This is a genomic window from Sphingomonas sp. NIBR02145, from assembly GCF_027359115.1.
GTDB lineage: Bacteria > Pseudomonadota > Alphaproteobacteria > Sphingomonadales > Sphingomonadaceae > Sphingomonas > Sphingomonas kyeonggiensis_A.
The window spans coordinates 978738-1033601 of record NZ_CP114791.1 but is presented as its reverse complement, the minus strand read 5'-3'; the positions used below and the strand labels follow the sequence as shown (position 1 = coordinate 1033601).

General features: G+C 67.0%; 58 protein-coding genes and 1 pseudogene (2 of these 59 running past the window's edge). 34 read left to right on the top strand and 25 right to left on the bottom strand.

Annotation, left to right across the window (positions count from 1 at the left end; all coding sequences use genetic code 11):
- Both pyrF and O3305_RS04845 read left to right on the top strand, forming a co-directional pair.
- Positions 1-542 carry the 3' portion of an orotidine-5'-phosphate decarboxylase gene (gene pyrF / locus O3305_RS04850; protein ID WP_269575376.1) on the top strand. The gene continues 133 nt to the left of window position 1, outside the view, so the window shows 542 of its 675 coding nt (coding positions 134-675); its start codon lies off the left edge, out of view; the stop codon is at positions 540-542.
- Position 543: 1 nt separating this feature from the next.
- Complete coding sequence (locus O3305_RS04845; RefSeq protein WP_269575375.1) at positions 544-1014, top strand: hypothetical protein; 471 nt, start codon at positions 544-546, stop codon at positions 1012-1014.
- 3 nt (positions 1015-1017) lie between these two features.
- Here O3305_RS04845 and O3305_RS04840 read toward each other — a convergent pair whose 3' ends face one another.
- Positions 1018-1758 carry an SDR family oxidoreductase gene (locus O3305_RS04840; protein WP_269575374.1) on the bottom strand — a complete coding sequence of 247 codons (741 nt, stop codon included), beginning with the start codon at positions 1756-1758 and terminating at the stop codon, positions 1018-1020.
- Between the two features lie 98 nt (positions 1759-1856).
- Between O3305_RS04840 and O3305_RS04835 the strand changes: the two genes are divergently transcribed.
- The 11 genes and pseudogenes from O3305_RS04835 (at position 1857) to O3305_RS04785 (ending at position 9200) form a co-directional block, all read left to right on the top strand.
- On the top strand, positions 1857-2246 hold the full coding sequence (locus tag O3305_RS04835) for a winged helix-turn-helix transcriptional regulator (protein ID WP_269575373.1): 390 nt from the start codon (positions 1857-1859) through the stop codon (positions 2244-2246).
- 156 nt (positions 2247-2402) lie between these two features.
- Positions 2403-2912 carry a GNAT family N-acetyltransferase gene (locus tag O3305_RS04830; RefSeq protein ID WP_269575372.1) on the top strand — a complete coding sequence of 170 codons (510 nt, stop codon included), beginning with the start codon at positions 2403-2405 and terminating at the stop codon, positions 2910-2912.
- A pseudogene (locus tag O3305_RS04825) lies at positions 2912-3535 on the top strand (phosphoribosylanthranilate isomerase); the annotation flags it as partial. The gene O3305_RS04830 and the pseudogene O3305_RS04825, both read left to right, overlap by 1 nt.
- A gap of 96 nt (positions 3536-3631) precedes the next feature.
- Positions 3632-4855, top strand: a complete 1224-nt coding sequence (gene trpB, locus O3305_RS04820; protein ID WP_269575370.1) for a tryptophan synthase subunit beta — start codon at positions 3632-3634, stop codon at positions 4853-4855.
- On the top strand, positions 4852-5043 hold the full coding sequence (locus O3305_RS04815; RefSeq protein WP_269575369.1) for a hypothetical protein: 192 nt from the start codon (positions 4852-4854) through the stop codon (positions 5041-5043). Before trpB ends, O3305_RS04815 begins: the two co-directional genes overlap by 4 nt.
- A complete protein-coding gene (locus O3305_RS04810; protein WP_269575368.1) occupies positions 5040-5246 on the top strand; it encodes a hypothetical protein in 207 nt (68 codons plus the stop codon). Before O3305_RS04815 ends, O3305_RS04810 begins: the two co-directional genes overlap by 4 nt.
- Positions 5243-5671, top strand: a complete 429-nt coding sequence (locus tag O3305_RS04805) for a hypothetical protein (RefSeq protein ID WP_269575367.1) — start codon at positions 5243-5245, stop codon at positions 5669-5671. The genes O3305_RS04810 and O3305_RS04805 overlap by 4 nt, the downstream gene beginning before the upstream one ends.
- Entirely contained in the window at positions 5658-6458 is an 801-nt protein-coding gene (gene trpA / locus O3305_RS04800) for a tryptophan synthase subunit alpha (protein WP_269575366.1), read from the top strand. Before O3305_RS04805 ends, trpA begins: the two co-directional genes overlap by 14 nt.
- Positions 6455-7309, top strand: coding sequence for an acetyl-CoA carboxylase, carboxyltransferase subunit beta (accD, locus tag O3305_RS04795; RefSeq protein ID WP_184166047.1), 855 nt, complete (start codon positions 6455-6457; stop codon positions 7307-7309). Before trpA ends, accD begins: the two co-directional genes overlap by 4 nt.
- 22 nt (positions 7310-7331) lie before the next feature.
- Complete coding sequence (locus O3305_RS04790; protein WP_269575365.1) at positions 7332-8639, top strand: bifunctional folylpolyglutamate synthase/dihydrofolate synthase; 1308 nt, start codon at positions 7332-7334, stop codon at positions 8637-8639.
- A gap of 129 nt (positions 8640-8768) precedes the next feature.
- The gene (locus O3305_RS04785) at positions 8769-9200 is read left to right on the top strand and encodes a DUF6628 family protein (protein ID WP_269575364.1); all 432 of its coding nucleotides are present in this window, start codon (positions 8769-8771) and stop codon (positions 9198-9200) included.
- A 59-nt stretch (positions 9201-9259) separates the two neighbouring features.
- Here O3305_RS04785 and O3305_RS04780 read toward each other — a convergent pair whose 3' ends face one another.
- Genes O3305_RS04780 through O3305_RS04770 form a run of 3 tightly spaced genes read right to left on the bottom strand, consistent with a single transcriptional unit; the run spans position 9260 to position 11807 of the window.
- Positions 9260-9745 (bottom strand): DUF2939 domain-containing protein, encoded by a 486-nt coding sequence (locus O3305_RS04780; protein WP_269575363.1) that lies wholly within the window; start codon positions 9743-9745, stop codon positions 9260-9262.
- Positions 9742-10503, bottom strand: a complete 762-nt coding sequence (locus tag O3305_RS04775) for a tetratricopeptide repeat protein (RefSeq protein WP_269575362.1) — start codon at positions 10501-10503, stop codon at positions 9742-9744. Before O3305_RS04775 ends, O3305_RS04780 begins: the two co-directional genes overlap by 4 nt.
- A complete protein-coding gene (locus tag O3305_RS04770) occupies positions 10503-11807 on the bottom strand; it encodes an AmpG family muropeptide MFS transporter (RefSeq protein ID WP_269576459.1) in 1305 nt (434 codons plus the stop codon). Before O3305_RS04770 ends, O3305_RS04775 begins: the two co-directional genes overlap by 1 nt.
- 516 nt (positions 11808-12323) lie before the next feature.
- On the opposite strand from O3305_RS04770, the gene O3305_RS04765 reads away from it, so the two are divergent.
- Together O3305_RS04765 and O3305_RS04760 are read left to right on the top strand one after the other, a co-directional pair.
- Positions 12324-13448: an aromatic ring-hydroxylating oxygenase subunit alpha gene (locus tag O3305_RS04765; RefSeq protein WP_269575361.1), complete on the top strand. Its 1125-nt coding sequence runs from the start codon at positions 12324-12326 to the stop codon at positions 13446-13448.
- A 79-nt stretch (positions 13449-13527) separates the two neighbouring features.
- The gene (locus tag O3305_RS04760) at positions 13528-13677 is read left to right on the top strand and encodes a hypothetical protein (protein WP_269575360.1); all 150 of its coding nucleotides are present in this window, start codon (positions 13528-13530) and stop codon (positions 13675-13677) included.
- 22 nt (positions 13678-13699) lie between these two features.
- On the opposite strand, the gene O3305_RS04755 is transcribed toward O3305_RS04760, so the two are convergent.
- Complete coding sequence (locus tag O3305_RS04755) at positions 13700-14134, bottom strand: response regulator transcription factor (protein WP_269575359.1); 435 nt, start codon at positions 14132-14134, stop codon at positions 13700-13702.
- 107 nt (positions 14135-14241) lie between these two features.
- Here O3305_RS04755 and O3305_RS04750 point away from each other — a divergent pair, with 107 nt between their 5' ends.
- Entirely contained in the window at positions 14242-15624 is a 1383-nt protein-coding gene (locus O3305_RS04750; RefSeq protein ID WP_353739220.1) for a pseudouridine synthase, read from the top strand.
- On the top strand, positions 15624-16163 hold the full coding sequence (rsmD, locus tag O3305_RS04745; protein WP_269575358.1) for a 16S rRNA (guanine(966)-N(2))-methyltransferase RsmD: 540 nt from the start codon (positions 15624-15626) through the stop codon (positions 16161-16163). The genes O3305_RS04750 and rsmD overlap by 1 nt, the downstream gene beginning before the upstream one ends.
- Positions 16164-16410: 247 nt before the next feature.
- On the opposite strand, the gene O3305_RS04740 is transcribed toward rsmD, so the two are convergent.
- Positions 16411-17685: an MFS transporter gene (locus O3305_RS04740; RefSeq protein WP_269575357.1), complete on the bottom strand. Its 1275-nt coding sequence runs from the start codon at positions 17683-17685 to the stop codon at positions 16411-16413.
- Between the two features lie 124 nt (positions 17686-17809).
- Between O3305_RS04740 and O3305_RS04735 the strand changes: the two genes are divergently transcribed.
- Both O3305_RS04735 and O3305_RS04730 read left to right on the top strand, forming a co-directional pair.
- Positions 17810-17995: a hypothetical protein gene (locus O3305_RS04735; RefSeq protein ID WP_184166075.1), complete on the top strand. Its 186-nt coding sequence runs from the start codon at positions 17810-17812 to the stop codon at positions 17993-17995.
- Between the two features lie 101 nt (positions 17996-18096).
- Positions 18097-19056, top strand: coding sequence for a peptidyl-alpha-hydroxyglycine alpha-amidating lyase family protein (locus tag O3305_RS04730; protein ID WP_269575356.1), 960 nt, complete (start codon positions 18097-18099; stop codon positions 19054-19056).
- Positions 19057-19059: 3 nt separating this feature from the next.
- On the opposite strand, the gene O3305_RS04725 is transcribed toward O3305_RS04730, so the two are convergent.
- Positions 19060-20703, bottom strand: coding sequence for an inorganic phosphate transporter (locus O3305_RS04725; RefSeq protein WP_269575355.1), 1644 nt, complete (start codon positions 20701-20703; stop codon positions 19060-19062).
- Positions 20704-20912: 209 nt separating this feature from the next.
- Between O3305_RS04725 and O3305_RS04720 the strand changes: the two genes are divergently transcribed.
- Positions 20913-21182 carry a hypothetical protein gene (locus O3305_RS04720; RefSeq protein WP_269575354.1) on the top strand — a complete coding sequence of 90 codons (270 nt, stop codon included), beginning with the start codon at positions 20913-20915 and terminating at the stop codon, positions 21180-21182.
- An 80-nt stretch (positions 21183-21262) separates the two neighbouring features.
- Here O3305_RS04720 and O3305_RS04715 read toward each other — a convergent pair whose 3' ends face one another.
- Positions 21263-21754, bottom strand: coding sequence for a hypothetical protein (locus tag O3305_RS04715; RefSeq protein ID WP_269575353.1), 492 nt, complete (start codon positions 21752-21754; stop codon positions 21263-21265).
- A gap of 179 nt (positions 21755-21933) precedes the next feature.
- Between O3305_RS04715 and O3305_RS04710 the strand changes: the two genes are divergently transcribed.
- On the top strand, positions 21934-24243 hold the full coding sequence (locus tag O3305_RS04710) for an ATP-dependent helicase (RefSeq protein WP_269575352.1): 2310 nt from the start codon (positions 21934-21936) through the stop codon (positions 24241-24243).
- Between the two features lie 168 nt (positions 24244-24411).
- On the top strand, positions 24412-25899 hold the full coding sequence (locus tag O3305_RS04705; RefSeq protein ID WP_269575351.1) for a serine hydrolase domain-containing protein: 1488 nt from the start codon (positions 24412-24414) through the stop codon (positions 25897-25899).
- Positions 25900-25913: 14 nt separating this feature from the next.
- Here the strand turns inward: O3305_RS04705 and O3305_RS04700 are convergent, their stop codons facing one another.
- Positions 25914-28100: a putative bifunctional diguanylate cyclase/phosphodiesterase gene (locus tag O3305_RS04700; protein ID WP_269575350.1), complete on the bottom strand. Its 2187-nt coding sequence runs from the start codon at positions 28098-28100 to the stop codon at positions 25914-25916.
- Positions 28101-28272: 172 nt separating this feature from the next.
- Between O3305_RS04700 and O3305_RS04695 the strand changes: the two genes are divergently transcribed.
- Positions 28273-29049 carry a hypothetical protein gene (locus tag O3305_RS04695; RefSeq protein WP_269575349.1) on the top strand — a complete coding sequence of 259 codons (777 nt, stop codon included), beginning with the start codon at positions 28273-28275 and terminating at the stop codon, positions 29047-29049.
- Here O3305_RS04695 and O3305_RS04690 read toward each other — a convergent pair.
- Positions 29046-29717 carry a hypothetical protein gene (locus tag O3305_RS04690; protein WP_269575348.1) on the bottom strand — a complete coding sequence of 224 codons (672 nt, stop codon included), beginning with the start codon at positions 29715-29717 and terminating at the stop codon, positions 29046-29048. The genes O3305_RS04695 and O3305_RS04690 overlap by 4 nt on opposite strands.
- A gap of 27 nt (positions 29718-29744) precedes the next feature.
- Entirely contained in the window at positions 29745-30083 is a 339-nt protein-coding gene (locus O3305_RS04685; protein WP_269575347.1) for a WYL domain-containing protein, read from the bottom strand.
- A gap of 256 nt (positions 30084-30339) precedes the next feature.
- Here O3305_RS04685 and O3305_RS04680 point away from each other — a divergent pair, with 256 nt between their 5' ends.
- The 7 genes from O3305_RS04680 (at position 30340) to O3305_RS04650 (ending at position 37372) form a co-directional block, all read left to right on the top strand.
- Positions 30340-30870, top strand: coding sequence for a glycine zipper 2TM domain-containing protein (locus O3305_RS04680; RefSeq protein WP_269575346.1), 531 nt, complete (start codon positions 30340-30342; stop codon positions 30868-30870).
- A 128-nt stretch (positions 30871-30998) separates the two neighbouring features.
- Positions 30999-31547 carry a hemerythrin domain-containing protein gene (locus O3305_RS04675; protein WP_269575345.1) on the top strand — a complete coding sequence of 183 codons (549 nt, stop codon included), beginning with the start codon at positions 30999-31001 and terminating at the stop codon, positions 31545-31547.
- Positions 31548-31729: 182 nt separating this feature from the next.
- Positions 31730-33121 (top strand): MFS transporter, encoded by a 1392-nt coding sequence (locus O3305_RS04670; protein WP_269575344.1) that lies wholly within the window; start codon positions 31730-31732, stop codon positions 33119-33121.
- 83 nt (positions 33122-33204) lie between these two features.
- The gene (locus O3305_RS04665) at positions 33205-34536 is read left to right on the top strand and encodes an MFS transporter (RefSeq protein WP_269575343.1); all 1332 of its coding nucleotides are present in this window, start codon (positions 33205-33207) and stop codon (positions 34534-34536) included.
- Positions 34533-35453 (top strand): cysteine synthase A, encoded by a 921-nt coding sequence (gene cysK, locus O3305_RS04660; protein WP_269575342.1) that lies wholly within the window; start codon positions 34533-34535, stop codon positions 35451-35453. Before O3305_RS04665 ends, cysK begins: the two co-directional genes overlap by 4 nt.
- Before the next feature lie 75 nt (positions 35454-35528).
- The gene (locus O3305_RS04655) at positions 35529-35840 is read left to right on the top strand and encodes a hypothetical protein (protein WP_269575341.1); all 312 of its coding nucleotides are present in this window, start codon (positions 35529-35531) and stop codon (positions 35838-35840) included.
- A gap of 92 nt (positions 35841-35932) precedes the next feature.
- On the top strand, positions 35933-37372 hold the full coding sequence (locus O3305_RS04650; protein WP_269575340.1) for a cell wall hydrolase: 1440 nt from the start codon (positions 35933-35935) through the stop codon (positions 37370-37372).
- Between the two features lie 131 nt (positions 37373-37503).
- Here O3305_RS04650 and O3305_RS04645 read toward each other — a convergent pair whose 3' ends face one another.
- The 7 genes from O3305_RS04645 to O3305_RS04615 form a co-directional block, all read right to left on the bottom strand.
- The gene (locus O3305_RS04645; protein ID WP_269575339.1) at positions 37504-38952 is read right to left on the bottom strand and encodes a PH domain-containing protein; all 1449 of its coding nucleotides are present in this window, start codon (positions 38950-38952) and stop codon (positions 37504-37506) included.
- Positions 38945-39424, bottom strand: a complete 480-nt coding sequence (locus O3305_RS04640; protein WP_269575338.1) for a PH domain-containing protein — start codon at positions 39422-39424, stop codon at positions 38945-38947. The genes O3305_RS04645 and O3305_RS04640 overlap by 8 nt, the downstream gene beginning before the upstream one ends.
- 429 nt (positions 39425-39853) lie before the next feature.
- A complete protein-coding gene (locus O3305_RS04635) occupies positions 39854-41656 on the bottom strand; it encodes an acyl-CoA dehydrogenase C-terminal domain-containing protein (RefSeq protein ID WP_269575337.1) in 1803 nt (600 codons plus the stop codon).
- 18 nt (positions 41657-41674) lie between these two features.
- Positions 41675-42094: a MerR family transcriptional regulator gene (locus O3305_RS04630; protein WP_184166156.1), complete on the bottom strand. Its 420-nt coding sequence runs from the start codon at positions 42092-42094 to the stop codon at positions 41675-41677.
- Positions 42095-42240: 146 nt separating this feature from the next.
- Entirely contained in the window at positions 42241-42750 is a 510-nt protein-coding gene (locus O3305_RS04625; RefSeq protein WP_269575336.1) for a hypothetical protein, read from the bottom strand.
- Positions 42747-43103 (bottom strand): phosphoribosyl-AMP cyclohydrolase, encoded by a 357-nt coding sequence (hisI, locus tag O3305_RS04620; protein WP_269575335.1) that lies wholly within the window; start codon positions 43101-43103, stop codon positions 42747-42749. The genes O3305_RS04625 and hisI overlap by 4 nt, the downstream gene beginning before the upstream one ends.
- 31 nt (positions 43104-43134) lie before the next feature.
- Positions 43135-43386 (bottom strand): DUF7218 family protein, encoded by a 252-nt coding sequence (locus tag O3305_RS04615; protein WP_269575334.1) that lies wholly within the window; start codon positions 43384-43386, stop codon positions 43135-43137.
- Between the two features lie 131 nt (positions 43387-43517).
- Here O3305_RS04615 and purF point away from each other — a divergent pair, with 131 nt between their 5' ends.
- Positions 43518-44978: an amidophosphoribosyltransferase gene (purF, locus tag O3305_RS04610; RefSeq protein ID WP_184166169.1), complete on the top strand. Its 1461-nt coding sequence runs from the start codon at positions 43518-43520 to the stop codon at positions 44976-44978.
- Between the two features lie 7 nt (positions 44979-44985).
- Complete coding sequence (locus tag O3305_RS04605) at positions 44986-45696, top strand: SDR family NAD(P)-dependent oxidoreductase (RefSeq protein ID WP_269575333.1); 711 nt, start codon at positions 44986-44988, stop codon at positions 45694-45696.
- 233 nt (positions 45697-45929) lie between these two features.
- Here O3305_RS04605 and O3305_RS04600 read toward each other — a convergent pair whose 3' ends face one another.
- The 7 genes from O3305_RS04600 to O3305_RS04570 form a co-directional block, all read right to left on the bottom strand.
- Positions 45930-47111: a serine hydrolase domain-containing protein gene (locus O3305_RS04600; RefSeq protein WP_269575332.1), complete on the bottom strand. Its 1182-nt coding sequence runs from the start codon at positions 47109-47111 to the stop codon at positions 45930-45932.
- Positions 47108-48337: an SAM-dependent methyltransferase gene (locus O3305_RS04595; RefSeq protein ID WP_269575331.1), complete on the bottom strand. Its 1230-nt coding sequence runs from the start codon at positions 48335-48337 to the stop codon at positions 47108-47110. The genes O3305_RS04600 and O3305_RS04595 overlap by 4 nt, the downstream gene beginning before the upstream one ends.
- A gap of 39 nt (positions 48338-48376) precedes the next feature.
- Positions 48377-49528, bottom strand: a complete 1152-nt coding sequence (locus tag O3305_RS04590) for an acyltransferase family protein (RefSeq protein WP_269575330.1) — start codon at positions 49526-49528, stop codon at positions 48377-48379.
- A 120-nt stretch (positions 49529-49648) separates the two neighbouring features.
- Positions 49649-50683 carry a 2-oxoacid:ferredoxin oxidoreductase subunit beta gene (locus tag O3305_RS04585; RefSeq protein WP_269575329.1) on the bottom strand — a complete coding sequence of 345 codons (1035 nt, stop codon included), beginning with the start codon at positions 50681-50683 and terminating at the stop codon, positions 49649-49651.
- 10 nt (positions 50684-50693) lie between these two features.
- The gene (locus O3305_RS04580; RefSeq protein WP_269575328.1) at positions 50694-51239 is read right to left on the bottom strand and encodes a hypothetical protein; all 546 of its coding nucleotides are present in this window, start codon (positions 51237-51239) and stop codon (positions 50694-50696) included.
- The gene (locus O3305_RS04575; protein WP_269575327.1) at positions 51236-53179 is read right to left on the bottom strand and encodes a 2-oxoacid:acceptor oxidoreductase subunit alpha; all 1944 of its coding nucleotides are present in this window, start codon (positions 53177-53179) and stop codon (positions 51236-51238) included. Before O3305_RS04575 ends, O3305_RS04580 begins: the two co-directional genes overlap by 4 nt.
- 79 nt (positions 53180-53258) lie before the next feature.
- On the bottom strand, positions 53259-54155 hold the full coding sequence (locus O3305_RS04570) for a histone deacetylase family protein (protein ID WP_269575326.1): 897 nt from the start codon (positions 54153-54155) through the stop codon (positions 53259-53261).
- A 152-nt stretch (positions 54156-54307) separates the two neighbouring features.
- Here O3305_RS04570 and O3305_RS04565 point away from each other — a divergent pair, with 152 nt between their 5' ends.
- Together O3305_RS04565 and O3305_RS04560 are read left to right on the top strand one after the other, a co-directional pair.
- Complete coding sequence (locus tag O3305_RS04565) at positions 54308-54787, top strand: RNA pyrophosphohydrolase (protein ID WP_269575325.1); 480 nt, start codon at positions 54308-54310, stop codon at positions 54785-54787.
- Positions 54788-54831: 44 nt separating this feature from the next.
- Positions 54832-54864 carry the start of a DUF481 domain-containing protein gene (locus tag O3305_RS04560; protein ID WP_269575324.1) on the top strand. The gene runs 909 nt beyond the window's last position, so only the first 33 of its 942 coding nucleotides appear in the window; the start codon lies at positions 54832-54834; its stop codon lies off the right edge, out of view.

The window sequence follows — 54864 nt, the reverse complement described above, 5'->3', positions numbered from 1 at the left end:
GCGTGCACGAGATGCATGACATCGGCCTGCCGATCTTCCTCGACCTGAAGTTCCATGACATCCCCAACACCGTCGCCAAGGCGATCCAGGCGCTGCGCCCGCTCGAGCCGGCGATCCTGACCGTGCACGCAGCCGGCGGCCGCGCGATGCTGGAAGACGCCAAGGCCGCGGCACCGACCGGGACCAAGGTGGTGGCGGTGACGATGCTCACCAGCCTCGACGACAGCGACCTCACTTCGATCGGCCTCAAGCCCGACCCGCATGAACAGGTGATGCGGCTGACCGAACTGGCCAAGTCCTCGGGAGTCGACGGCATCGTCTGCTCGGGCAACGAAGTCGCGGCGGCCAAGAAGATCTGGCACGATGGCTTCTTCGTCATCCCCGGCGTGCGCCCGGCGAACGGCGTGATCGGCGACCAGAAGCGCGTGGTCACCCCCCGCGCCGCGCTCGATGCCGGTGCCTCGATCCTGGTGGTCGGTCGCCCGATCACCCAGGCCGCCGACCCGGATCTCGCCGCGCGCGAGATCGAGGCGACGCTCTAGCATGATCGGTGGCGCGGCTCTGTTGCTCGCGCTGCTGTTTCCGCAGACCGCGCCACCATCGGGCGGCATCGTGATCTTCGAGCCGGATCGGGCGAGAGAGCTGCTTAGCCAATGCTCGCGCTCGGTGCCGAAGCCCGGCGAAGGCGGTTGGACACCGACTGTGGCGGACATTGCCAGGCTTGAAGCGAAGCTTCCCGGCGCATTCCAGGTCGCGGCACTGAGTCCCTATGCCTATAAGGAGCTCGTACTCCAGAGCGCGCCCAAGGGCTGGATCCGGCAATATGTGGGCATCGTCCGCGGCGGAAAGCGCTTCATTTACGGCAATTTCGCACCGGCTTCGGTCGAGCAGTACGAGCCGGGCCGGGGTCGCCATCCAATCATGGTCTGCGATGGCGGCCCCGGCTTCTTCGGCGCCGAATATGATGTCGAGATGGATGCGATCAGCCATCTCGCCTTCAACGGCATGGCCTGACGCTTACCCGTTGAGCGCGGCGAACACCTGCGCATAGTCCCCTCGCGCTTCGGCGAAGCGCAGGAACTTGACCCGTTCGGTCAGGTTCTCGGCCGCGCCCGCCTCTAACTGCGCCATCGTCTCGGCGATATAGTCGGCGAGCGGCATCGAGCGCGGGTCCTCGGCATGGCCCGGCATCAGGTCAGTGGCCACCGCCGGCGGCGCGATCTCGATCACTTCGACGCTGGTGCCCTTGAGCTGGTGGCGCAGCGACTGGCTCCAGCTGTGGATCGCCGCCTTGGTCGCCGAATAGGTCGGCGTGGCAGTGAGCGGGACAAAGGCCAGGCCCGAGCTCACCGTGGCGACCGTCGCCCTGGGCTGGGCCAGCAGGTGCGGCAGCAGCGCGGCGTTGAGGCGGATCGGCCCGAGCAGGTTGGTGGCGATCGTCGCTTCGGCGATGGCCAGGTCCGATCCCGGTGCGACCAGCTTCTCGGCCTGCATGATCCCGGCATTATGGATCACGACGTTGAGCGCCGGATGCGCCGCGACGATCTCGCGGGCGAAGCGGGCAATGTCCTCGGCATCGGCGACGTCGAGCGTCGCGGTGGCGATGCCCGGATTGGCGGCGGCGACTTCCTCCAGCGCGCTGGCGCGGCGTCCCGAGACGATCACTTTGTTGCCCCGCGCATGCAGCGCCTCGGCAAGCGCGCGGCCGATGCCGGTGCCGCCGCCGGTGATCAGGATGGTGTTGCCGGTGATGTCCATGGTGGAGCTCCTTTCGAATGTCTGGACGCCGGATATCGTATCGTGGTACCTAATGGGGAGTAGGCACTCAAAATATTCATACATACCTTTTGGAAACTATGGCGACCAATCCCCATCACGACTATCCCGATCTCGATCCGCGGGTGGAGGCGCTCGTCACCGAGATCATCGGCCGCGTCGCCGACAAATGGACGATGATCGTGCTCGAGGCGCTGACCGAGCATGGCGAGCTGCGCTTCTCGAAGCTGCGTGCGGAATGCGGCGGGATCAGTCAGAAGATGCTCACCCAGACGGTGCGACAGATGGAGCGCGACGGGCTGCTGATCCGTACCGTCCACCCGGTGATCCCGCCGCGCGTCGAATATCGCCTCACCGAACTGGGCGGCAGCCTGGCCGAGGCGTTCTGCGGGGTTTGGGTATGGGCGGCGCGCAACCTGGAGCGGATCGAGGCGTCGCGGTCGGCTTTCGATGCGCGGGCCATCGACTAGCAATCCATCCGTTCCCCGGCGAAGGCCGGGTCTAGTTGCCACGTCGTTCGAGAGTCTTACGCGCCATCGATGTGCGCCGAGACTGGCCCCCGGTCTTCGCCGGTGAACAGATTAGGTGTACTTGCCAAACGCGGCCTACCATCCGACAGCAGCCCCATGCCTGACCCCATCATCCGTCCCGCCACGCGCGATGACTTGCCCGCGATCCACCCGATCATCGAGCGCGCTTATCGCGGCGAGACCGCGCGCGCCGGATGGACGCATGAGGCGGACCTGATCATCGACAGCCCGCGGACCGACATCGCGACGCTGATTGCCATCGTCGACGATCCTGGCCAGCGCCTGCTGGTCGCCGACACCGGCAATGGCCTGCTCGGCTGCGTGCAGGTGACCAGCAAGGGCGATGGCCTCGCCTATCTCGGATTGCTCTGCGTCGACCCGGGGCTGCAGTCGGGCGGACTCGGCAAGCAGCTGGTCACCGCCGCCGAGGATTGCGCGCGCGAGACTTTCGGCGCCAGCGTGATGGAGATGACGGTGATCGACAAGCGCGCCGAGCTGATCGCCTTCTACGAGCGCCGCGGCTATCGCAATTCGGGCGAGAAGCGCGATTTCCCGGTGCCGCTCGACCCACCCCTGTTCATGGTCGTGCTGGTCAAGGGCCTCTGATGCCGGTCACTGCCAAGATCTGCGGCCTGTCCACGCCCGAGACGCTCGATGCCGCGGTGCAGGGTGGCGCGAGCCATGTCGGCTTCGTCTTCTTCCCGCCTTCCCCGCGCAACCTCTCGTTCGAACAGGCCCGCGCGCTGATCGCGCGGGTGCCGGCACATGTCGGCACCGTCGGCGTGTTCGTCGATCCGGACGAGGCGCTGCTCAGCGCCGCGCTCGCCACCGGTATCCAGGCGGTACAGCTCCACAAGACCGCGCCCGACCGTGCCGCCGCGATCCGGATGCGCGTGCCCGTCTGGGCGGCGATTGCGGTGAAGACCCGCGCCGATCTCGGCCAGGCCGCTGCGTATCGCGGCGCAGCCGATCGCATCCTCTACGACGCGAAAACCCCGGAGGGCGCCGCCCTGCCCGGCGGCATGGGCCTGCGTTTCGATTGGAAGCTGCTCGAGAACCTCCCCCAGCCCTTGCCCTGGGCGCTTTCAGGCGGGCTCGATGCCGGCAACGTCCGCGAGGCGGTGGGCGTCACGGGCGCCAGGCTGGTCGATGTCTCCTCGGGCGTAGAGAGCGCGCCGGGCGTCAAGGATGTTGCCAAGATCGCTGCATTCCTTAAAGCGGTCGGGCAATGTTGAGGCCGTTCGCCCCTGTCCGCATCGAGTTTCGATGGCGTTGATCGCTCGCTCCCACGCCAGCGCCCGCCATCCGAAATCATGAGAGACGCAATGACCGACCCTGCAACCCTGCCCAATTCCCTGCGCAACCTGCCTGACGAGCATGGCCATTTCGGCCAGTTCGGTGGCCGCTTCGTCGCCGAGACGCTGATGCCGCTGATCCTCGACCTGGAGCGCGAATATCGCGCGGCCAAGGCGGATCCCGCGTTCAAGGCCGAGTTCGACGACCTGCTCGAGCATTATGTCGGCCGCCCGAGCCCGCTCTATTTCGCCGAGCGGCTGACCGAGCATTACGGCGGCGCGAAGATCTACTTCAAGCGCGAGGAGCTGAACCACACCGGCGCGCACAAGATCAACAACTGCATCGGTCAGATCCTGCTCGCGATGCGGATGGGCAAGACCCGGATCATCGCCGAGACCGGTGCGGGGCAGCACGGCGTCGCCACCGCGACGGTTGCAGCGCGCTTCGGCCTGCCCTGCGTGATCTTCATGGGCGCCAAGGATGTCGAGCGGCAGAAGCCGAACGTATTCCGGATGAAGCTGCTCGGGGCCGAAGTGCATCCGGTGACCAGCGGCGCGGAGACGCTCAAGGACGCGATGAACGAAGCCCTTCGAGATTGGGTCGCGAACGTCCACGACACGTTCTACATCATCGGCACTGCGGCGGGCCCGCACCCCTATCCCGAGCTGGTTCGCGACTTCCAGAGCGTGATCGGTATCGAGGCGCGCGAGCAGATCCAGAAGGCGGAGGGCCGCCTGCCCGACCTGCTGATCGCTGCGGTGGGCGGCGGATCTAACGCGATCGGGCTGTTCCATCCCTTCCTAGACGATGCGGACGTCGCGATGATCGGCGTGGAAGCGGCAGGTCACGGCATCGAGACCGGCCAGCATGCCGCCTCGCTCAAGGGCGGCAGCCCGGGCATCCTCCACGGCAACCGCACCTATCTGCTCCAGGACGAAGACGGCCAGATCACCGAGGCGCACTCGATCTCGGCGGGCCTCGACTATCCGGGCATCGGCCCCGAGCATAGCTGGCTGCACGAGAGCGGCCGGGTGGAATATCTCCCGATCACCGACCAGCAGGCACTCGACGCCTTCCAGCTCTGCTGCAAGCTGGAGGGGATCATCCCCGCGCTCGAAAGTTCGCACGCACTCGCAGCCTTGGAGACCAAGGCACGGGAAATGGGGCCGGACAAGATCATCGTGGTCAACGTCTCGGGCCGTGGCGACAAGGACATCTTCACGGTGGCGGACGCGCTAGGAGTGGAGCTGTGAGCCGTAGGTTCGCTCGGGCAGCCTTCATTATCGCGCTCGTTATCGTGGCGATGGCCGTGGGTATTGGCATCGGCCAGTCTTTCTTCGGATGGGGCGGCGGTCTCGGTGCCGTACTTGGCGTGGCTGCGTTGCTCACGGGAGGAACGGTGTTCGACCGGTTCTTCGCTCCAACCGGAGCCATCAAATGAGCCGACTTCCGATCCTGATCGCCGCGCTGGTGCTGGCGCTGCTGTTCGACGTCGCGTTGATGCGCGAGATCGCCGAGGCCTGGCAGATTCCCGCCGATGTCTACCGCCTGCTGACCATGACTGCGGGCGTGCTGATCAGCGTGTACGGCATGCGCGCCTTCACGCGTGCCGGAGCCAAGCCGCAGCGCAAGGTGCGGTCGTGACGCCCCTCGGCTACGTGGCGAACCTTGCCCCTTTCCTGCTGGTCGCAACTGTGGTGCTGGTCGCGCTCTTCGGTCTTGCGCTGTTCATTCGCGCCCGCGTCGCCCAACGGCACTTCAATGCTGCAATTCTGCCGATCGCCGCAGTGAGCCATTTCCTGCTCAGCCTTGGGACTATGGCCGCACTGATGGTTTACCGCCGGCATCTCGCCGGGCTGGACCAGACTGCATGCCTGGACCATGCGCGGCAGCAGATCCAAGCTGGCGCAGTCGCCGTTCTCGCGTGCGACCCGATGGTTTTCGAACTCTGGCGGAAGCAGGCTGGCAGCGACCTGACTGCCTATATCGTGATGAGCGGGATCCTCTTCGGCGGCCTCTTCATCTTCTATCGTTCGCGCTTTGAAAGGACGTCGCATGTCCAGGCTTGAGACGGCCTTTGCCGGTACGGAGGCCCGAGGCCATGCCGCGCTGGTCACTTTCATCACCGCGGGTGACGGCGATACTGCCGCCAATCTCGACGCGCTCGTTGCTGGCGGGGCGGACGTGATCGAGCTGGGCATGCCCTTCACCGATCCGATGGCCGACGGCCCGGCGATCCAGGCGGCAAACCTGCGCGCGCTCGGTGCCGGCACGCGCACCGCCGATGTGCTCGCCATCGCCAGCGGGTTCCGCGCACGTCACCCGAACGTGCCGCTGGTGCTGATGGGCTATGCCAACACGATGACCCGGCCCACGCCCGAAGCCTTTGCCGCAAAGGCGGCCGAGGCTGGTGCGGACGGCGTCATCATCGTCGATATCCCGCCCGAAGAGGCCGCCGAAGTCGCGCCGTTTACCGCGAACGGCATCGACGTGATCCGCCTCGCCACCCCCACCACCGATGCCGCGCGGCTGCCGGCGGTACTCAAGGGCGCGTCGGGCTTCCTCTACTACGTCTCGGTCGCCGGGATCACCGGGCTGCAACAGGCTGCCCAGGGATCGATCGAGGACGCCGTGACACGGCTCAAGGCCGCCACCGACATCCCCGTCGCAGTCGGCTTCGGCGTCCGTACGCCGGAACAGGCCGAGGCGATCGCGCGGGTGGCCGATGGCGTCGTCGTCGGCTCCGCAATCGTTGAACTTGTCGGAAAACACGGGAAGGATGCGCCGGAACCCATCCGCGCCTATATCCACTCCCTCAAGACGGCCGTGGAGGCCGCAAGGAAAGAAGTCGCATGAGCTGGATCGATCGCGTCCGCAACGTCCTGGCCTTCACGCCCAAGAAGGACACCCCCGACAACCTCTGGCACAAGTGCAAGGGTTGCGGGCAGATGACCTTCATGAAGGAGCTGGAGGCGAACCAGCATGTCTGCCCGCATTGCGATCATCATGACCGCATCGGCCCGGCCGAGCGCTTCGCCTATCTGTTCGACGAGGGTAGCTACACCGTGCTCGCCACGCCGAAGGTGGCCGAGGACCCGCTCAAGTTCCGTGACCAGAAGCCCTACCCTGCGCGCCTCAAGGCCGCGCGGACCAGCACTGGCGAGCAGGACGCATTCATCAACGCCTCGGGCAAGATCCTTGGCCGCAAGGCGGTGATCGGCGTGCAGGACTTCGCCTTCATGGGCGGCTCGATGGGCCAGGCCGTGGGCGAGGCTTTCATCCAAGGCGTCGAGGCGGCGATCGCCGCGCGGGCGCCGTTCATCGCCTTCACCGCCTCGGGCGGCGCGCGCATGCAGGAGGGCATCCTCTCCCTGATGCAGATGCCGCGCACCACCGTGGCGATCGAGATGCTCCACGATGCCGGCCTGCCCTATATCGTCGTGTTGACCGACCCGACCTCGGGCGGCGTGATGGCGGCCTATGCGATGCTGGGCGACGTCCAGATCGCCGAGCCGCGCGCCACCCTGGCCTTCACCGGCCGCCGCGTGATCGAGAACACGATCCGCGAGAAGCTGCCCGACGATTTCCAGACCTCGGAATATTATCGCGAGCACGGCCTGATCGATATGGTCACCCACCGCAAGGACCTGCGCGAGACGCTCGGCCAGCTGATCGGGCTGCTCTGCGAGGGCAAGAAGGCAGCGTAAGGCCCGGGCTGGAAGCAGAGCCATGGCCGACCACGCCGTCTCCTCCGATCCGCATGTCCAGCGCCAGCTCGACCGGCTGACCGCGCTCTCGCCGGGTGCCGACATCCTCGGGCTCGACCGGATCACTCGGCTGCTCGAGCGGGTCGGCAGCCCGCAGCTTGCATTGCCGCCGGTGCTCCATGTCGCCGGCACCAACGGCAAGGGCTCGACCTGTGCCTTCCTGCGCGGCGCGATCGAGGCGGCGGGCATGCGTGCGCATGTCTATTCGAGCCCGCATCTCGTCCGCTTCAACGAGCGTATCCGCCTGTCGGGTGAGCTGATCGCAGATGCGATCCTGGCGCCCTTGCTCGAGGAAGTGCTCGACGCGGGCGGCGATATCGGCGCGAGCTTCTTCGAGGTTACCACCGCCGCCGCCTTCCTTGCCTTTGCCCGGGTACCGGCGGATGCGCTGATCCTCGAGGTAGGCCTTGGCGGGCGGCTCGATGCGACCAATGTGGTCGATCGGCCGGCGGTGACCGGCATTGCCCAGCTCGGCATCGACCACCAGAGCTTCCTCGGCGATACGCTGGAGAAGATCGCGGCCGAGAAGGCGGGCATTGCCAAGCCCGGGGTGCCGCTGGTGACGATGCACTATGCCCCGCACATCGCCGAGATCATCGCCGCCGCCGGCGCGCCGGTCTTCGCGCAGGGCAGCGCCTGGGATTTCGAGACGCGTGGCGATCGGCTCGTGTACCGCGATGCCCGCGGCGAGGTGGAGACGCCCCTCCCCGCCATGGCCGGGCCGCACCAGCCGGCCAATCTCTCGCTCGCCATCGCGATGCTGCGCCACCAGCAGGCGCTCACGGTGCCCGACACCGCCTTCGCCGCCACGGCGACCGGCACGCGCTGGCCCGCGCGCATGCAGAAGCTCGGCGACGGCCCCCTCCTCCACCTCCTGCCCCCGGGCAGCGAGCTGTGGCTCGACGGCGGGCATAACGAAGCCGCCGCCGCCGCAGTAAGTGCCACGCTCGCCCAGGTCGCGCAGGGCCGCCCGGTGCAACTCGTGCTCGGCATGCTCGCCAACAAGGATGCGCAGGGCCTGCTCGCGCCCTTCGCGAAGCTCGCGGCCGGCCTGCACGCGGTACCGGTGCCCGGCCATGAGCACCACGTCCCCGCCAGGCTTGCCGAAGTCGCGCAGACGCTCGGCATCCCCCACGCCTCGGTCGCGCCCGACGTGCCTCGCGCGCTCACCGCGATCGCCCGCGAGGGTGGTGCGCCGCTCGTGCTGGTGCTCGGCTCGCTCTACCTCGCCGGCACCGTGCTTGCAGCTAACGAGGAATTGCCCACCTGATCCTGCTCCCGGTTTTCTCCGGGGAACGGTTCAGCAAACACGACCAGTTGCATCCCGCATTCTTTGCTAATGCGATTGACTATCAATAGCGGATGCGCAAGATTTCCGGTCATAGTGATCGGAGTCCCCATGACCGTCAGCGCAACCCTCACCGCCCTGCCCGAACTCCAGCCCGAGGATCCCGGCGCGCGGCTGCTGTTGTTCGGCGTCCGCCAGATGGGCGCGCACGGCATCCACGACGCCTGTACCGCCCACGCCTTCGTCACCGCTTTCGGCAAGAGCTTCCAGCGCCCGCTGGTGCTGCTGCGCGCGCTGATGCAGGAGATGTCGGCGCTCTCCGCCGGGCCGATCCAGATCGCGCCCTGGTGCTGCGCCCGGATGACCGGCGCGGAAGCCGCGCTGCTCCAGGTGCTCGGCCGCGTCCGCACCCACCCCCAGCTCTCCGCGGTGCTGCTCGCCGACATGCTCGGCGTACGCGACGCCACCGGCGTGCTGATCACTGCCCATGCACTCGCCAACAGCTTCGCCGACATGGGGCTGGCGTTCGACGCCGAGGACTAGCTTGTATCGATTCCAAAAGGCAGTGCTGGCCTGGCTGTTCGCCGGCAAGTCGCGCCGGGCTAGAACACGTCCGGCGGCAGCTGGATCGCCTCCAGCTTCCAGGTCATCCCCCGCATCCGGAACTGCAGTGCGGCCCCGTCGCTCCGGGTCAGCTCGAAGCGATTGAGCGAGATCCGGTGGTAGCGCATCTCGTTCGCCTTGAGCTTGATCGTCCCCGGCCGCTCGGTCTCGGCCAGCGGCGCGGCGGCGAAGATGAAGCGCATCCCCTCCGGCGAGACCGCGGCATCGACCACCGTATCGCCGATCCCCGAGCGCACCAGCGCGCCCAGCACGCCGCCGCCCTCGCCCGGCAAATGCGCCGAGATCTGGCTCTTCACGCTGCCGCGCACCGCGTCGAAATCGACATGGCCGGCCAAAGCGTCGATATCGCGTGCCTCGGCCGCGCGCTTCATCTGCCACAGCGTGTAATAGGGCGAGCCCCATAGCCAGCCGCCCGCGGCGACCACGACGAGCACCAGCAAGGCAATGATCCAGCGCTTCCTCACGCGGTCACGCCCCTGGCACGCAGCCCGGCCAGCGTCTCGGTCGCCCAGCGATACATGTCCGCTTCCGCGGCGCGTTGCTGGCGATCCATCCGCTTCATCCGTTTCTCGACCTCTTCAAGCACCGCCAGCGCCTTGCGATCCCAGCCCTGGTCGATCAGCAGCGCGGCATAGCGGCAGCGCGCTTCCTCGCCCGGCATGCGGGTGACGATATCGGCATAGACCTCCAGCGCCTCGTCCTTGCGGTCCAGGTGCTCGAGGATCTTGGCGCGCAGCAGCGCCTGGCGATCGCGTTCGCTCTGGCCCATCGGCGCGGGCACTTCGTCGAGCAGCGCCAATGCCTCCGCGCCCTTGCCGACCTCGTAGAGTGTGTTCGCCAGCTTGCCCTGGGTCCGTACGTCGGGATCGCCCACCGTCATCCGCAGAGACTCGCGATAGAGCGGCTCGGCCTCTTCATGTCGGCCCAGCGCGGCCAGCGCATCGGCGACGCGCAGCCGGTTGCCGGCGGTGTCGGCCAGGTCGAGCGCGCTCCGGGCGGCGCGCAGCTCACGCTCGGGGTCGAGCGCGGCCACTGCCTTGGCCCGCGCGGTGCGGACATGCCGGTTCTGCCCCAGGCCGGGGAGGATCTCGACGAAGAAATAGGCGATGGCGCTGACCACGGGCAGGAAGATCAACGCGGTAACCCATAGCGGGTTTCCGCCCCGCCGCATCAGGTGGACGATGCACGCCACCTGCAGCGCGATTACGAGGAGATAGGGCATCAGGCTTTCGCCTCTTCCCCGCCCTCGCCTTCGGTGCCTGCCGTGCCGATCGAGCGGTCGACAAGGCCCGTGCGCATCATCCACCAGTAGATGAACACGCCGGGCAGCGCGATCAGCGTGGTCAGCAGGTAGAAGTTCACATAGCCCATCGCCTCGATCAGGCTGCCCGCGGTGGTACCGGTCAGGAAGCGGCCGAGGATGCTCGCGCCCGCGGAGATCAGCGCATATTGCGCGGCGGTGAAGCGCAGATCGGTGAGTGCCGAGAAATAGGCGATGACGACCACGCCGCCAAAGCCGCTGGCGATGTTCTCGAAACCGATCGCGCCGGCCATGCCCAGGTTGGAATGGCCGGCCGCCGCCAGCGCCGCGAAGCTCAGGTTCGAGATCGCCATCAGCACCAGGCTGAGCAGCACCGATCGCTTCATGCCCATCCGCGCATAGAGCATGCCTCCGATGAACACGCCGATCATGTAGGCGAAGAAGCCGAGCGCCACGTCGTAGAAGGCGATCTCGTCATTGGTGAAGCCGAGATCGTCGAACAGCAGGCGGAAGGTCAGGTTCGCCAGCGTGTCGCCGATCTTGTGGACCAGGATGAAGATCAGGACGATCCATGCACCCTGGCGCTGGAAGAACTCGACGAACGGCCCCCAGATCGACTTGAGCACGGTCGCCAGCCCCTTGCGTTCGGCGGGCGGACGGTGGCGCTCGGGCTCGCCGAGGATCAGGCCAGCGATGATCGCGGGCAATGCGAACAGCGCGCAGACCAGATAGGCCGCTTCCCAGCCGAACCGCGCCGCGACGACCAGCGCCACCGCGCCGGCACCGGCGGAGCCGATCCGCCAGCCATATTGTGACATGCCCGAGCCATAGCCGAGCTGGCGCGGCTCGAGGATCTCGATCCGGTAGCCGTCGATCACGATGTCATAGGTCGCGCCGGCCAGGCCGACGAGCACCGCGGCCGTCACCATCGGCCAGATATTGTTCGGATCGGCCTGGGTGAACGCCATGTTGGCGACGGCGGCGACCACCAGGATGCCCGCCACGATCAGCCAGGACACGCGCTGGCCCAGCTGGCCGAGGATCGGCAGCTTCACGCCGTCGATGATCCAGGCCCAGAGGAACTTGAGGTTGTAGACCAGGATGGCGAGCGCGAACGCCGTGATCGTCGCCTTGTCGATCCCGTCCTGCTTCAGCCGGCTGGTCAGCGTCGCGCCGATCATCGCGAAGGGGAAGCCCGAGCTCAGCCCGAGTGCGAAGGAAGCGAGCGGCGCATTCTCGAAATAGGGGCGCACGCCCTCGGGCAGGTCGGCGCGCCAGTCCTCGGGTGCCGCCTTGCGCCCGGCGACGAAGGCCGCGAGCAGGGCGACAAGGGCCAGCCAATAGCCGATCGCGGGCCGGATCGCGCTCGTCGCCAGCGCCTTGGGCGGGGAGAAGGCGGCGAACAGCACCGCCAGGATCACCAACAGGCCACCCACGGCGGCACCCCCGACCATCAGGCTCGCGCCGCCACGTTGGCGCCAGACGAAGCTCAGCACCAGGCTGGCAACCCCGACCAGCATGCCGAGCACGAAGGTCATCGACGGCTTGAACGCGCCCGTGCCGGTGATGAAGTCATAGCCGTGCACCGCCAGCGGCGCCGAACCCGGCGTCGCCACGGTCAGCCAGGGCAAGGCGAGCAGCGCCAAGGCCACTGCCAATGCCAGCTGCGCCGCCGGATAAGCCCATTGCGGCCGCTTCACCTGCTCCATTCCTTCTTGCCCCCACGTACTTCCGGCGCGAAACTAGCCAAAAATACCAGGAAGGCCATAGGGAGGAATGCCATGAATGCGCCGACCGAGGGGCAATTGGCGCTGGCCGGAGCGCTGGCGCGGGGTGGATCGAAGGGCGAAGGCGAAATCGCCCATGTCGCCGCCTCGGTCTATACCAGCCCGGAACGCTTCGCCGACGAGCAGGCCTACATCTTTTCGCAGGTCCCGCTGGTCATTGCGCCCTCCGCGCTGCTGCCCGAACCGAACATGGCGATCCCGCATGACGGCTTCGGCAAGCCCCTGCTCATCACCCGCGACAAGGCGGGCCAGGCGCATGTCTTCCTCAATGTCTGCCGGCACCGCGGCACCAGGCTGGTAGAAGGCTGCGACGCGGTGAAAGGCGGCCGCCTGGTCTGCCCCTATCATGCCTGGACCTATAATTTCGACGGGCGGCTGATCGGCCTGCCCCGCGCCGATACCTTTCCCGGCCTCGACAAGGGCGAGTACGGCCTCAAGCGCCTGCCCACGCACGAGGCCGGCGGGCTGATCTGGTTCTCCTTCACCGAGGACGCCGATTTCGCCGAGGCCGACCTGCTCGCCCGCGATTTCGAGGCGTTCGACCTGTCCGCCCAGCATCTGTTCCGCCGGCGCACCCACAGCGTCAACGCCAACTGGAAGCTGATCATGGACGCCTTTCTTGAGGCGTACCACGTCCAGCGCCTCCACGCCGCGACGATCGCCCCCTTCTTCCAGGACGGTGTCTCGACCGCGGATACGATCGGTGCCCACCAGCGCTCGGCGGTCGGGCGCGAGGCGGCGCTGGCGGCGCTTTCCTCCAGCGACTGGGCGACGCTGCGCGCGGCGATCACCTATACCTACCAGATGTTCCCCGGCACGGTGCTGGTGGTCAGCCCCGACTACATCAACCTCATGGTCCTGATGCCCCAGTCCGAAGGCCGGGTGCTGGTCGAGGATTTCATGCTGATCCCCGAGCTGCCCAGCACCGAAAAGGCGCTCGCCCATTGGGAGAAGAGCTGGGAGCTGCTCGACGGCGGCGTCTTCGCCTCGGAGGATTTCCGGGCCTGCGAACTGGGCCAGCAGGGACTGGCATCGGGGGCGGTCGAGCGGGTGACCCTGGGCACGCTCGAGCTCGGCATCCGCCACTTCCACGATGCGGTTAATGCGCATCTCCGGTAGAGCCCTGAGGGTAATTCCTCTGTATATCCTCCGTTCCGGCGCGGGCGTACCTAAATTGGGTATTCGAGAGGATCATCCCATGCCGCTTCCGCTGCCGCCCCGCGAGTTCCTGGACATCAACGAGGAAGACCGTCTGCCGCGCGGCACCGGCCTTATCATCGCGTTCGGCATCGGCGCGGTGAGCTGGGCGATCATCGTCGCGGCCGCGCTCGTACTGCTGCGCCACTGAGCCCCAATTCGGGCTCGGCTGGCTAAGCCGCGCTCAGGAACAGGCTGAAATTCCCCGGTAGCCGCCGCGGCGCCTTGGCGCCTTCCAACACCGCCTCGATCGCTTCGATCGCCGCCAGCAGGTCCCGCTGCGGATAGGGCTTGGCCAGGCATCCCGCCGCCAGCGCCCTGGCTTCCTCGGGGAAGCTCCCAGTCACGAACAGCACCGGAAGGCCCCGTCCCTGCGCGGCGCGGGCCACTTCGAGGCCGCTGCCATCGGCCAGCATTACATCGGCAAGCACCAGGTCGAGATCGCTGTCCGCCGCGAGCACGCGGAGCGCCTCGGCCACGGTATCGACCGTCGCGGCTACCGCGAAACCTTCACCACTCAGGAAATGCTCGGTGTCGAACGCGAGCAACGGTTCGTCCTCCACCACCAGGAGTCGCGCAATCCGTCGCTTTTTCCGTCCGAACAACATGCCGCCTGAAGCCCGCCAAGTCTCTGAACCCACAGCGCTAACGCGCGAATCCCTTTCGAGGGCGCAATAATTTTTGAAGCGACCGCGACAATCGCTATATCGCCCCTGTGTCTCCATCCAATCCCAAAGAAGCGCAGCGCATCGCGAAGCTGCTGGCCCGTGCAGGAATCGCGTCCCGTCGCGATATCGAGCGCATGATCACCGACGGGCGAATCGCCGTGGACGGCAAGGTGCTCGACACCCCTGCCACGCTGCTCACTTCGCTGAGGGGCGTGACCGTGGACGGCATGCCCGTCGCCGAGCCCGCGCCCGCCCGCCTGTTCCGTTATCACAAGCCCGCCGGCCTGCTCACCACCGAGCGCGATCCCGCCGGCCGCCCGACCATCTATGACCATCTGCCCGAGGGACTACCGCGCGTCATGCCGGTCGGCCGGCTCGACCTCAGCACCGAGGGGCTGCTGCTGCTCACCACCGATGGCGAGCTCAAGCGCGAGCTGGAGCTGCCCGCCACCGGCGTCGAGCGCAGCTACCGCGCGCGCGCCTATGGCAACGTCACCCAGGCCCAGCTCGAATCGCTGATGCTCGGCGTCGAGATCGAGGGCATCCGCTATGGCTCGATCAACGCCAATATCGAGCGGCGGACCGGCGCCAATGTCTGGATCGAGATGACCCTGACCGAGGGCAAGAACCGCGAAGTGCGCCGCGTGCTCGAATATCTCGGGCTCGAGGTGAACCGCCTGATCCGCACCCGCTACGGCCCCTTCTATCTGGCCGACATGCCTCCGGGCGATGTCGACGAGATCCGCAAGGCCGATCTCATCACCTTCCGGACCGTGATGTCCAAGCCCGGCGGCGGCAAGGCGGCCTCGAACCTGCAGTTCGCGGTGCGCTCGCGCGTCGTCGAGCCGGCGCCCCGGCCCGAGCCGGTGTCGACGGGCGGCAAGGAGCCGGAGGGGCGCCGCAGGGTCGCCAAGCCCGTGGCGGCGCCGAAGAAGCCGGTGTTCACCGCCCGCGTCACGCCCCAGGCCCGGAATGCCGAGGAGCCCCGTGTGCCCGGCAAGCCAGGCTTCGCGCCACGCGGCGAGCGCCCGGTGCGGGCGGAACGGTCCGAGGAACGGCCCCGCGGCCCGGGCAAGCCCGGCCTTGCACCGCGCGGTGCGGCCCCCGATCGTCGCGAGCGCTCCGAGGAGCGGCCGCGTGGTCCCGGTAAGCCTGGTATCGGGCCGCGTGGCGAACGCCCGGCACGGAATGAGCGCAGCGAGGAACGGCCCCGCACACCGGGCAGCAAGTTCTCGCCGCGCAAGCCGCGCGAGGAAGCCCCCGCCAATCCCGCCCGCGCAGCACGCGCGCGCGCCCATCGTGAGACGCGTGAGCCGCGTGAGGGCGATTTCATCGATCGGCCCAAGCCCGCGCGCCGCCCCGATCGCGGCCCTGCCGGTGGTCGCGGCAAGCCGGGCAAGCCCGCCCGCCCGCCAAGGACGCGCAAGTAATGCGGATCATCGCCGGAGAATGGCGCGGCCGCCCGCTCGTCGCGCCCAAGGGGGACACCACCCGCCCCACTGCCGACCGTTCGCGCGAGGCTCTGTTCTCGATGCTCGCCAGCCGCCTCGGCAGCTTCGAGGAACTGGCCGTCGCTGATTTGTTCGCGGGATCCGGCGCGCTTGGCCTCGAGGCGTTGTCGCGCGGTGCCGCCTCGTGCCTGTTCGTTGAGCAGGACAAGCCGGCGCTGGATGCCTTGCGCGCGAACATCGCCAAGCTGGGCGCCAAGGGGGCGGAAGTCCGCGCCGGTTCGGTGATGGCGCTTGGTCCGGCGCGGGCGCCGCTCGACCTGATCCTGATGGACCCGCCCTATGGCACCGGCGCGGGCAGCGTGGCGCTCGACAAGCTCGGCCGTCTCGGCTGGGCCGGCCCGGCCACCTGGATCAGCATCGAAACGGCGAAGGACGAAGTGCCCGATATCGCCGGCTACACTGTCGATGTCAGCCGCACCCATGGCAAGGCGCGGCTCACCTTGCTGCGGATGGCCTGACCGCTCACCTCCACTGTTCCCCGGCCTTTGCCAGGGAACTGACGAGCCGACTTCCTACAGTGCCTGGACCGCGACTCGCCAAAGTACACAAAGTACAGGCCAAGAAGCGGTTTTAGCGCCGCTCGATCACCCCAATTCGAGGCTGACGTCGCGTGTCGCGCAATATGATTGCGTGCGCGTGATCCTATTTTCGCCAACCGCGTCAAAGAGCAGCCGGCCCGAAGGCTGGCTGCGCGAGCCCAGCAGGCTAAATCCTACATTGCAAGCCGGCGCTTCTGCACGAGCAGCAGCCGACCAGGCTCAGCATCCCGGCCCCGGCGAGATAATAGCCGACCAGCTCCAGCCCGCCCTGCTGGACCAGCCAGGCCGCGATCAGCGGGGTGAGGCCACCGCCGAGGATGCCGCCCAGGTTGAAGGTCACGGACACGCCGGTATAGCGCACGCGCGCCGGGAACAGGCTCGGCAGCCAGGCGCCGAGCGGTCCATAGACGAACCCCATCACGAACAGCGCGAAGGCAAGCCAGATCGCGACGCTGGGCAGCGAGTCCGGCCCGAGCATGAGGGTCATCGTCAGACCCACCGGCACGGTGAACAGGCAGCCGAGCATCAGCACGCTGTTGGCGGTGCGCTTGTCCGCGCTGATCCCGGCGACGGCGATGCCGGCCGCCATGAACAGGATGGCGATCAGCTCGATCCCCAGGAACGTCTCGCGGTCATAGCCGAGCGTCTTGGTGCCGTAGCCGATGATGAACACGGTCGAGATGTAGAACAGCGCGAAGCAGGCGATCGTGCCGACGGTGCCGGCGAAAGTGGCGAGCGCGCTGGTGCGGAACAGCTCGCCGATCGGCACGGCGGGGGGGGCTTCCTTCTCGGTCGCCGCGACATATTCGGGCGTCTCGGTGATCTTGAGGCGTACCCACAGTCCGAGGAACACCAGCACCGCGCTCGCCAGGAACGGCAGGCGCCAGCCCCATTCGCGGAAGGTCGCCTCGTCCATCAACGCGCCCAGCACCAGGAAGAAGCCATTGGCGAAGATGAAGCCCACCGGCGCGCCCATCGGCGGGAAGCTGCCATAGCGGTTGGCCCAGCCCGGCGGCGCATTTTCCACCGCGAGCAGGCTCGCCCCGCCCCATTCACCACCGAGACCCAGCCCCTGGCCGAAGCGCAGCAGGCACAGCAGGATCGGCGCGGTGACGCCGACCAGCGCATAGCCGGGCAGGAAGCCGATCAGCACGGTCGAGATACCCATGAGCATCAGCGAGGCGACCAGCGTCGACTTGCGGCCCAGCCGGTCGCCGAAATGGCCGAACAGCACTCCGCCCAGCGGCCGCGCAAAGAATGCGACGGAGAAGCTGGCATAGCTGGCGAGCTGTGCGATCCAGGGCTCGCTGGCGGGAAAGAAGAGGTCGGGGAACACCAGCGCCGCCGCAGTCGCATAGATGTAGAAATCGTAGAATTCGACCGAGGTGCCCACCAGGCTGGCGAACAGGATGCGGCGGTGCGATGCGGCGGCTTTGGTCATGCCCTCTCCCCTTTGATCCTCTCCTTGGATCGATTGACCGCAAAGGGGAAGCCCGTTCATCGGCCGGACAGTTTCGCCCGCGTACCGGAAAATCCTCAGCGACCGGAAGTCAGGGAGACGGGCGATGCGCGAATCGGCAGGCAGGCGGCTGGCTTATGCCACGCTGTTCGCAATCCTGGCCGGGCTGCTCGTCGCCTTCTGGAACCCGATCGAGCATTTCAAGGCGGACCTGCGCGCCGACGGGCAGGGATTCAAGTTCAGCATCGAGCTGGCGAGCCATCTGCTCGAACTGGGCGCGAAGCGGCTCTAGCGCCCTTCCAATATCGTCATCCCTTTCGTGCGGCTCCATCTTCGCGCCATCGCTGAGATCCCGGCTTTCGCCGGGATGACGGATGCGACTAGGGTACGGGAATGCGCATCACCGGCCTGGCGGCATTCGCCCCGCTCCTCCTCGCCTCCGCTGCCCCTGCGCCGCATTACGCCGTCGTCCCTGGCTGGCCGAGCCTGCCCGAGGGGCGCGTGCTCGGTCCCTGTTCGGGCGTCGCGGTGACCAGCAAGGGCGAAGTGCTGGTCCTCCACCGTGGCAATCGCGGTACCGATGCCAAGGGGCTGGTGTCGGTGAAGGAGCCGGTGGTCGAAGTGTTCGACGCGGTGACCGGCAAGCTCAAGCGCGAATGGGGCGCCGGGCTGTTCGTGGTGCCGCATGGGATCAGCATAGGCCCCGGCGATCATGTCTGGATCACCGATACGGGCACCAGCCAGGTCTTCGAGTTCGCACCGGACGGCACATTGCTCCGTACGCTTGGCGAGCGGGGTGTGCCGGGTGCCGATGCGACGCATTTCGATCGTCCCACCGATGTCGCGCCGATGGCGGACGGGAGCTTCTATGTCGCGGACGGCTATGGCAATTCGCGCGTCGCGCGGTTCGCTGCTGATGGGAAGCTGCTCTTCCAATGGGGCTCGCGCGGTACCGGGACGGGCCAGTTCAATATCCCGCATGCGCTGGCGGTGGATGGATCGGGCCGTGTCTATGTCGCCGACCGGGTGAACGACCGCGTCCAGGTCTTCGACGGTATGGGGCACTTCCTCACCGAATGGAAGTCACCCGTGATCGGCCGCCCCTTCGGTCTGGCGCTGCTTCCCGGCAACCGGATCGCGATCCTCGACGGGGGATCGAACCCGGACAAGGTGCCCGATCACGACGGCGTGACGATCGCGGCGCTCGATGGCCGTCAGGTCGAGCATTTCGGGCGGATGGGCAACCAGGACGGCCAGTTCTGGATCGCCCATGACATCGCCGCGGACCGGGCCGGCAATATCTATGTCGTCGATATCGCCGGCCAGCGCGTGCAGAAGTTCGCGCGGCGCTGAGGCTTAGAGCCCCAGCACCTTCACGCCGTTGAGCATCGCCCAGTAGAGGCAGCCCGAAAGCGCCATCGCCGCCGGCAGGGTGAGCAGCCAGGCGAGCGCCAGGTTGCGCACCGTGCGGCCCTGCAGGCCCGCGCCGCTCGCCACCGATGCGCCGGCGACGCCCGAGGACAGGATGTGCGTGGTCGATACCGGCAGGCCGAAGCGATCGGCCGCCAGGATCGTGCCGGCTGCGACCAGCTCGGCCGAGGCGCCCATCGCATAGGTCATGTGCTGCTTGCCGATCTTCTCGCCGACGGTGACGACGATCCGCTTCCAGCCGATCATCGTGCCGAGGCCAAGCGCGAGCGCGACGACGATCTTCACCCAGAGAGGGATGAAGCGCGTGCCGGCTTCCAGCTTCTTCTGATAGTCGCCCAGCGCCTTGAGCTCCTCCGCCTTGTAGCCCTCGGGCTTCTTGGTCGCGAGCTTGGTGGTGTCGAGCACCAGATACATGTCGTTGCGGACATTGCCGGTGGCTTCCGCCGGAACCTTGCTCAGCGCGCCATAGCCCTGGACGCGGCCGGTGAGATCCCTGGACAGGCTCTCGAGCGCAGCGAACACCTCGGGGGTCTCGGCCTTGCGCTGCTGGAGCGCGGTGGTGAGCACGGTGCGGGCCTGGGCCGGCGCCATGTCCGGCAGGCCGTTGCTGCGCGCGTCGAACACGGCCTCGGCGATGTTGGCGGTCTGCACATAGGCGGGCGTGGCGCTCGCCGACTGGGTGCGGTTGAGCGCATAGGCGGTGGGGGCGCAGCCGATCAGGATCAGCATGATCAGGCCCATGCCCTTCTGGCCGTCGTTCGAGCCATGGCTGAACGAGACCGCGGTGCAGGTGAAGATCAGCGCGCTGCGGATGCCGATCGGCGGCGCGGTGTTCGGCATCGGTGAGGTGTAGAGCTTCTGGTTGCGCAGGAAGACCCGCATCACCAGCAGCAGCGCGATCGCGGCGAAGAAGCCGATCAGTGGCGCCATCCACAGGCCGGTGAGGATCTTGGTCGCCTGGCTCCAGTCGACGCCGGCGGTGCCGCCGCGCGAGCCCGCGTTGATGAGCTGGTTGGCGAAGCCGACGCCGAGCACCGAGCCGATCAGCGTGTGCGACGACGAGTTGGGCAGGCCGATATACCAGGTGCCGAGGTTCCACAGCACCGCCGCGAGCAGCAGTGCGAAGATCATCGCGAAGCCGCCCGAGGATCCCACGTTGAGGATCAGTTCGACCGGCAGCAGCGTGATGATCGAATAGGCGACGGCGCCCGACGACAGCATCACGCCGAGGAAGTTCCAGAAGCCCGACCAGACGACGGCGAAATGGGCGGGCATCGAATTGGTGTAGATCACCGTCGCCACGGCGTTGGCGGTGTCGTGGAAGCCGTTCACGAACTCGAAGCCGAGCGCGATCAGCAGCGCCAGGCCGAGAAAGAGGAACACGCCGGTGGCCAGCTCCTCCCCTACCCCCTTGGTGTCGGTCAAAACGCTCCAGCCGGCAAAGGCCAGCCCGCCCACCATGATCGCCGCGAACAGCAATTTGGCGAGGGGATGCGTCTTGTAGTCGAATCGGGGGCCGGGCTGCGGTTGGTCAACCGGTGCGGCTTGGTCCAGAGCGAGTGATGCCATGATATGCGCGCCTCTGGCCGGAGGGTGTGACAGCCTTATGACAAACGCATGACAGACCCATGGATCGGCCAGTTTGCGTCATTCCGGCACGCGATTACGGGTCCTGTTCGGGCAAGGGCGGATTAGCACCGAATGGGCCCCAACTCACTTTGCCAAAACCCGCGGGGCGTCGGACAACCGGAGTGCCTGATGTTGGCAAGGAGACAAGAATGAAGGAACTTTCATTGCTCGCCGCCTGTGCAACGCTTGCCCTGATGGGCTCCGCGATGCTTCCCTCTTCGCAAGCCATGGCGCAGACCAATCCGAACTGCCTGCCTGAGCTGACTCCGGACGCACCGCCGCCGAACCCCGAGGACAATTGCGACGAGGTCGGCAATCCCGAGGAAGGCGGCACCGACAATCCGCCGCCTCCGCCGCCGATTCCGCCCAGTGCTTTCGCACGGGCCGACGCGATCGCGCTCCGCGAGATCTACGTCTAGATCCGCTCCTGGCGAGACGGTTGGGCGGGATCGCGCAACCGTCTCCATCCGCCGCCATCAGCGCGGCGTGTCCATCGATTTCAGAAGCGCAGCTGCATATAGGCCTTGGGCCCCGGCTTGATCCCGCGATTGCCCCCCGGCGCGCTCATGAAGCCGCGTCCGCGCAGCCGCCGCAGCCAGGCGAAGCCCAGCTCGACCTTGTCCGACGCCTCGAAGCTCAGCCGCGCCCCGGCGTAATGGCGGGCATCGCGTACCATGCCGCGATCCGCATCGAAGCGCGGGGCCTGCGCCACGGCGCTCAGCCCCAGCCAGGTGTGCCCCAGCACTTCCTTCTGCACGGAAAAGCCATAAGAGGCCTTGGCCTCGTCCGCCCGCCAGGCTTCGCTCGGCTCGCGCACGGTCGCGCTGGTCCGCAGCCACAGGCCGGAGACATGCTCCTCGTTCTTCACCCGGATTTCCGGCCGCAGCACCAGATAGGCGGTCTGCGCCGCCGCAATCGCCTGAGCACATGCCGGCGCACAGGCGAAAACCGCCCCCGCCGCCGCAATCAGACTCGCCCCCCGAATCATCATTATCCCAGCTCCCCAGCTGCGGGATTTGGCCGCCAACCGATGGTTGACGGCAATTAGGTATTATTGCGGGTTTGTTGCAGGCGCTAGTGCATTGTTGCGATTGTATTTCCGATGCCTGTGCATAACTGCTCCTGCGCGCGGAGCTTGCGGCCGCCCAAAGCGTTCCCTAGCTGTTCGCCATGACCCTGCCCGTAGAGACCGACAATAACGCCCCCTATCTGAGCGGCCTGAACCCGCCCCAGCGCGAGGCGGTGCTCACTTCCGAAGGGCCGGTGCTCGTCCTCGCCGGCGCCGGCACGGGCAAGACCGCGGCGCTCACCGCCCGCCTCGCCCATCTGCTCTGGACGCGGCGCGCCTTCCCGTCCGAGATCCTGGCGGTCACCTTCACCAACAAGGCGGCACGCGAGATGAAGGAGCGCGTCGGCCGCCTCGTCGGCGCTGCGGTCGAGGGCATGCCCTGGCTCGGCACCTTCCATGCGATCGGCGCCAAGATGCTGCGCCGCCATGCCGAGCTGGTCGGGCTGCAATCGAACTTCACCATCCTCGATACCGACGACCAGCTCCGCCTGATCAAGCAGCTGATCCTCGCCGCCGATCTCGACGAGAAGCGCTGGCCCGCCCGCCAGCTCGCCGGGCTGATCGATGAATGGAAGAACAAGGGCCTGACCCCCGCCGAGATCGGCGCCGGCGAGTCCGAGCGCTATGCCAATGGCCGGGGCGCCGCGCTCTACTTTCTCTATCAGGAGCGGCTGAAGGCGCTCAACGCCTGCGACTTCGGCGACCTGCTGCTCCACATGCTGGTGATCCTCAAGACCCATCGCGACGTGCTGGAGAGCTATCAGCAGCGCTTCCGCTACATCCTGGTCGACGAATATCAGGACACCAACGCCGTCCAGTATCTCTGGCTGCGACTGCTCGCCCAGGAGCGCAAGAACATCTGCTGCGTCGGCGACGACGACCAGTCGATCTATTCGTGGCGCGGCGCGCTGGTGGAGAACATCCTCAAGTTCGAGAAGGATTTCCCCGGCGCCAAGGTGATCAAGCTCGAGCAGAATTACCGCTCGACGCCGCACATCCTCGCGGCGGCCAGTGGCGTGATCGCCAACAACAGCGGCCGCCTTGGCAAGACGCTCTGGACCGACAAGGACGAGGGCGAGAAGGTCAAGGTGCTCGGCGTATGGGACGGGCCCGAGGAGGCCCGCCGCGTCGGCGAGGAGATGGAAGGCCTCAATCGCGGCGGCAAGTCATTCGACGACATGGCGATCCTCGTCCGTGCCCAGCACCAGACCCGCGAGTTCGAAGACCGGTTCATCGCGATCGGCCTGCCCCACCGCATCCTGGGCGGCCAGCGCTTCTACGAGCGCATGGAGATCCGCGACGCCGTCGCCTATCTCCGCGTCATCGCCCAGCCGGCCGACGACCTCGCCTTCGAGCGCATCGTCAACACGCCCAAGCGCGGCCTGGGCGACAAGGCGCTGGCGAAGGTCCACCAATATGCCCGCGCGGCGCAGGTGCCGCTCACCGTGGCGGCGGCGCGCATCCTCGATACCGACGAACTGACGCCCCAGGCCCGCCGCGCGCTCGGCAACCTGGTCGGCGACATGGCGCGCTGGCGCTCCATGGGCAACGACCTCCAGCACCCGGATCTTGCCCGCATCGTCCTCGACGAGAGCGGCTATACCGCGATGTGGCAGGCCGATCGCACCGCCGAGGCCGCCGGGCGCCTGGAGAACCTCAACGAGCTCGTCCGCGCGATGGAGGAGTATGAGACACTCGGCGCCTTCCTCGAGCACGTCTCGCTTGTCATGGACAACGAGACCAATGCCGACGAGCCCAAGGTGACGATCATGACGATCCACGCCGCCAAGGGCCTGGAGTTCGACACGGTGTTCCTGGTCGGCTGGGAGGAAGGCATCTTCCCCTCGCAGCGCGCGCTCGACGAGGGCGGCAACGCGTCGCTGGAGGAGGAACGCCGCCTCGCCTATGTCGCGATCACCCGCGCGCGGCGAAAGGCCTTCATCCTCCACGCCGCCAATCGCCGCATCTACGGCCAATGGAACTCGTCGATCCCCAGCCGCTTCGTCGCCGAGCTGCCCGAGGCGCATATCGACAGCGAAAGCACGATGACCGGCGGCGCGAGCCTGTGGCAGGCGAACTGGAGCGAACGCAGCGACCCCTTCGCGGATGTGTCTCGCGGAACGGGAAGAGGCCCGGGCTGGCAGCGCGCCGCGGGCGTGGACATGAAAAACCCCGGCGGCAGCTTCACCTCCCGCACCTTCAACCGCGAACCCGCCCGCGTGGTGGAAAGCCGTGCGTCCGCCGTGAGCTTCGGCGCCAAGGCGCGCGACGACCTGTCGCTGGGCATGCGCGTGTTCCACCAGAAGTTCGGCTACGGCGTGATTGCCGAGATCGAAGGCAACAAGCTGGAGATCGACTTCGAGCAGGCCGGGCGGAAGCGGGTTATGGATAGTTTTGTGACGGTGGGGTAGTTTCTCCAGACCTTGAGGAAGGGATTTCCCTCAGGGTGATGAATCGTGCTTCCCCGCAAGGAGGCAGATTCCCCGGCTCCGCAAATCACCGCGTGTATTGCATAACCATTACACCCTTGACGCAGGTTGCGCTACAAATGTAGCCTCGTAGGCGAAAGGGATCAAACCATGCAGCACAACGCCTACCGACCCCGCCTCAACCGCCGCCAGCTCCTCGCGCTGATGCCCGCTACCGCCGGCGCCGCGCTCCTGCCCGGCTTCGCCCGTGCCGCAACCTCTGCCGACCCGGTACAGGCGCTGGTCGACGAGTTCGTGAAAAGCGGCAAGGCGCCGAGCGTGTCGGTCGCGGTGACCCGGGACGGGCGCACCCGCTTTCACCATGCCGGCATCGCCAATCGCGCCACCAGCACGCCGGCCAGCGAGCATATGGTCTATGAGATCGGCTCGATCTCGAAGACCTTCACCTCACTGATCCTGGCCCATGCGATCCGCGAAGGCCGGGCCCGGCTCGACGACGATGTCCGCAAATACCTCCCGGCGGGCTATGACAATCTGGTGCGCGACGGCCGTCCGGTGCGGCTGGCGGACATGGTCACCACCACTTCCGCTTTGCCCGACAATGTGCCCGACTGGATGGCCCGCTTCAGCAAGCTGCCGCCGAACGAGCTGGCCTTTGCGGTGGCGAAGCTGCTCGACGGCTATGACCAGCCGCAGTTCCTCGTCGATCTCAAGGGCGCGCAGCTGGTCGATATGCCCGGGCACCTGCCGCGCCACAGCAATGTCGCCTCGCAGCTCCAGGGCGTGGTCGTCGAGCGGATCTATGGCGCGCCCTATGATGCGCTGCTCGCCCGCTTCGTCGAGAAGCCGCTGGGCATGCGTGCCGGTGGGGCATCGGTGCCGCCCGCGCTGTTCGCCATCGGCTATGCCACGGACGGCACCGAACGACCCACGCTCGCAATGCCGGTGATCCGCGCCGCGGGCGGGCTGCATTATTCGGCGGCGGACATGGCGCGCTATCTCTCGGCCCAGATCGCCGCGACCGATCCCGCCATCGCCCTCACCCACCAGCCCCTGTTCGGCGCGCCGGGTGCCGGGCAGATCGGCTTCCACTGGGTGATCGGCAAGACGGCGGACAGCCAGACCTATCTGCGCCATTCGGGCGGGACGCTCGGCTTCTCCAGCTATTGCGACTTCTATCCGGCCCAGCGCTACGGCGTGGTCGTGCTCGCCAACAGCTCCGGCGCGCAGAGCACGGCGCAGGGGCTTGCCGATGCGATCCATGCGGCCTTGTTCGGGCCGCCCAAGGGGCTGGTGGCGCTCGAGGCCGCGCTCGAGAAGAGCGACTATGCCGATGTGCCCGGCACGATCGCGTCGATAAAGGCCCGCTTCCCGGAACTGCACCTCAACGAGGATTTGGTGAACGCCTGGGGCTATCGCCTGCTGCGCGACAAGCGTCCGGCGGCGGCGCGAGGCATCTTCGCCTGGAACGTGTCGGCCTATCCCGACAGCTGGAACGCGCATGACAGCCTGGCGGAAGCGCTGGCCGAGGCGGGCGACAGGCCCGGCGCGATCGCGGAGTATCGCCGCTCGCTCGAGCTCAATCCGGGCAACGACAATGGCAGGGAGGTTCTGGAAAAGCTGCAGAAACAGCCCTGAGCGACCGGGCGGCGTTAGACCTCGATCCCGTTCCACTCGGTGGTGGTGTGGAAGGCGGGCAGCGCCAGCCCCTCCTCCGTCTTGGCGACGAGATTGTGGCCCTGCTGCTGCAGCCCGGCCTCGCCAAGCACCTTGGGCGAGACCCGGTGCCGGGTAGTGAGCGCGCCGTTGCTGTCCTCGACCAGCGGCTGCTCGAACTCGATGCCCTGCTGGTGCTGCAGGGCGCGGCGGACGATGGCGACGACCATCTGGCCCTCGCCAAGGTCGACGACGAACTGAGTGCCCTCCGGCACATCGACAATGCCCTCGATCAGGGCGCCCGAGGCGGAGACGTTCTTGAGAACGGCGGGGTAGTAGTGATTGTCGTGGATCACGCCGACCTTGCGGAAGGTGGTGTGGCGGATGTGGCGCTGGCGGGCAGGCCCCTGGGGCTTGAGTACCCATTTGCCGTTCTCGAGGTGCTTGGCGAGGTCGGCCGCGGCAACGGCGCCGCTGTAGAGGAAGCCCTGGATATGGCTGACGTTCAGCCGACGCATGGTCTCGAGCTGGTCGAAACTCTCGATGCCCTCGGCGGTGGTTTCCATGCCAAGGGCATTGGCCAGCGCGACGATGGCGGCGATGATCGCCTGGTTGCGGGCCCCTTCCTCAGTGGTACCGCGGACGAAGCTCTGGTCGATCTTGATCTTGTCGAACGGCGCGCTCTTCAGATAGCCGAGCGAGGAATAGCCGGTGCCGAAATCGTCGAGCGCCAGCCGGACGCCGAGCCGCTTGAGCGCGGCAAAGCGGGCGTCGGTCTCGGCGGTTTCGCCGAGGAACACGCTTTCGGTGATCTCCAGCTCGAGCCGCTCCGCCTTGAGCCCGGAATTGGCGAGCGCGCTCATCACGATGGCGGGCAGCGCCTCGCTGGCGAACTGGATCGGTGAGACGTTGACCGCGACGCGCAGCTCGCCGGGCCATTTGGCGGCGTCCATGCAGGCCTGGCGCAAGGTCCACTCGCCGAGCTGCGGGATCAGGTTGGCGTCCTCGGCGATCGGGATGAAGATCGCCGGCGAGATCCGCCCGCGCTTGGGATGGTTCCAGCGCAGCAGCGCCTCGAAACCGGTGACGTCTTCGCTGCGGGCGCTGAGGATCGGCTGGTAATGGACCGCGAGCTCGCCGTTGGAGAGCGCGTCGATCAGGTCCTGCTCGAGCAGCCGGCGGTCCTCGGCGACCTGGAGCAGGTCGGACGAGAAGAAGCGTGCCCGGCCGCGCCCGGCCCCCTTGGCAGCATAGAGCGCGAGGTCGGCATTGCGGACCAGCTCGTCGCTGGTGCTGGCGTCGAACGGGCTCACCGCGATGCCGATCGAGGCACCGATCAGGCAGCGGCTGCCGTTGATCGTATAGGGGTGCGACAGCGACTCGATGATGCGGTTGGCAAGGTCGGAGATGCCGACCCGGTTATGCGCATCGGGCAGGATCACCTGGAACTCGTCGCCGCCCATCCGGGCGATCTGTTCGGAATTGCCGACGATGGTCGCAAGCCGCTCGGCGACCTGCTTGAGCAGCGCATCGCCGACCGGATGGCCAAGGCTGTCGTTGATTGCCTTGAACCGGTCGAGGTCGATCAGCATCAGCGCGCAGGCGCGCTCCTGGCTGCGAAAGGCGGCGATGGTGCTGTCGAGCAAATTGCCCATCCGCCGCCGGTTGGGCAGGCCGGTGAGCGGATCATACATGGCGAGCCGGATGCTCTCGCGGGTGGCGCGCTGTTCCTTGGTCACGTCGACGCCGTGACCGAGATAGCCGGAGAACCCCCCGCGACTGTCGCGTGCCGGCTGGCCGGAGAGCGCCCACCAGCGCTCCTCGCCGACAATGTCGACCAGCAGCGGGATCGCGTCGAAACGGGCCTGGCGGGCCATCTGGAAGGGCATGGTGCGACGGCGCTCGGCGTCCGCTTCGTCATTCGGGTTCTTGAACAGCGACACCAGATCCTGGCCGATCAGCGCATCGCCGGTCTGGCCAAGCGAGCGAGCGGCGCCCTCGCTGATATAGGTGATCCGGCCTTCGGCGTCGGTCGCCCAGAACCAGCCGAGGTTCATGGCCTCGTAGTTGCGGAACAGGCGGAGATGTTCGGCGGCAAGCGGGTCCGGGCCATTCCGGCGCATGAACGGGATGGCCGTGCCGTTCCCGATCGCCCTCGCCGCCCCGACACCCGTACCGCTCATTCCGCCTCGCCCGAGATTTACACCAATCCGGATGGGTTCCTACGCGTGGACCCTTTAGGTTGTGTGAAGGCGGGGCCCCGGAAAACTCGCTCGCGGACGGAAATCGGCGTGGGCGAGCGCATTGATGCGGGGTAAGAACGAGGCCGAAACACCCCCGAAAGGACCTGGACGCATGCGCCTGATGCTGACCGCCCTGCTCGCTACCACCATGCTTGCCGTGCCTGCCTTCGCGCAATCCTCTCCTTCCGACGTCGCCGACCTGGTCGGTGCCCGCGCGGCGGGCGGCGAGACGCAGCTCGAGGCGCGTGGCTATGCCTTCGTCACCGTGAACACCGTCCGCGACACGAAATGGTCGCTCTGGTGGAGCGGTCGCCAGCGCCAGTGCATCCAGGTGGCGACCAGTGAGGGGCGCTATTCGGTGATCCAGCGGGTGCCCGACGCGAACTGCCAGGGTGGCGGCGGCCAGCCCCAGCGCCCCGACTATGGCCCGCCGCGCCCGGACTATGGCAACGCCCCGGGTGGCGGCGACCGCTATGGTCCCTCGATCACTCTGGTCTGTTTCGGCGGCGGCAGCGCCCCCTCCGCGCAGTATCAGTCAGGCTATGTCTATAATTCGCGCAGTCACCGCTTCGAGCCGCAATATGGGACGACGCTCGGTCGCGAGGGTTTCGCGTCCGACCTGCAGATCGAGATCTGGCATGGCCGTGGCCGCATCCGGCCCGAGGGCAAGCTGGTCTCGCCGATCCACAGCGGCGGCGACAATGGCTGGTGGGACATCCAGAACCTGGTCGTCACCCCGGATCGCATCACTGGCGAATATCGCATGAACGGGTTGAACAAGCCGAAGTTCGAGATCGACCGTCGCAGCGGCATCATTCGCATCCGGGCCGCAACCAACTTCACGGGGCGGTGCGATGCAGGGGACTGGCGCGGGGGTGGCGGCTTCTAGGCCAGCAGGGCGGCGAGCAGCACGAACAGGATCACGCACTCCACCATCGTCATCGTGGCGATACCGAAGCCGCGAAGCTTCGAGACGGCCAGGGTGCGTGCGAACCACAGCGTCTGCAGCGAGCCATACCAGAGGAAGGCGGCAAGGATGATCGCGAGCCCGGCGCTGCGGAAGGCCGGGCCTCCCGGCATCTGCGTCGCGAGCGACCCGATCCCGAGCACCAGCGCGAACACGCCGGCGGGATAGCATTGCGCATAGAATAGAGGCTTCAGGCTGTCCCGGGTCAGCGGCGCCTTCTGCCGGCGCAGCAGCGCGACTGCCATGATCAGCGGAAAGATCGCGAAGAAGAGCAGCCGCATCAACAGCAGGCTGGTATCGTCGCTGATCAGTCCCGACAGTCCGCGCTTGTCCGCCACGATCGAACTTTGCCCGACAAGTGCCAGTTCGATCGTGTGGCTGAGCAGCAGCGTGAGCAGCAGGAAGATCGGCGGGCTGAGCACATCAGGATATTGCTGCTCGGCCGTGTCCTCCAATTCGCTGTCGGCATAGGCCATCATCACGAACGGGTGCCGGATCGTCCGCCACAGGGTGATCGGATAGAAGACCAGCCAGGTGATGATCTCGTACAGCAGGTCGTCGAGCGACTTGAGGAACTGCATGAAGTTCATGGGGCCGTTTCAGCACAGCCCCGGAGATCAGGCCACCGCCATCAGGGTCTCGCCCTGATATTTCTCCAGACTGGGATCGAACAGCGCGCTCTTGACGAAATCCCGGTCGGTCACGGTCATCCCGGTCAATCCGTCGAGCTTGAAGGTGCCGATCTTCTCCTCGCGCGGCGGCGCGCCTTCCTTGAGCACCACCACACCATCTACATGCAGCGCGTCATGGCGGGTGTAGAGGATGTGCGGCGCCAGGATCATCGCCGTGCGATTATACGTCACGGACAGGCATTTCTGGCGCACGATCCCTTCCAGCACCATCGGCGTGGTCGGAGCGGGAGCGGCGGTGGAATCGGTTTCATTACTCAACAGCATGGGGCCTTATGGCAACTCTTGCTGCGCCGCAGCAAGCTTTTGGCGTTCAGTGCAGGCTTTCCGGCTTCAAATCGGCCAATCCGTCTATCGGTTCCGTGCCAACTATCAAAGGCCGATCGGGTTTCGCGCTGGTGCGTTCTGCCGCACTTCATTACGGTTCCGTCGTATCTGCATCGTCCGTTCAGCCCGGCTTCACGCGGATGTCCGGAACGTTTCAGCGCCCCCGGCCGTATGGGCCTTCGGGAAGGAGAATAACATGAAGCATCTGGTAACCCTCGCCGCAGTCGCAGCGGCCAGCCTGGCGGTCGCGACGCCGGCGATGGCACAGCGCGCGCCCATCTACGCGCAGGACGAGGAAGCGCGTTTCGATGCGGCGCAGCAGCGTTTCGAGCGGGAATATGACCAGTTCCAGCAGGCGCTCGAGCGCTACCGCGCCTACAAGCAGCGTCCGGTGGCACCACCGCCTCCGCCCCGTGGCGGCTATTCGGGCTATGACCCGCGCGACGACGAATATTATGATGCCGCCCGCGATTATCGCGCGCCGCCGCCCGGCTACCAGGAGCGCGTCCTGACCCAGGACGACCGCATCTATCGCGGCAATGACGGCAAATATTATTGCAAGCGCTCGGACGGCACGACCGGCCTGATCGTCGGTGCCGCGGCGGGCGGCCTGTTCGGCAACGTGATTGCAGGCGGCCGTTCCAAGACCGTCGGCACGCTGCTCGGCGCGATCGCCGGCGGCGCGCTCGGCAGCTCGGTGGACCGCGACCAGGTTCGCTGCCGCTGACGTTCCGGAGGCCCTGTCGCACCTGCGGCGGGGCCTCCGTAGCTTCCCCAATAGGGTTAGCTCCTGAGCCGCGATTTCACCCCTGGACAGGCATACTGCGCCAAAATGGGGGAATGAGGAGTCGCGTAATGCCCGTGGAGCGTGTGCTGAGACAGCACAGCCACATTCTTGCCAATGCCGATGCGCTGGAGACGATGGTTTCCGGGCCGCGGCCTGCCAGTGTCGACGGGCTGGGATTCCGCCGCTGGATGTTCACCCGCGACCTTCTGATGCATTTCGCGAAGATGGAGGGCCAAGTTTATGGTCCCCTGATGGATGGCCTGGGCGGCGAAGTTGCGCAAGCGGCCAGCCAGGCGAGCGCGGAGACGGCGGCACTGGTCGCGGATTTCCGCGAGCATGTCACCCGCTGGCACGGTTTGCCCAGCGAGGCGCAGTGGGAAACCTATGCGCGCTCGATCCGCTGGCTGATGGGGCGCATCCGCGAGCGAATCGAGCGCGAGGCGGCCGATATCCTGCCGTTGATGCACCAGCTTCCCACGAACGACGAAGGCGCATGCCCCGGCAAGCCGGATCATCGCTACGTCGCCGATGCGTGGGAGATCCGTGAGCTGATCTTCACCGGCAACAATCTTGTCATCGAGAACGGTGCGGGCCGGAACAAGACCGACCCAGCCTGATCGGCCTAGTGCCAGAACAGCAGGATAAGCAGGATGATCGGGATCGGAATGCCCAGCAGCCACAACAGGATGCCCTTGCCCATCAGTCTCTCCAAGTCTTTGGTTTAGATTGCGAAACAACCCATTTGGGTAAGGAAGAGTTCCCGCTGGAACCCGACGCACTGTTGCGGCACTGAACGGCGATGACCGATGGCCTCCCCCAGCCCCGCCGCACCCTGGCCATCGCTGCCGTTTCGTTCGGATCGGCATTGGTGGTGATCGACGGCGCCATCGCGACCGTGGCTCTGCCCACCATCGCCCGCGACCTGCACATCGAGAGCTCTGCCGCGGTCTCGATCGTGACGGTCTACCAGCTCGTGCTGGTCATGCTGCTGCTGCCGCTTGCCGGACTGGGCGAGCGGATTGGCCTGAAGCGGATGTACCAGACCGGGCAGCTCGTCTTCACCGTCGCGACGGTCCTTTGCTTCTTCGCCAAGAGCCTGCCCTTCCTGCTCATTGTCCGCGCCGCGCAGGCGGCGGGTGCGGCGGCGGCGCTCAGCGTATCTTCGGCGCTGATCCGCCAGATCTATCCGGCCAAGCATCTTGGGCGCGGGCTGGGCATCAACTCGGTGGTGGTTTCCAGCTCGGCCGCGCTTGCGCCCACCCTGGGCGGGCTCGTGCTGGCCATTGGCCCCTGGCCCTGGGTTTTTGCCTCCGCCGTGCCTTTCGCCATCGCCAGCCTGTTGTTCGGCCGTGCCTTGCCTGGGAGCGAGCCGCGTGACGAGCCGTTCGACGTGCTGGGTGCGTTGCTCTGCGCCGGCATGTTCGGGTTGGTGATCGGCGGGCTGGAAAGTGCCGTGCACGGCGACAGCCCGGTGGTCTCCGGCGCGGTGGTGATCGCAGGCGCGACGATCGGCCTGCTGTTCGTCCGGCGGGAATTGCGCGAGCCCAAGCCGATCTTGCCGGTCGATCTGCTGGCGCGTCCGGTGCTCGCCTTGTCGGTGGTCGGAGCCTTCACTGCGTTCATCGCGACGATGACGCTGCTGCTTTCCCTCCCCTTCCGGCTCCAGCACGGCTATGGCTTCGCGCCTTCCGAAGTCGGCGCGGTGATCGCGCCCTGGCCGCTCACAACGATGATCGTCGCGCCGCTCGCCGGCTCGCTGTCCGATCGCTATCCGGCGGGTGCGCTCGGCGCGATCGGCATGGTGGTCGCGGTAACCGGATTGATCTTCCTCGCCTTCCTGCCCGTGGAACCGACGTGGTTCGATATCGCCTGGCGGATGTCGCTCACGGGGGCCGGCTTCGGCATGTTCCTGTCGCCCAATGCCCGGCTGATCATCGGCTCGGCGCCGATCGATCGGGCCGCGGCGGCAGGCGGGCTGGTCTCCACGACGCGGATGGTGGGACAGACGACCGGCGCGACGCTGGTGGCCGCGCTGCTGGCGCTGAGCATCGGCGGCGGAACGGTACCTGCCCTTGTCGCTGCCGGGCTGGCGACCATTGCCGGATTGTGCAGCTTCGCGCGGCTGCGCCCCGCGATCCGCAACCCGCGCAGTGCCGAGACCGAGGACGTCCAGCCGGCAAAGCTGCGCTGATCGGGCATATCTTGATGTGATTGGCGGCCGCGCCTGCAATCGTTCGTTGCGGTTCCGTCGCGGAAGGGCCTAGAGGCGCTTCCATGGCCGCCGAAGCAACGCATCCATTCGCCGTTCCCAACTTCCGCTATTATTTCCTGGCGCGCCTCTCGGCCACGCTCGGGCAGATGGCGATGGTGATCGTGATCGGCTGGCAGGTCTATGACATCGCCCGGCGGACGATGACGGTGAAGGAGGCGGCGTTTCAACTCGGGCTGATCGGCGTCGCGCAGTTCCTGCCCCTGCTCTTCCTCTCGCTGTTCGCCGGCTGGGTCGCGGACCGGCTTGACCGGCGCTGGATCGCCCGAGCCTCGGTGGCGCTCGAAGCATTCTGCGCGATCAGCCTGGGTGTGCTGACCTATACCGACACGATCAGCCTGCCGGCCCTGTTCGGCATTGCCGCGCTGCTCGGTGTCGCCCGCGCCTTTGCCAGCCCGGCACTGAGCGCGCTCTCGCCCAACCTGGTGCCCAAGGCGATCCTGCCGACCGCGATCGCGCTGAGCTCGCTCTCCTGGCAGATCGGCACCGTGATCGGGCCGGCGATGGGCGGCTATCTCTATGCAGCGGCGGACTGGCTCTCCTATGCGGTGGCGGGAGGACTGTTCCTGCTGTCCTTGGTCATGCTCATGCTGATCGGACCCGTGCCGCGTACCGTGCGCAAGTTCAGCGGCAGCCCCTGGGCGCAGATGGTCGACGGGTTGCATTATGTCCGGCGGAACCGGCTCGTGCTCGGCGCGATCTCGCTCGACCTGTTCGCGGTGCTTCTCGGCGGCGCGACGGCGATGCTGCCCGTCTATGCCCGCGACATCCTCGAGGTCGGCTCGGCCGGACTCGGGCATCTGCGCGCGGCGCCGGCGGTGGGTGCGGTGCTGACGGCGGTGTTCTTCTCCTGGCGTCCGCTCAAGAGCGATGTGGGCGTGAAGATGCTGCTCGCGGTGGCGCTGTTCGGCTTCGCAACGGTGATCTTCGGCCTCTCGGCGCCCTTGCTGGTGCCGGTGCTGGGGCCGAGCGCAATCGGGCATGATACCGCTCCGGCGGTATTGATCGCATTGTTCGCGTTGTTCGTGCTCGGCGCAGCCGACATGGTCTCGGTCTATGTTCGCCAGTCGCTGATCCAGCTCTATACGCCGGACGAGATGCGTGGCCGGGTCGGTGCGGTTTCCACCCTGTTCATTTCGGGCTCGAACGAGCTGGGCGAGGCCGAATCAGGCTTTCTCGCCGCGCTCATCGGTCCGGTCGCCGCTGTGGTTGGCGGCGGCATCGGCGCGATCCTTGTCACGATCGCCTGGGCCAAGCTATTTCCGGAGTTGAGGCGGGCTCGAACCTTCGATCCTCCGGCCAATCTTGAGATTCCTCCCAAGGAGATGACGACATGAAGGCCAATACGATCCTCGAAACGATCGGCAACACGCCGCACATCCGGGTGAGCAAGCTGTTCCCGGACGCGGAAGTCTGGATCAAGTCCGAGCGCACCAACCCGGGCGGCTCCATCAAGGACCGCATCGCGCTGGCGATGATCGAGGCCGCCGAGAAGGACGGCAGCCTGCAGCCGGGCGGCACGATCGTGGAGCCGACCAGCGGCAATACCGGCGTCGGCCTGGCGATGGTCGCGGCGGTTAAGGGCTACAAGCTGATCCTGGTGATGCCCGAGAGCATGAGCCTTGAGCGCCGCCGCCTGATGCTCGCCTATGGCGCGACCTTCGACCTGACGCCGCGCGAAAAGGGCATGAAGGGCGCGATCGAACGAGCCATGGAGATCGTCGAGACGACTCCGGGCGCCTGGATGCCGCAGCAGTTCGAGAACCCGGCGAACATCGACGTGCATCACCGCACCACGGCGCAGGAGATCCTCAACGACTTCGCCGACACTCCGATCGACGTGGTGATCACCGGTGTCGGCACCGGGGGCCATATCACGGGCGTTGCCGAGACGCTCAAAAAGGCCTGGCCGAATGTGAAGGTCTATGCGGTCGAGCCCGAGCTTTCGCCGGTGATCTCGGGCGGCCAGCCCGGCCCGCACCCGATCCAGGGCATCGGCGCGGGCTTCGTGCCGCGCAATCTCCACACCGATGCGATCGACGGCGTGATCAAGGTCGATGCCGGTGTCGCCAAGGACATGGCGCGCCGTGCCGCAAGGGAGGAAGGTATGCTGGTCGGCATCTCCTCTGGGGCGACTCTGGCCGCGATCCTGCAGAAATTGCCCGATCTTCCGGAGGGCGTCCGGGTGCTTGGGTTCAATTATGATACAGGTGAGCGCTATTTGAGCGTTCCAGACTTCCTTCCGGAGAGCTGAGGCACTGGAATTAACTCCCGATTAACGCTAGTTTTCCCGAGTCGGGGAAAACGTCGTTTCCGGGGGGAATTCGTCGTGCGTAATGCAATGATCCTGGTGAGCGTGATGCTTGCCATTTATCTGGGGTGGCCGCTGGCTTTCGGGGGGAAGCAGCGCGGGCTGGAAACGCCGGCCGAAGCGCGCGGTGTGGCGGCCGCCCCAGTCTCCGCCATCAAGCACAAGCCGGTGGCGCTGGCGGCCGCGGCGCCGGCGCGCCCGGAGAGCTGCTACAAGCGCTACCAGCGTGAAGTGAAGCTCTGCATCGGCGAGAGCACCGCGGCGGCCTGCAAACTGGGTGCGGCGGACCATTGGGATATGTGCGAGGCCACCGGCTTCTGGCCGGACTAAGCCCCGCCGTCCCACGCTGAGCCGAAGCCTGCGGCGTTTCGGCGCCGCAATGGTTCCAACCTGCGTGCTTCTGCGTTATGGGCGGCGACCCCATGGCGACCCTTTCCTTTCCTCGCAGCTTTGCAGGCTCTTCGCGCCCCGTCTCGCCCGTGCTCGTGGCGATGCTCGGGCTTGTCATGCTCCTGGCGATCGCGGGGCCGGTCTGGCTCGTCGCGCACACGCCTCGGACCGTCATCGGCAAGGCCAAGGCGCCGGTGAAGGTCTCGCACCGGGTGGTGCCCAAGGACGAGTTGCCGGCCGTAGAACCGGTCGAGCTGCAGGTCGTCACGCCCGATGACGCGCGGGCGTGGAACGCCTCGGTGCCCTTCTCCACCCTGCCCAACCCCGCCGCCCGGCCGTTCAATATCTTCGGCGCCGAGGACAGCCGCGAACGTGCGGTCGATTGCCTGGCTGCCGCGGTCTATTACGAGGCCGGCGACGATGCCGTGGGGGAAAAGGCCGTGGCGCAGGTGATCATCAACCGCGCGAGGCATCCCGCTTTCCCGAAAACCATCTGCGGCGTCGTGTTCCAGGGATTCGAACGCTCGACCGGCTGCCAGTTCACTTTCACCTGTGACGGGGCGATGCTGCGCTATACGCCGACCGCCGCGGCCTGGGAGCGGGCGCGCTATGTCGCCCGCAGCGCGCTGACCGGATCGGTGTACAAGCCCGTCGGCCACGCCACCCATTACCACACCGACTGGGTCGTCCCCTATTGGAGCGCCAGCCTGGAGAAGATCACCGAGGTCCATACCCACCTGTTCTTCCGCTGGAGCGGCTGGTGGGGCACTCCCCCCGCCTTCAACCGGACCTATGCCGGCGTCGAGCCGAACATCGGCCTGATGGCCCGCCTGTCCCCCGCCAACTTCAAGAGCGACCCGGCACTCGACGCATTGCTGCCCGGCGCGGCGGGCGGCGACGGCGCGTTCATCGACCCCGCATCGATCCCGACCAGCGCGATCCCCGCGCCGATGGCGGTCGAAGGCGGCGGCGAATCGAACAACTTCATGCTCACCCTGCCCGCCGGCATGAACCCCGACGCCTTCGCCGCGCTCGCCATCCGCACCTGCGGCGAGCGCCCCTATTGCAAGTTCATGGCCTGGGCCGACCCCAAGCAGACCCCGGCGAAGCTGCCGCTCGGCAGCAGCCAGGTGGCGACCATGTCGTTCAGCTACCTGCGCGACGAGGCGCAGGGCTTTGCGAAGGCGCTGTGGAACTGCCAGCAGTTCCGCCGCCCGAGCCCGGTCCAGTGCATGCGCGCCCAGATCGCCGCCGCCCCCGAGGCAGCTCCCGCGCCCGCCGCGACGCCGCTGCCCGGCGCCGGCCCGCTCAGCGCGCCCGCGCCGCTGGCCGGGGTGCGCCGCAAGGTCGACGCGGTCGCCCCGCCGGCGACCGCGCCTGCCAATGTACCGGCCCAGGGCAAGGGTGCGGTGAGCTTCAGCCTGCCGGTGCCCCGGCCCTCGCCGACCCCGCGGCCGACGCCCGTTCCCTGACCGGTTGAAAGAGCGGCCGGCGCGAGGCCGGCCCGGTCAGCGGAACATCTGAAATCCTACATTGCAAGGGAGGAAGCCTCCTTCCTGCTCCCCTCCCTTCCAGGGAGGGGAAACAAGGGCGGAAATTCAGGCTAATCCACCTTCGCCGCCAGCGCTTCGGCCAGCGCCAGCGCGGCATCGAGCGGGGCGTCGCTGACATTGGGGCGATGCCAGCCGCTTGCGCCCGCGGTGTCCACCGAGACCGTCGCCACGCCGAGCCAGCGCTGGAGCAGGCCCTGGCGCACGGTGAGCGTCTGGATCGAGTCGAAGGGCACCACCCAGTCGCGCTGGGACAGCACGCCGCGCATCACCTGCAGGCTGGTGTCGCGCAGCGCATAGCGATGATGCGCGCGCTGGAAGAGCGCGACGATCACGGGGACCGGCACGAGCAACAGCCCCCACCAGAGCAGCGGCAGGAACCAGCCCGCGATGGCGAAGACCAGCGCGACCGGCATGCCGTGGCGCAGCGCCGAGCGGAGGATATGGGCCGGGGCGACCGGGCGCAGGCCGACGCGCTCGAAGGTCGGCAGCGGTGTGGCGGCGAGCACCTCCGCCGCTTCCTCCTTCGTGGCGAAGGGCGCGAGCCCCTGGCGGCCCGAGGGATCGGTGCTGCCGCCGAGCGTCTGCACCTCGACGCTGTTCCAGCCCAGCCGCCCGGAGATCATGCCGCGATGGACCAGCCCGAGCTGGATGCGGCGATCGGCGATGACGACTTCCGAGCGGGTGAGCAGCCCGCGCACCCGGCGGAAGCGCCCGGCTTCATGCGTGAGCGTGAAGCCATAGTCGCGCAACAGGGTGCGGACGATGCCGGCGACCAGGCTGACCAGCAGCGCAAGCCCCGCGACCAGCACCAGCGCGACGATGCTGAACCGCGCGACGGCGACGCGCTGGGCTTCGCCGAACAGCTCCTCCCAATCGAGCTGGAGGATCTCGCCGAGATAATGGAGGCCGCCATAGATCGCGGCGATCCAGACGAGCGAGAAGCCGAACACCCCCTCGATCAGCACGCGGCCGAGCGACATGGCGAAGACCGTGCGGCGCTCCGGGGCAGGTTCCGGCGCGGCGGCATCGCCGGCCTGCACCGCGGCGGCGGGCGTGTGGCTGCGGAGCAAGGCGCGCAGCCGCTCGGCCTCGGCGACCGAGACGCTGTCGAGATGGGCCTCCTCCTTCTCGCCGCCGCCGGTCTCCAGCTTGACCAGCGCCAGGCCGACGATCCGGGCGAACGGGCCGCGCTCGATCGAGACGTCCTGGATGCGCGCGCGCGGGATCGAGCGGCGGCTGCGGCGCAATACGCCCTGCTGGATCAGCACTTCCTCCGCGCCGATCCGGTAGGTGAAGCACCACCAGTCGAGAAAGGTCATCAGGATCACGGCGGCCGCGATCGCGCCGAAGGCCCCGAAGGCCAGCACCGGATGGAATTCCTTGCCGGCAAAGCCCAGCGCCAGCGGCGGGACGACGAGCGTCGAGGGCGCGCGCTTGATGAAGCGCAGGATCACGGTGAGGACGTGCAGCCGCTGGGGCCGCGCTTCGGCCTCAGTCATGCGCGGCGCTGCCGATGCGCTCGCGGATCGTGTCGCGGATTGCCTCGGCGGTGGCGCGGGCGACGCCGGGCAGGATCACGACATTGTCGTCGGTGCCGGCGGTATGGAGGACAAGGGTGGCGACCTTGAACAGCCGCTCCAACACATCTTGCTGGACGTCGATATGTTGGACGCGCAGCACCGGCACGATCGTGTGGACCCGGGTGAACAGGCCATGCTCGACATGGAGCTCGGTGCCGGTGAAGGCATAGCCCCAGCGGCGCCAGCGGCGCGGCGGCGCGAGCACGACCATCCACAGCGCGAGAAGGATGACCGGGGCGAGGAACAGGCCCGGCATGGGGAGGTTCGGCACGAACCACTCGGCCGCCCCGGCTGCCACCAGCAGGACGATCGCGTTGCGCAGCGCGCGCAGGCGGATCACGTGAAGCTGCCCACGCTCGAGCGGCGTGAGCGGTACGATGGCCAAGGTCATGAAAACACTATCGCCTTCCCGGGGGATGGCTCAAGTGTATTACTGCACCATAGCGGCGGTGATGGGATCATTGTTGCCACTCCCATTTCCCGGCGGAGGCCGGAGGAATCGGAAGTGGATCGCGAGCGCAGCGCGTTCTTGCTGCTCCCCGGCGAAGGCCGGGGAGCAGGGTCACAAGCGGATCGGCAGAGAAACCCTGGGCCCCGGCTTTCGCCGGGGAAGCTGGAGGGGAGACGCAACGCCTCTTTGGGATTCGGTCGCCCCGCTTCCACCGTCACCCTGAACTTGTTTCAGGGTCAAACGCGCCTCAGGCGATATCCTGTGTGGTGCGTTGGATGCTGAAACAAGTTCAGCATGACGATTGAAGGCGTCGTTCAGCGCTTCAACGCTATTCTGCTCCCCTCCCTCAAGGGAGGGGAGCTGGAGACGTTACGCCGCCCGGAACAGGTCCGGGTCGAGCGCCATCACTGTCTCGCTGCCGGCTTCGATCTTGCGGCGCAGGCCGCTGGCGTCCGGGAAGAACCGTTCGGCGAAGAAGCGGGCGGTGACCAGCTTGGCTTCGTAGAATTTGGTGTCGCCCTCGCCCGTGGCCAGCGCGGCGGTGGCGGCCTTGGCCATGCGGAGCCACATCAGGCCGAGCGCGACCGTGCCGGTGAGCTGCATATAGGGATAGGCGCCGGCGCCGACGTCGTTCGGGTTCTTGAAGCCGTTCTGGGCGAGCCACATCGTCGCGCCCTGGAGATGGCCGAGGGTCTTCTCCAGCCCTTCGGCCAGCGCGGCGAGCTTCTCGTCGCCCTTGGCGGCGGCGGCTTCCTCGGCGACCAGCTTGAAGAAGGCCTGGACCGCGCGGCCGCCGTTCATGGCGAGCTTGCGGCCGACCAGGTCCATCGCCTGAACGCCGTTGGTGCCCTCATAGATCATCGAGATGCGGGCATCGCGGACGTACTGCTCCATGCCCCATTCGGCGATGTAGCCATGGCCGCCATAGACCTGCTGGCTGTCGGTCGCGACCTTGTAGCCGATATCGGTGCCGACGCCCTTGATGACAGGCGTGAGCAGGCCGATCAGGTCCGCGGCGAGCTGGCGCTCCTCCTCGGTGGCGGCGGCATGCTCGAGATCGACCTGGAGCGCACCCCAGAGGCAGAGCGCGCGCATGCCCTCGGTCTGCGCCTTGGCTTCCATCAGCATGCGGCGGACGTCCGGGTGGACGAACAGCGTATCGGCCTTTTCGTTCGGCTCCTGCGGGCCAGTGAGCGCGCGGCCCTGGCGGCGGTCATGCGCGTACTGGACGGCGTTCTGCAGCGCGACCTCGCCGACGCCGAGGCCCTGGAGGCCGACGCCGAGACGCGCGGCGTTCATCATGATGAACATCGCGGCGAGGCCCTTCATCTCCTCGCCGACGAGCCAGCCGGTGGCGCCGTCATAGTTCATCACGCAGGTCGAATTGGCGTGGATGCCCATCTTGTGTTCGATCGAGCCGCAGGTGACGGCGTTGCGATCGCCCAGCGAGCCGTCGTCGTTGACGAGGAACTTGGGGACGACGAACAGCGAGATGCCCTTGCTGCTCTCCGGCGCGCCCGGCGTCTTGGCGAGGACGAGATGGATGATGTTCTCGGTCAGGTCATGCTCGCCCGAGGAGATGAAGATCTTGGTGCCGGTGATCGAATAGCTGCCATCGGCGTTCGGCTCGGCGCGGGTGCGGATCAGGCCTAGATCGGTGCCGCACTGCGGCTCGGTGAGGTTCATCGTGCCGCCCCAGGTGCCGGCGACCATCTTGGGGACGTACTTCTCCTGCTGCTCGGGCGAGCCCTTGACCAGCAGGGCCGCGACCGCGCCGTGGGTGAGGCCCGGATACATGGCGAAGGCCATGTTCGAGGAGATCATGAACTCCTGGAACGCCGTCGAGATGACGTGCGGCATGCCCTGGCCGCCGAACGCCTCGGGGAAGCTGAGCGTGCCCCAGCCGCTCTCGACGAACTGATTGTACGCTTCCTTGTAGCCGGCGGGCGTGGTGACGCTGCCGTCGTCATGGCGCTTGCAGCCTTCCTGGTCGCCCGAATGGTTGATCGGGAACAGGACCTCGGCGACGAACTGGCCGCCCTGCTCGAGCACGGCGTCGACCGTGTCCGGCGTGGCGTTCTCGAAGCCGGGAAGATTGGCATAGCGATCGAGGCCGATCACCTGCTCGAGGATGAAGCGGGTGTCGCGCACCGGCGGAGTATACTGGGGCATTTCAGGGTTCCTCGGGGGTTAGTCGCTGCTCTTGAGCAGTTCGACGAATTGCTGGAGCTCGGCGATGTGCGCGTCGATGTCGCGCTTCTGGTTCTCGAGCAGGTCGATGCGTTCGAGGCAGCGCTCGAGCGTGACCTGCTTCTGGGTGCTGCGATCGTCGCCGACATCGTAGAGGTCTATCATCTCGCGGATCTCGGCGAGGCTGAAGCCGACGCGCTTGCCGCGCAGGATCCAGGCGAGCCGGGCGCGGTCGCGGTGCGAATAGATGCGGGCGGTGCCGCGGCGCTCGGGGGCGATCAGGCCCTCGTCCTCATAGAAGCGAAGCGCGCGGGGCGTGACCGAGAATTCGGCGCACAGGTCCGAGATGGTGAAGCTGTCGCGGTCCGGTCGCGGCTCGATCGGCGCCAGGGCTTCGAGCGGGAAAGCTGGTGCGTTCATGGGCATAAAATACTTTCCCCTTACGTGAACGTCAATTGCTTGCGCGGCCGAAATCGACCTTTCCGTCATCCCGGCGAAAGCCGGGCGCTTGTGCGGCGCCCGTCCCGCGCCTTCGCCTGAGATCCCGGCTTTCGCCGGGATGATGCTTAGTTGCCGCCGCCGCAGAGCCTCTTGCCGTTCGCATCGCGCATCGCGGCGGCCTCGGCGCCCGACTCGCTGAGCCGGGTCACTTCGAGGCCGGCATAGGACGCGCGCTTTGCGCAATATTTGTTGCAGCCGTCCGGCAGCGCGCCGGGGAAGGCGATCTTGTCGCCGTCATATTTGGCATCGAACGAGCAACTGCCGTCCTCGCCGAACTCGACATGGAGCGACTCCCCTACCCGGCTCGCCCGCCCGGTGCCGCTGCAGGTGATGCGGTCGCCATAATCGACGAACGCGCCGATCCGGTAGCCGAGTTCGGCGTCGGGGACGATGCAGACGCGGTCGGTGTCGCGGGCGTAGAGGCCGGCGATGTCGGTGTCCGCCGGGTTCCGGACGAGGCCGCGCTCGATGGCGGCCTTTTCCAGGTCCTGGGGCGGCTGGGCCTTGTTGTCCGGCGCCGTGCCCGAGGAGCAGGCGGCGAGGAGGAGCGCGAGGAGCGGCCCGGCGCGCTTCATCCGCGGACGAGCTTTCCGCCTTCGACGATGCGGTAGAAGCAGCTCGGCGCGCCGGTGTGGCAGGCGGGGCCGTGCGGCTCGACCTTGAGCCAGACCGCGTCCTGGTCGCAGTCGATCCGGGCCTCGAGCACCTTGAGGATGTGGCCCGAGGTCTCGCCCTTCTTCCAGAGCTTGCCGCGGCTGCGCGACCAGAAGGTCGCCTCTCCGGTGTCGAGCGTGGCCTGGAGTGCCTCGGCGTTCATGTGCGCGAGCATCAGCACCGTGCCGTCCGGAGCGGTGCAGACGGCGGTGATCAGGCCGGCGGCGTCATATTTCGGGTCGAGCACGAGGCCCGTTTCGCGTTCGTTGTCCACGCGCGCTGTCTAGCGCGGCGCGGGCCGCGCCTCAATGATCGCGGATGGCCTCGATCAGCTTGTCCTTGTCCATCTTGGAGCGGCCCTCGATGCCGATCTCCTTCGCCTCGTCATAGAGCTGCTCCTTCGAGCGGCTTTCGAGCGTGCCGCCGCGATGATCGATCGTGCCTTCGGCCTGGGCGTTGGCGATTCGCGCGGCCTTTTCCTTCGAAGCGCCTTCGTCGCGGAGTTTCTCGTAGAGTTCGTCGTTCTTGATCTGCGGTCCATGGTCGTGTCCGGGCATGGGAACGGCTCCTTTCGCCCTGAAAAACCACCGGAAAAGCCAGCAAGTTCATTTCTTTGTGACAAGCGGGCGACAAACCGGGACGAAGCGCCTATATGCCCGCTCGATAGTTCAAAACCCCTTGAGGGCTGATGCTTACCACAAACCCGTTCGATGACGACAAGCTGCGCGAAGAGTGCGGCATTTTCGGCGTTTCCGGCATGGACGGCGCTGCCGCCGCGGTCGCGCTTGGCCTGCATGCGCTGCAGCACCGTGGACAGGAGGCGGCGGGCATCACCAGCTTCGACGGCCGCCAGTTCCACATCCACCGCGCAATGGGCCATGTCGCCGGCAATTTCGACCGCGACGACGTGATCCGCGGGCTGCACGGCGACACCGCCTGCGGCCATGTCCGCTACTCGACCACCGGCGAGACCTCGCTGCGCAACGTCCAGCCGCTCTATGCCGAGCTGGCCAGCGGCGGCTTCGCGATCGCGCATAACGGCAACATCTCGAACGCGATGCGCCTGCGCCGCGACCTGATCCGCCGCGGCGCGATCTTCCAGTCGACCAGCGACACCGAGGTGATCATCCACCTCGTCGCGACCTCGCAGTTCCGCACGCTGATCGACCGCTTCATCGACGCGCTCAAGCAGGTCGAGGGCGCCTATTCGCTGATCGTCATGACCCCCGAGGGCATGATCGCCTGCCGTGACCCGCTGGGCATCCGCCCGCTGGTGATGGGCAAGCTCGACGACACGATCGTCTTCGCCTCGGAGACGGTGGCGCTCGACGTGGTCGGCGCCGACTATGTCCGCGACGTCGAGCCGGGTGAGCTGGTGATCGTGAAGGGCGGCGAGATCAGCTCGCACAAGCCGTTCGCGCCCGTCGGCGCCCGTCCCTGCATCTTCGAGTATGTCTATTTCTCCCGTCCGGATTCGATCAGCGACAACCGCTCGGTCTATTCGGTGCGCAAGGCGATCGGCGCGCAGCTGGCGATCGAGGCACCGGTCGAGGCCGACCTGGTCGTCCCCGTCCCAGACTCCGGCGTGCCGGCGGCGATCGGCTATGCCCAGCAGAGCGGCATCCCGTTCGAGCTTGGCATCATCCGCTCGCACTATGTCGGCCGTACCTTCATCCAGCCCGGCGACCAGATCCGCCACCTGGGCGTGAAGCTGAAGCACAACGCCAATCGCGAGCTGATCAAGGGCAAGCGCGTGGTGCTGATCGACGATTCGATCGTCCGCGGCACCACCAGCCTCAAGATCGTGCAGATGATGCGCGAAGCGGGTGCTGCCGAAGTGCACATGCGCATCGCCAGCCCGCCGACCCGGCACAGCTGCTTCTACGGCGTCGACACGCCGGAGCGCGCCAAGCTGCTCGCGGCGAAGCTGGACGTGGGCGGGATGACCGACTTCATCCATGCCGACAGCCTGGCCTTCATCTCGATCGACGGCCTGTACAAGGCGCTGGGCGAGGCGCACCGCGCGGATATCCATCCGAAATACTGCGATGCCTGCTTCACCGGCGAATATCCGACGACGCTGACCGACCAGGACGAGAACGGCCCGCCGACCGACCAGTTCGCGCTGCTTCACGAGCGCGTGGGCTAAGACCGGGATGAGCGAGGGGGCACTTTCGGGGCGCACCGCGCTCGTCACCGGCGCGAGCCGGGGCATCGGCGCGGCGACCGCGATCGCACTGGGCAGCCAGGGCGCGCATGTCATCCTGACCGCGCGCACCGCGGGCGGGCTCGAGGAAGTCGAGGAAACGATCTTCGCGGCGGGTGGTTCGGCGACGATCGCCCCGCTCGACCTGACCGAGAATGACAGCATCGCCCGGCTCGCCGAGGCGATCTCGGGCCGTTGGACGGCGCTGGACGTGCTCGTGCTCAACGCCGCCCAGCTCGGCACGCTGAGCGCGGTGCCGGCGATCGATTTCAAGGAATATGCCAAGATCCTGACGCTCAACGTCACCGCCCAGGCGGCGATGCTCGCGGCGTTCGACCCGATGCTCAAGGCATCGAGCGGTGCGCGAGTGATCGGGGTGACCTCCAGCGTCGGCCGCACCGCGCGCGCCTATTGGGGCGTCTACGGATCGTCCAAGGCGGCGTTCGAGAACCTGCTGCTTACCTATGGCGAGGAAGTCGCGCATATCAGCGGTATCCGCGTCGGCATCCTCGATCCCGGCGCCACCCGCACCAAGATGCGCGCCCGCGCCTTCCCCGGCGAGGATCCGGCGATGGTGAAGGCGCCGGAAGTGGTGGCGGAACGGATCGCGGCGCTGGCGGCCTCGGGGTTCGAGGCGGGGCATTTCGAGCGGGTTGAGTAACCGCCGTCATCCCGGCGAAAGCCGGGTTCTCGTGCCGTATCTCGCCTTTGCCTGAGATCCCGGCTTTCGCCGGGACGACGGTATTCACGGCTTTCCCAGAACTGATCCCGGCGCAGGCCGGGGCCCAGTTGCAATGTCGTTCGAGAGTATTTTCCCGTCTCACCGAAACCGCCGAAACTGGGTCCCGGCCTGCGCCGGGGATCAGCTTTGGTTATCTGGTCAGGCTATGGTCTCTACTTCGCCGCGGCCTCGAACAGCCGGTTGAGGAACGCGGTGCGCGCCTTGCCATAATCGCTGTCGCTGGCCTTGGGCGCTGCTGCCGAGACCGCGATCACCACCTTCGATTTCGGATCGACGCGGATCGTCTGGCCGAAAATGCCCTGGGCGCCGAAGCGGCCTTCGGGATAGGTCCACCATTGATAGCCATAGCCGAAGCCCGGTACGCCGATATCGGCATGGGCGGTGGTCGACTGGCGATACCAGTCGGCAGGGACGACGCCCTTGCCGCCCTCGAGCGCGAACTGGCCGAGCCGGGCATAGTCGCGCAAGCTCACCGACAGGCAGCAGCCGCTGACCTCGTGTCCGGACGGATCGACCATCCAGAACGCGTCCTGCTCCATGCCATAGGGCTGCCAGATCTTCGCGCTGAGATAGGTGGCGAGCGGCTTGCCGGTGGCGCGCATCACCAGCACGCCGATCAGATTGGTCTCGCCGGTCTTGTAGACCCACTTCGCACCCGGCGCGAACTCGCGGGGGAGCTTCTTCATGTAGTAGACGGTGGGGTCCTCCCCAGCCGGTACCGGCTCGAGGAACATGCGGGCGACGTCGGACTTGGCGTCGGTATAATCCTCGTTCCACTTCACGCCCGAGGTCATGGTGAGCAGCTGTGCGATCGTGACGCCGTCATAGCCGCTGCCGGCGAGTTCGGGGATGTATTTGGTGACGAGCTCGTCGACCGACTTGATATAGCCATCCTTGATCGCCGCACCGACCAGCGACGAGGTGAAGGACTTGGCGACCGAGAAGCTGGTCCAGCGGCCCTCCCGCGAATAGCCGCGGGCATAGCGTTCGAGCACGATCTTGCCGTCCTTGAGCACGATCAGCCCGGAGATGTTCTGCTGGGCGATGAAGGCGTCGAGATCGGCATCGGGGAAAGCGAGCGGCTTGCCCGCGGGAAGCGCGCGGACCCTGGTGCCGGCCTTGACGATATGGCCGGGGAAGAGCCGCTCCATATGCGGGAAATTGGCGTCGCGCTGGGCCTGGCTCCAGAACAGCACCTCGGCACCGACCTTGCGCAGGCCCGAATTGTCGCCGGACTGCAGCTTCACGTCGGACGACTGGACCGCCTGGGCGATCGCCCCCTGCCCCGCGACGGTTCCCAGCGCGAGTGCGCCGGCCAGCAGCAACTTCCTCATATCCCCTCCTCCTTCACCAAGGTGAGCTGGACGACGTCAATACCGCCGCCTCTGAACCCGCCTTCGCAATACATCAGATAATAGCGCCACAAGTCGATGAAATTCCGGTCGAATTGTGCAGGCAGCGTGCCCGCCAGCACGGCCGCATCGAAGCGCTCGCGCCACAGGCGGAGCGTCTCGGCATAGTTGAGGCCGAAACCGATGCGGTCCTGGGTGCGCAGGCCCCGCGCGGCGGCCAGGGCGGCGAAACGCCGCTCCGACAGCAGCAGGCCGCCCGGGAAGACATAGGCCTGGATGAAGTCGACGTTCGCGGCATAGTCCTCGAAGAACGCGTCGTCGAAGATGATGACCTGCAGCGCCGCATGGCCGCCCGGCTTGAGCGCACCGGCAATGGCATCGAGATAGGCGGGCCAATAGGCCTGCCCCACCGCCTCGGCCATCTCGATGCTGGCAACCGCGTCATAGCTGCCGGTGACGTCGCGATAGTCGGTGAGGGTGAAGCGGGCGTCGTGCGGCACGCGTGCCTCGGCCCAGGCCTTCTGCTCGGTGGACAGGGTGATGCCGTGGACCTTGCGCCCTTGCGCCACCGCCATTTCGGCGAAGCTGCCCCAGCCGCAGCCGATCTCGAGGATCTCGTCGCCGGGGCTGGTGTTGGTGCGTGCCAGGATCGCCGCGAGCTTTTCGTGCTGGGCCTGTTCGAGCGTCTGGCCGGGCGCGGTGAACAGCGCGCTCGAATAGGTCATTCCGGGGTCGAGCCAGAGCCGGTAGAAGTCGTTGCCCAGGTCGTAATGGAACTGGATGTTGCGTCGCGAGCCGCCGCGATGGTTACGGTTGCGCCAGTGGAGCAGGCGCTTGATGCCCTTGGACAGGCCGGTGGCGCGGGCCTGGCGGGCGAGCTCGGCGCGGTTGAGGCCGAACAGCGCGAAGAGCTGGACCGGATCGGGGCTGGCCCATTCGCCGAGTGCCCAGGCCTGGTACCAGCCGATCGAGCCGCCGACCGCCAGGCGGAGCAGCGCACGCCAGCTGCGCAGGTCGACGATCGCGGCGGGCCCCTCGGCGCGGCCGCCGAGCAGGCGGGCGGTGCCGTCCGGCAGGCCGAGCGACAGGCTGCCCCGGGCGATGCCGGCGTCGATCTTGTCGAGCTGGCCACGAAACAAGGGGGCGAGCGCGCGTGCGGACCAGTGGCGCGGCTTGTCGGGATTGGGCTGGCTCAGGGGCGCGTGCATTGCGTCGCGCACAATGCACGCGCCGGTGAGTCGGGCAAGCTAGCTTTTGCTACGCTTCTTCGGGCGCTCGCCGTTGAACAGGTAGCGCAGCGCCGGGCTCAGCTTGATGAGCTTCCAGATGCCGTAGGAGCCGAAAAAGGCAGTCAGGCAGAGCAGGATGAAGCGCGGCCAGAGCGGGATCGGCAACCGGTCGAGCAGTGGCGTGTCCAGCACGATCAGCGGCTCGTGGAACAGGTAGATCACGAAGGAGGCAGAGACGAGCGCCTTCACCCAGCGGCGCTCGCCATGGATGAAATGCGCCAGCGCGCCGAGCGAGGCCTGGGTGAGGCAGAGCGCGGCGACGCCGGTGAGCACCGGGCGCCACAGGAACGGCACCGTACGCGGATAGAAGGCGACGATGATGCTCGCGGCCAGGCAGGTGAGGAACAGGATCCAGGAGAAGCGGGCGAAGCGCCGGTCGAGCGCGGGGATGCGCTGGAGGATCGCGCCGAGCAGGAACCAGGGCAGATAGTCGAGCGCGTAGCGGGCCGAGAGGAAGTTGACCGCGAAATTGTTCAGGTAGCGATAGCGCTCGAGCTGGAGCGAGCCCAGCCCGCATAGGCCGAGTACCAGGCCGGTGGCGAGGGTGAGCGGAATGAACCAGCGGACCAGGTTGCGCTGCTCGCCCTTGAGCTCGGCATGGGCGAGCGCGGGGAAGATCCAGACCAGGGCGGCGAGCCCGGCGGTGTAGTAGAGCAGCACCTGGACGAACCAGAGATGCTCGAACGGGTTGCGCTCGGTCATCGTCATGATTTCCCACCAGCGACCGAGCGGGTCGGGATTGCCGGTGATGCACAGCAGCAGGAAATGCATGAGCGGCACGAGCAGGAAGGTGCCGGCCAGGAAGGGCGGGACGAGCCGGTGGAGGCGCGAGGGCAGATAGCTCGCCACCGGGCGCTTCTGGAGCAGCATCGCGGCGAAATAGCCGGCGATCATGTAGAAGCCCGGCATGCGGAACAGGTGGAGATAATCCGCCAGGTAGATGAAATCGATCGAGCGATCGTGGAAATTGGCGATCCACGGCCCCGGGCGCGCGGTGAGCGAGGCGTGGTACGGGATGCCGAACAGCAGGAACACAGCCCGCAGCGCGTCGAGGTCGTGGCGGCGGGCGCGCTCGGCGGGGGTGCGGAAGGTGCCGTCGCCTGGGGTCATCGGGACAAGACGCTTGTCGCCGGCGCAAGTTCACGCGGAAAAAGGCCGGCGGATGCGCGGGTCAACATGAACGGGGCGATAGGCCAGTTCGCCGCCAATGCAAGCCGATAGCGATAACAGTCAGAGCTTGTGCGGCTCCTTGTCGACCATCCAGGTCTGGCCTTTCGACACCAGCTTCTGGAGATCGGCGGCCTTGCCTTCGCTCGCCGCCTTGTTCTGCGCGATCACTGCGCTTTCGAACGTGGGTGCGGGGTCGTCATAGAGCACGCCGAGCGCCATCGGGAACGGGCCGAAGGGCATCTCGACCAGCATGTGCGCGATGGCGCGATTGGTGATGTTGTGGACGATCACCCCCGCCCCCTGCCAGTCGCCATCGGTGACATCGACGACCTTGAGGACGAGCCGTTCGGGATCGAGCGCGAGGCCGCGGGTGCCGCCGGCGAAGAGCAAAGGCTGGCCATGCTCGGCCCAGAGCTGGTTGGCGGCGGCATTGGGCTTGGCGGTGAAGGGCTCGAAGACCTCGTCGTTGTAGACGATGCAGTTCTGGAAGATCTCGACGAAGGCCGCGCCCTGGTGCGCATGCGCTGCTTTCAGAACCGATGGCAGGTTCTTGTGGACGTCGATCCCGCGGGCGACGAAGCGTGCCCCTGCCCCCAGCGCGAAGGCGCAGGGCTTGGCGGGATGGTCGACCGAGCCGAAGGGCGTGGATGGGCTGCGCGTGCCTTCGCGGCTGGTCGGGGAATATTGGCCCTTGGTGAGGCCGTAGATCTCGTTGTTGAACAGCAGGAACTGGCAGTTCAGGTTGCGCCGGAGCAGGTGCATCGTGTGGTTGCCGCCGATCGACAGCGCATCGCCGTCTCCGGTGATGATCCACACGTCGAGCTCCGGATTGGCGAGCTTGACCCCCGTCGCCACCGCCGGCGCGCGGCCGTGGATGGTGTGGAAGCCATAGGTCTCCATGTAATAGGGGAAGCGCGACGAGCAGCCGATGCCGCTGACGAACACCGTGTTCTCGGGTGCGACGCCCAGCTCGGGCATGGTGCGCTGCACCGCCTTGAGGATAGCATAGTCGCCGCAGCCCGGGCACCAGCGGACCTCCTGGTCCGTCTCCCAGTCCTTGGGGGTGCTGGGGCGGATGGTGGTGATCTCGTTCATGCGATCTCCCTCAATTCGCTTCGGCGATGGAGAGCTTCTCCATCGTCACGCCGCCGAACAGGTCGCGGCGGATGGCGTCGAACACGCGGCGGCGGTCTTCGGCGCGGTAGATGGTGGCGAGCACGGTGACGCGGACGCCGTCGACATCGGCGATCCAGCTCTGCTTGATGCCCTGCTTCGTCAGGTAGTCGCCGAAGAAGTTGCGGCCAGGTGGGCGCCCGTCGAGGCTGAACTTGCCTTCAAACAGCGTGTCGATCACTCCGGCCTGGCGCGGGCTGGCGCGGCCATACTCGGCCAAGGCATGCCAGTCGCTCATTCGCTGAGCGTCGGCAAAGACGACGGCGATGACCGGATCGAGGGGGTTGTTGCTCCGATAGGCCCGCATCGGGCCTCCATATCCGCTGCTGCTGTCGCCGTAATCGGGCGAGAGTCCAGCCAGCTGCGTGGGCAACGCCTTGATATGGGCAACCACGTTCGGGGACATCATGGTTCTCTGGGCCGCAGCGGGAGAGGCCGTGAGCATCAGCCCGATCAGCAAACTCGTGGCGCGGATCACGGGTTCACTGCCTCCGGACTGGGCAACTGGCTGTCGCTGGGCGGGAGTTCCTGGTCGAAGTCCACGCCGATATGCTGGGCGATCGCCCTTTCGATCTCGGCGATGCGGAACGGTTGGCCGGAGACCTTGGTGAGCGACCGGGCATCGACGAGATACTGGTCGCGCAGCAGCGTCTTGAGCTGGCCCGTGTTCATTTCCGGCACGAGGACATGCTCGTAACTCTTTAGCAGGTCGCCAAGATTTCTTGGAAGCGGCCAGATGTGGCGGATATGGATGTGGCTGACGTCATGCCCCTTTGACCGCGCGCGGCGTACCGCCTGGGCGATCGGGCCATAGGTCGAGCCCCAGCCGACCACCACCAGCTTGCCGCCCGCCTGTCCCTGCTCGACCGGCTGGTCGGGCACGTCGATGCCCATCGCCTTGTCGCGGCGCATGTCGGTCATCGCCTGGTGGTTGGCGGGCGAATAATCGATATTGCCCGAGCCCTGCGCCTTCTCGATGCCGCCGATGCGGTGGAGCAGGCCCGGCGTGCCGGGCTTGACCCAGGGGCGCGCGCGCTTGTCGTTGCGGGCATAGGGCTGGAACTTCTCGCCCTCCGGCGGGACCTGGGTGTGGAACGCCACCGGGAACGGCTCGTAGCTGCTCATGTCCGGCACCTTCCAGGGCTCGGCGGCATTCTGGAGATAGCCGTCGGTGAGCAGCATCACCGGGGTCATATACTGGGTGGCGATGCGCACCGCCTCGATCGCGACGTCGAAGCAGTCAGCGGCCGAGCGAGCCGCGAGCACCGGCAACGGAGCGTCACCATTTCTGCCGTAGACAGCTTGATATAGGTCAGACTGTTCAGTTTTTGTGGGAAGCCCGGTGGAGGGGCCGCCGCGCTGGGCGTTGACGATCACCAGCGGCAATTCGGTCATGATCGCCAGGCCGATCGCCTCAGTCTTGAGCGCGATGCCCGGCCCCGAGGAACAGGTGACGCCAAGGCTGCCGGCATAGGCGCTGCCCAACGCCGAAGCGACCGCGGCGATCTCATCCTCGGCCTGGAAAGTGGTGACGTTATATTCCTTGTACCGCGAGAGCGTGTGCAGGATCGCGCTGGCCGGGGTGATCGGATAGCCGCCGAAAAACATCGGCAGGTTCGCGAGCTGGGCCCCCGCGACCAAACCCAGCGAGATCGACTCCGCGCCGGTGACGGTGCGGTACAGGCCGGGCTCGGCAGGCGCGGCGGCGACCTGGCGTTGGCTGATCCCCATCGCGCCGAGCTCGGCGGTCTCGCCATAGGCATGGCCGGCGTTGAGCGCGGCGATATTGGCTTCGGCCAGATCGGGGGCCTTGGCGAACTTGGCCTTGAGCCAGTCGACCAGGGGCTGGCGATCGCGATCGAACATCCAGAGCGCGAGGCCCAGCGTCCACATGTTCTTGCAGCGTAGCGCCTCCTTGTTGCCGAGGCCGAAGGGCTTCACCGCGTCGAGGGTCAGCTGCGAGATGTTGAGCTTGAGCAGCTGCCACCGCGCCAGGCTGCCATCCTCGAGCGGATTGGCGGGGTATTTTGCCTTGTCGAGGTTGCGCTGGCCGAACTCGCCTTCGTCCGCGATGATCAGGCCACCGGGCTTGAGCGCTTCGACATTGGTCTTGAGCGCCGCCGGGTTCATCGCGACGAGGACATCGGGCTGGTCGCCCGCCGTATCGATCCGGGCCGAGCCGAAGTTGATCTGGAAGGCGGAGACCCCGAACAACGTGCCCTGGGGCGCGCGGATCTCCGCGGGGAAATCGGGGAAGGTGGCGAGGTCGTTGCCGGCCAGCGCGGTGGAGAGGGTGAACTGGCCGCCGGTGAGCTGCATGCCATCGCCGGAGTCGCCGGCGAAACGAACCACGATCGCTTCAGGTGCGGGATGCGCCGACGCCTCTTCGGGCGTGAGCGTATGCGCGGCAGTCGCCACAGCCTGTCTCCTGCAATTTTATATCGTTGCGCAGATGTCTACGCTCCAATCTCCCTCAACCCAAAGCAGAAAATGCGGATCAGCTCCGGGGCACGCCCTGCCCCAGCGCCAGGATCGAGGCAACGTGGCGGCGCGAGACTTCGAGCGCATCCTCGCCATAGCCGCCACCCAATGCGCTAGCGAAGGGGACGCCGCGTGACGTCATGGCGGCGGAAATCCAGCGATCGCGCTCGATCAGCCCTTCGTAGCTGAGTCCGAGGCGGCCGAGCCGGTCGCCGGCGAGCGGATCGACGCCCGCCTGATAAAGAACCAGATCGGGTGCGAAACTTTCGAGCAGCGGGATGAGAGTGTCCTCCAGCGCCTCCAGATACTCCGCGTCGCCCACCCCGTCGGCCAGCGGCACATCGAGCGTGGAGCGCGCCTTGCGAACCGGGAAGTTCTTCTCGGCATGGATCGAATAGGTGGCGATCTCCGGGCGTCCCGCGGTCAGCGCCGCAGTGCCGTCGCCCTGATGGACGTCGCAGTCGACGATCAGGATACGATGCCCCTCCTCCGCCAGGCGCACGCCGGCGATGGCGAGATCGTTGAACACGCAGAAGCCCGCGCCGGTACTGGCGAGCGCATGGTGGCTGCCACCAGCGGTGTTCGCGGCGAAGCCATGTTCGAGCGCGAGCCGGGCGGCGAGATAGGTGCCGCCGGGAACGGCCTGGGACCGGCGAGCGACTTCGGGCGTGACCGGGAAGCCGATGCGGCGCTCCTTCTCGGGCGGCACGGCGGCGCTGAGGACTTCCTCGACATAGTCCGGGTCGTGGACGGCCTCGAGCCAGGCGCGCGGCATCGGTTCGGGCTCGTGCCAGGTGAAGACCGGCCCTTCCTCGCGCAGCAGGTCGCGGACGAGGCCGTTCTTGTTCCATTGATATTGGCTGCGCGCTGGCGCCGGAGCGACGTAGTCTGGATGGTGGACGAGGTGGATCATTCGCTTGGAAGGTAGGTTGCGTCTCCCAATTCGTCATCCCCGCGCAGGCGGGGATCCAGGATGACAAAGGACTGACTTTCTTGGCTCTGGATCCCCGCCTGCGCGGGGATGACGAGGGTGGTTTGGCTGTCCATCTCGCGCTACGAGGCCCCATGACCGATATCGCCTCCCTTCCCTATCGCCCCTGTGCGGGCGTGATGCTGCTCAATCGCCACGGCCGGGTGTTCGTCGGCCAGCGGCTCGATTCCGTGGTCGAGGCCTGGCAGATGCCGCAGGGCGGGATCGATCCCGGCGAGGACGCGCTTGAGGCAGCCTGGCGCGAACTGTGGGAAGAGACCGGGGTGGCCCGCGAGCTTGCCGAGCTGGTCGCCGAGGCCCCGGACGAGCTGTTCTATGACCTTCCCGAGGACCTGGCCGGGCGGATCTGGAAGGGCAAGTGGCGCGGCCAGCGCCAGCGCTGGTTCCTGTTCCGCTTCCTGGGCGAGGACGGCGACGTCAACATCCAGACCGCCGAGCCCGAGTTCCGCGCCTGGCGCTGGGCCGAGCCGAAAGATCTCCCCGAGCTGATCGTGCCGTTCAAGCGGGCGCTATATAAGGAACTGTTGACCGTCTTTGGACAACATCTCGTCTGATCCTGCCCTAGTTTCGCTCTCATAACGGCGATACGGACCCTGTCATGCGCGCCTCGCTCCTTGCCCTGCCGTTGCTG

Bases quoted from the DNA above. Each gene is read 5' to 3' on its own strand.
- O3305_RS04845 (WP_269575375.1), top strand. From the start codon at position 544: ATGATCGGTGGCGCGGCTCTGTTGCTCGCGCTGCTGTTTCCGCAGACC.
- O3305_RS04840 (WP_269575374.1), bottom strand. From the start codon at position 1,758: ATGGACATCACCGGCAACACCATCCTGATCACCGGCGGCGGCACCGGC.
- O3305_RS04835 (WP_269575373.1), top strand. From the start codon at position 1,857: ATGGCGACCAATCCCCATCACGACTATCCCGATCTCGATCCGCGGGTG.
- O3305_RS04830 (WP_269575372.1), top strand. From the start codon at position 2,403: ATGCCTGACCCCATCATCCGTCCCGCCACGCGCGATGACTTGCCCGCG.
- trpB (WP_269575370.1), top strand. From the start codon at position 3,632: ATGACCGACCCTGCAACCCTGCCCAATTCCCTGCGCAACCTGCCTGAC.
- O3305_RS04810 (WP_269575368.1), top strand. From the start codon at position 5,040: ATGAGCCGACTTCCGATCCTGATCGCCGCGCTGGTGCTGGCGCTGCTG.
- trpA (WP_269575366.1), top strand. From the start codon at position 5,658: ATGTCCAGGCTTGAGACGGCCTTTGCCGGTACGGAGGCCCGAGGCCAT.
- accD (WP_184166047.1), top strand. From the start codon at position 6,455: ATGAGCTGGATCGATCGCGTCCGCAACGTCCTGGCCTTCACGCCCAAG.
- O3305_RS04790 (WP_269575365.1), top strand. From the start codon at position 7,332: ATGGCCGACCACGCCGTCTCCTCCGATCCGCATGTCCAGCGCCAGCTC.
- O3305_RS04785 (WP_269575364.1), top strand. From the start codon at position 8,769: ATGACCGTCAGCGCAACCCTCACCGCCCTGCCCGAACTCCAGCCCGAG.
- O3305_RS04775 (WP_269575362.1), bottom strand. From the start codon at position 10,503: ATGCCCTATCTCCTCGTAATCGCGCTGCAGGTGGCGTGCATCGTCCAC.
- O3305_RS04765 (WP_269575361.1), top strand. From the start codon at position 12,324: ATGAATGCGCCGACCGAGGGGCAATTGGCGCTGGCCGGAGCGCTGGCG.
- O3305_RS04760 (WP_269575360.1), top strand. From the start codon at position 13,528: ATGCCGCTTCCGCTGCCGCCCCGCGAGTTCCTGGACATCAACGAGGAA.
- O3305_RS04755 (WP_269575359.1), bottom strand. From the start codon at position 14,134: ATGTTGTTCGGACGGAAAAAGCGACGGATTGCGCGACTCCTGGTGGTG.
- rsmD (WP_269575358.1), top strand. From the start codon at position 15,624: ATGCGGATCATCGCCGGAGAATGGCGCGGCCGCCCGCTCGTCGCGCCC.
- O3305_RS04740 (WP_269575357.1), bottom strand. From the start codon at position 17,685: ATGACCAAAGCCGCCGCATCGCACCGCCGCATCCTGTTCGCCAGCCTG.
- O3305_RS04735 (WP_184166075.1), top strand. From the start codon at position 17,810: ATGCGCGAATCGGCAGGCAGGCGGCTGGCTTATGCCACGCTGTTCGCA.
- O3305_RS04730 (WP_269575356.1), top strand. From the start codon at position 18,097: ATGCGCATCACCGGCCTGGCGGCATTCGCCCCGCTCCTCCTCGCCTCC.
- O3305_RS04725 (WP_269575355.1), bottom strand. From the start codon at position 20,703: ATGGCATCACTCGCTCTGGACCAAGCCGCACCGGTTGACCAACCGCAG.
- O3305_RS04720 (WP_269575354.1), top strand. From the start codon at position 20,913: ATGAAGGAACTTTCATTGCTCGCCGCCTGTGCAACGCTTGCCCTGATG.
- O3305_RS04715 (WP_269575353.1), bottom strand. From the start codon at position 21,754: ATGATGATTCGGGGGGCGAGTCTGATTGCGGCGGCGGGGGCGGTTTTC.
- O3305_RS04710 (WP_269575352.1), top strand. From the start codon at position 21,934: ATGACCCTGCCCGTAGAGACCGACAATAACGCCCCCTATCTGAGCGGC.
- O3305_RS04705 (WP_269575351.1), top strand. From the start codon at position 24,412: ATGCAGCACAACGCCTACCGACCCCGCCTCAACCGCCGCCAGCTCCTC.
- O3305_RS04700 (WP_269575350.1), bottom strand. From the start codon at position 28,100: ATGAGCGGTACGGGTGTCGGGGCGGCGAGGGCGATCGGGAACGGCACG.
- O3305_RS04695 (WP_269575349.1), top strand. From the start codon at position 28,273: ATGCGCCTGATGCTGACCGCCCTGCTCGCTACCACCATGCTTGCCGTG.
- O3305_RS04690 (WP_269575348.1), bottom strand. From the start codon at position 29,717: ATGAACTTCATGCAGTTCCTCAAGTCGCTCGACGACCTGCTGTACGAG.
- O3305_RS04685 (WP_269575347.1), bottom strand. From the start codon at position 30,083: ATGCTGTTGAGTAATGAAACCGATTCCACCGCCGCTCCCGCTCCGACC.
- O3305_RS04680 (WP_269575346.1), top strand. From the start codon at position 30,340: ATGAAGCATCTGGTAACCCTCGCCGCAGTCGCAGCGGCCAGCCTGGCG.
- O3305_RS04675 (WP_269575345.1), top strand. From the start codon at position 30,999: ATGCCCGTGGAGCGTGTGCTGAGACAGCACAGCCACATTCTTGCCAAT.
- O3305_RS04670 (WP_269575344.1), top strand. From the start codon at position 31,730: ATGACCGATGGCCTCCCCCAGCCCCGCCGCACCCTGGCCATCGCTGCC.
- O3305_RS04665 (WP_269575343.1), top strand. From the start codon at position 33,205: ATGGCCGCCGAAGCAACGCATCCATTCGCCGTTCCCAACTTCCGCTAT.
- cysK (WP_269575342.1), top strand. From the start codon at position 34,533: ATGAAGGCCAATACGATCCTCGAAACGATCGGCAACACGCCGCACATC.
- O3305_RS04650 (WP_269575340.1), top strand. From the start codon at position 35,933: ATGGCGACCCTTTCCTTTCCTCGCAGCTTTGCAGGCTCTTCGCGCCCC.
- O3305_RS04645 (WP_269575339.1), bottom strand. From the start codon at position 38,952: ATGACTGAGGCCGAAGCGCGGCCCCAGCGGCTGCACGTCCTCACCGTG.
- O3305_RS04640 (WP_269575338.1), bottom strand. From the start codon at position 39,424: ATGACCTTGGCCATCGTACCGCTCACGCCGCTCGAGCGTGGGCAGCTT.
- O3305_RS04635 (WP_269575337.1), bottom strand. From the start codon at position 41,656: ATGCCCCAGTATACTCCGCCGGTGCGCGACACCCGCTTCATCCTCGAG.
- O3305_RS04630 (WP_184166156.1), bottom strand. From the start codon at position 42,094: ATGAACGCACCAGCTTTCCCGCTCGAAGCCCTGGCGCCGATCGAGCCG.
- O3305_RS04625 (WP_269575336.1), bottom strand. From the start codon at position 42,750: ATGAAGCGCGCCGGGCCGCTCCTCGCGCTCCTCCTCGCCGCCTGCTCC.
- O3305_RS04615 (WP_269575334.1), bottom strand. From the start codon at position 43,386: ATGCCCGGACACGACCATGGACCGCAGATCAAGAACGACGAACTCTAC.
- purF (WP_184166169.1), top strand. From the start codon at position 43,518: ATGCTTACCACAAACCCGTTCGATGACGACAAGCTGCGCGAAGAGTGC.
- O3305_RS04605 (WP_269575333.1), top strand. From the start codon at position 44,986: ATGAGCGAGGGGGCACTTTCGGGGCGCACCGCGCTCGTCACCGGCGCG.
- O3305_RS04600 (WP_269575332.1), bottom strand. From the start codon at position 47,111: ATGAGGAAGTTGCTGCTGGCCGGCGCACTCGCGCTGGGAACCGTCGCG.
- O3305_RS04595 (WP_269575331.1), bottom strand. From the start codon at position 48,337: ATGCACGCGCCCCTGAGCCAGCCCAATCCCGACAAGCCGCGCCACTGG.
- O3305_RS04590 (WP_269575330.1), bottom strand. From the start codon at position 49,528: ATGACCCCAGGCGACGGCACCTTCCGCACCCCCGCCGAGCGCGCCCGC.
- O3305_RS04585 (WP_269575329.1), bottom strand. From the start codon at position 50,683: ATGAACGAGATCACCACCATCCGCCCCAGCACCCCCAAGGACTGGGAG.
- O3305_RS04570 (WP_269575326.1), bottom strand. From the start codon at position 54,155: ATGATCCACCTCGTCCACCATCCAGACTACGTCGCTCCGGCGCCAGCG.
- O3305_RS04565 (WP_269575325.1), top strand. From the start codon at position 54,308: ATGACCGATATCGCCTCCCTTCCCTATCGCCCCTGTGCGGGCGTGATG.